A 56,888-nucleotide genomic window follows, 5' to 3' on the forward strand; every position below is an offset into this window, starting at 1 on the left:
CCCAGGCGCTGGCATTGGAAACGGCGGAGGCGGGCATTCGCGTCAATGCCGTTTGCCCGGGCTATGTGCGTACGTCGATGCAGGAGCGTGAAGTGGTCTGGGAGGCGCGGCTCCGCGGTATCTCTCAGGAAGAGGTAATTGCCGATTATCTGCGAGCGATTCCCCTCGGACGCCTGGAGGAGCCTGAAGATGTGGCGCGCGTGGTGACCTTCCTGTTGAGCGATCGGGCGGCTTACATAACTGGTCAGGCCATTGATGTCAACGGTGGGGCCTTTATGGCCTGAGCTGAGCGCAGAGCTTGCCCTCTCGCCTGGTGGACTGCCGGTGCGCTGCGGCTGTGCCAGGGCCTGTCCCCCAGATCCAACGGGCAGGCCCGGTCCCGTCCGTCCTGTCTGTCACGACTGCCCCTTGCTGGCTTTTGGGGCCGGAGGTAGGTCTTGCCGATGTTCAGTTTTGGTTCACGAAGAACGACCATTTTCTTTGCTACCGACGTGCATGGATCCGAGCGCTGTTTCATGAAATTCATTAATAGCGCCCGGTTTTATAAAGCCAACGTCCTGATTCTGGGAGGAGATATTACCGGCAAAGCCCTGGTGCCGATTGTGCGCAGTGGCACCGGGGCCAGCTATCAGGCTTCTTTCCTTGGAGAGAATGTGACCCTGGAGTCCGAGGAGGCCGTTGCGGCCTTCGAGCGCCAGGTACGCCATGCCGGGGCCTATCCTTTTCGCACCACGGCGGAGGAGTTGGCCGCTCTAGAGGCCGACCGCTCCCTGGTCGATCGCCTGTTTACGCGTCTGATGGTTGAGAGCGTCCAGCGCTGGTGCGAGCTGGCAGCTGAGCGCTTGCGAGGAACTGGCGTGCGCTGTTTCATCGATGCGGGCAACGATGATGAGCCGGAGATTGTCGAGGTCTTGAAGCAGGCCGACTACGTGGAGATGCCAGAGGGGGAGGTGGTCATGATCGACGACGAGCACGAGATGGTCAGTGCAGGCTTCGCTAATCTCACTCCCTGGCAGGCCCCGCGCGACATTCCCGATGAGGCGCTGGGACGCTTTATCGAGAGCATGGCCCGGCGTTTGCAGCACCCTGAGCGCGCGATCTTCAATATCCACGTCCCTCCCTATGGAAGTGGTCTGGATATTGCCCCGCTGCTGGATGAGCGGCTCAAGCCGGTAGTCGTGGGGGGAGAGATCGCCACAGGACCGGTGGGTAGCCGGGCGGTGAGAGCCAGCATCGAGCGCTACCAGCCCCTGGTCTCGCTGCATGGCCATATTCATGAGTCACGCGCCGTAAGCAAGATCGGGCGCACTACCTGCATCAATCCCGGCAGCGAGTATGGCGATGGCCACCTGCGTGCCGCTCTCGTCAATCTGCAGGGCAAGAAGCTGCTCAGTTATCAGTTGGTGACGGGCTGAGCAGGCCGCGCGGGAGCGGAGCGCGAAGCCAGGGAGGGAGAAAGGAAGGAAGGAAGAAAGAGAAAGGAAGGAAAGGGAGATGGCCATGAGAGAGCACGAGGCCGACACGAACAGGTGGCCAGAAGAGCGCCCTGAGCGCGGGATCACCCTGGAGGACGGAGCGGCTGAGGCCCAGCGCCTGGTGGCTGCCCTGCAGGCCCAGGGACTGGTGGCCCGCCTGCTAGGTGGACTGGCGGTGCGCCTGCGTTGCCCTAGTGCCCGCCAGCAGGCTCTGAGGCGCAGCTATGCCGATCTCGATTTTGTCTCTCCCCGTAAGCAGGCCCGGTTGCTGCGTGCGGCTCTGGAGGCCAACGGCTATAGCGCCGATCGGCGGTTTAACGCTCTGCATGGCGAGCGGCGCCTGCTCTTCTACGATGAGAAGCGACAGCGGCAGGTCGATATCTTCCTGGGCGTCTTTGAGATGTGTCATAAGTTGGTCCTCGAGCCACGCCTGCATCTGCACCCGCTCACCCTCAGTCCGGCGGATCTGCTGCTCACCAAGCTGCAGATTGTGGAACTGAACGCTAAGGATATACAGGATCTGCTGGCCTTGTTGCTGGATTTTCCCCCTCAGACCGCGGCGCTTGCTCCTGGGGAGCAACTGGATATGCCCCGGGTGATCGAGGTCTGCGCTCACGATTGGGGCTGGTATACCACGGTCAGCGATAACCTCCAGCGCCTGCTGACGGAGGCGGGGCAGCGCCTGGCCCCCGCCGAAGCAACCCTGGTCAAGGAACGAGTGACCTTGATGGGCCATCTGCTGGCAGAGGCGCCCAAGTCGAGTGCCTGGAAGCTGCGCGCCCTGGTTGGCCGGCGCCTGCAGTGGTATGAGCTGCCCGAAGAGGTGCGGCGCTAGACGGAAAGTTAAGGGCGCGCGTGCTTGCCTGCCCCGGCCTCTTCTCCTCAGATCCGCCGGCGGCTCACTCGATCAGGCTCACGTGCGATCCAAAAAGCTATGTGCGCTCAGCAGATAGATTGAGTGCGCAATCGTGCTTTTTAGCCTTAGCGACGATCATGAGCACGCTGAAGGGCTGCTTGGGCCGATGCTTCCGCCAGAGGTCGATCTCGCTGCCACCGGTCCGTCCGGTAGAAGGGTGTTCGTTCGACCCGATCCTCAGCTTGAGCCTCTCTCTGGCCTGCCGTCGCCCGGCGCTGAGGTCTCTGCCTGACTGGCCAGAACGGGGAAGACTCCTCATCTCTGTGCGGCTCAGCTTGAAGATATATCTTAATATATCTGATATGAGGGTGGTCTGGCTCTGGCCCGGAAGGATGCGAGCCGGGCTACCGGCCAGGCTGGCATAGCCTCAACTCTCTGCGCACGAGTAGGCGAAGACAAAGAAAGAAGGAGATAAGAAAAGATTGCTATGCATAGAGCTGAGACGTCGGAAGTCAATCAGTTCCGGGTGCATGAGCCGCAGGAGCTGGCGGCCCGTCTGGGGGCCAGGCATCTGACTCTTCAGGTTGCTGAGACGTACCTGCTCAGGCCCCATCTGCGGCATATCAGGTTGCAAGGCGAGGAGCTAGCCGATTTTACCTGGCTTCCTGGACAGGACGTGATGATCTGGCTGGCAGCTCCAGATGGGCGCAGGCTCTACCGCCGCTACACCATTCGCCACTGCGATAACGCGGCCAGGACGCTGGATCTGGCCGTCTTTCTCCACGGAAAGGCTGGTCCTGGGGAGCGCTGGGCCCAGAGCCTTCAGCCTGGCGAGGTTGTTGATCTGGTGGGACCGCGCGGCAAGATTACCCTGGCTGAGGCTCCCTGGCATCTCTTTGTGGGAGACGAGGCCTTTCTTCCCGCCACCCTGGCCATGTTGGCGGCCCTCCCGGCGGGCAGACCGGCCTGGGCCTTGCTCGAGATTGCCAGTCCGGAAGAGGCAGTTCCCCCAGTCACTCGGGCCGACCTGCATCTCTCCTGGATCTATCGCGGCAGTAAAGACGCCGGCGATCCCGAGCCTCTGGTGGCGGCCAGCAGGGCGCTCGCTCTACCAGGCTCCTCTGGCCAGGTCTACGTTGGGGCCGAACTCCAGGTTGCTCGGGCGCTGAGCGCTGTGCTGGAGGAGCGTGGCTTTGCCCGGGAGCAGCTCTCCGTCAAGGCTTACTGGGTGCGGGGACGGGCCAACGCCGCTATTGGGGAGCCGAAGTAGTCCTCTTTTGATCCCGTAACCCAATCTGGACAGACCTATAAAAAATCTGTTAATAAAAGGGAGTGGTCTTCTCAACTGGCTGTGCTGACAGTTGACAGAGGCTGACTGGCTTACCTACACTCTGAATTGAGCGCTGTCGCCCCGATCGGCAACAGCGCCGGGCCTGGTGTGGTCCGCTTGCCTGGGCACAAGGCAGGGATCTGGCTGGCAGAGGTGGGTGAGAGGTGGCTGGCTGGACCCTCCCGCTTTATTTCTCTGCCTGTCTGTCTGTTTTCCTTGCTGCAGCCAACGGCGCCAGGTCATTCCTCCGTGGAAAGGAGCTTCCCAATGCCCTGGTGGTTCTTTCGACGGCGGCGTTCGGCAGGGGCGCCGCCTGCGGCGGGCCAGACAGTAGCGGGCGCCTCTGCGGCGCCGTCGCTGCAGGGCGAGCGCCGCTTCTTGCCAGAGCAGCCCTACATGCTGCCCAAGGATATGGGCGAAGTCAACCGGCTGGATTTCCAGCATTATGTGCTACGCTCCCTTTTGCGCGCCAACTACCTGGCACCCGTGGGTCAGCCGCGCCGCATTCTCGACGTCGGCTGCGGCACGGGACAATGGGCTTGTGAACTCTGCCATCAGTTCCCGCAGGCGGAAGTGGTTGGCGTCGACCTGGAAGAGATCAAGGCCACCACGCCTCCCTCCAACTACCACTTCGTGCAGGGAGATGTGCGGCGGGGTCTGCCCTTTGCCAGCGGCTCTTTCGACTTTGTTCACCAGCGGCTCCTGACCTCGGCCCTGCCCCTGGCTGCCTGGCCGGAGGTGGTCCGCGAACTGGCCCGCGTGACGGCCCCAGGAGGCTGGATTGAGCTGGTCGAGCCTGGGATGGGCTTGCGGGTTACCCCCACGGGGCCAGCCAACGAGCAGCTCTTGCGCATGGGAGCCCAGGTCGCCGGACAGCGCGGCCTGGATACTGAGGGCGTGGTGGCGCGTTCACTAGAACGCTATTTGCTGGAAGCCCGACTGACCAGGGTGCAGACGCGCGTTGTCGAGGCGCCGGTAGGTGAATGGGGGGGACGGATAGGCTCGCTACTGGCGCTGGATCTGCGCGAGGTCTGGAAGGCGATCAGCGCGCCTCTGGCCGCTCACTTCGGCTTGCCCTTGCAGGAGGTCCAGCAACTCATTGAAAAGGCAAGTCAGGAGTGGAACAGCCTCCAGGCCCATTGCACTTTTATCGTTAGCTATGGGCAGAAGCCTGCTTCCGCCGACTAAGACGGCGTCTATCCGCAGCCTGAGTCGGACTGGTAATGTCTCTGGCCTCAGCGATCCTCCAGAGCAGCGCCCCAGGGAGGCGGAGAGAGATAGCCCGTTTTGTCAGGCGAGGTCCCCGTCCCGAAACAAGCTCTTTTGCCCCCCTGGACGGCCGATAGAGGCCGGGAGACAGAGCAGTCGGCTGCCAGCAAGGCGCCCGGCTTTGCTCCCAGCTCTGATTGCCTCCCTCGCCCCAGGGAGGGTACCGACACGAGCCTCTCCTCGGCATCGGTCGGTGCTCAAGCCTCTCCAATCCCTATAGACCATAATAGGCACTAGAGCGGTTGGACGATATAGTAATCTCCATAGAGTGTGAAGCGATAGTGTTTCTGCTGTTGGGTCATTAGCTGCTTCAGGGCTGCCGCGTAGTCGCTGCGCGACAGAACGTAGGCGGCGTGATGGTCGGCCTGGGTGGCCCAGTAATAGGGCCAGTAGCGAATATAGCCCGGCTGCAGTTGCTGGTTGACCACTCCGCAGGTCAGGCGCTCCTGACTGAGAAAGGCCAGCTTGTAACAGGTCCAGTAATCGCTATAGAAATGGCTCACGCCCAGTTGCTCCAGGTGCTGCACAAAGGCCATGTCCTGCTGATAGTAGGTCTGGGCCGTCGGGCTTTGGCTGAAGGCCTGGGCCGTGCCCAGACCGTAGAAGAGGAGCAAGAGCAGGAGTAGGGCCAGGCAAAGGGAGCGCCCGAGTTGTTGGAAGCGGAGCCGCGAGGACCAAACCATGCGGGCCCCCTTCCAGAGAGGCCAGAGAGTAGCCGGCAGGGCAATCCAAAAGATGATCAGATAGCGCCCGTGGAGAGAAGGCCACTTGAGCGGAGCGAGGCTATGGATGAAGAGCACCAGCGTAGCGGCTGCCGCCAGCAATAGCAGCAGGCGGGCGCTGCTACGTGCCAGAGCTACCTGCTCGACTGGTTTCCCCGCGAGCCGCGACCGTCCCAGGCGCCACAGATCCCAGGCGGCCAGCCCCAGGGCGCAGAGAAAGAGGAGCAGATAGCCGCCGCCCCAGCCGCTGTGGATCAGCCGGCAGGTCAGCGTCGGCGGACTGGTGGGGTCGCGTAGAACCGGCACTTCGCTCACTGGGCAGAAAGGATTGCCACTAATCGTGGGCAGAGAGAGCTGGATAGTTGCCTTGATCTGCTGCCAGACCAGCGCTGGCGTATAATGCAGTGGGACCGGTCCCTCCCGCTGTATGGCGACGGCGGTGAGCGTATCGTGTCCTGGCAAGGGATGCAGATTGTAGGCCAGTAGGGGCCACATTCCCAGGATCAGGCCGCCCAACATGCAGATAACGGGCGCTACCCGTAGCAGCTCGCGCCAGCAAAACAGCAGGATCAGTAGCCCGGAGACACCCATCAGCGGCAGAATCAGCATATCGCTCCAGAGGCCCAGACCTACCACTATCCCCCAGGACAGGTAGCCCCCAGCGCGGACCAGCCGGCGGCGCCAGGAAGGCGCTGAGCCGGCGGAGAGCGCCAGCCAGGTGGCGATCAACAAGGCCAGCGTGCCACAGAGCAGGATCTCTGGGTACCCCCCATAAGAACGCAGTTGATAGGTCAGCATATAGGGTGAGCCGAGACTCAGCAGGGCCAGCGTGAATAGTCCCAACCCGCGCGTGTAAAGCGTGCGTGTGAGCAGGTAGAGCGCGGCCAGAAAGAGCGCGAAGAGCATCACCAGGCCGAGCCGCAGCGCCAGAAGCGAGGAGCCAAACACATGAAAGAGCGCTGCACCCAGATAGGCCTGTAGCGGCCCCATGTAGTAGGATCCATACATAAAGGTGGGGCGCTCGCCCTGATAAGCAATATGGCGCGCCATCAGGCCAAAGATCCCCTCATCGCTGTCGGTCCACGGCCAGTGCTGCTTGAGCAAGAGCAAGCGCAAACCCACACCGACCACAATGAGGCCAAGCGCGGCCAGATCCAATCTGTTCTTTAGCAGCAGGAGAGCAGGTTCACTCAATTTCCTTCCGGCATAGTTCATATTCATAGGCTTATACTCTCATAGTCAGAAACTTCTGTGAAAAATAGAGGAAAAAGGGTGAATTTCGCAGCCGATGATAGCACTGCTGAAATGGGGTGTCAACCAACTAGCAAGCCTCGTGCCATCTTCTCCGCCGGCCTCGCTGCCTGCTCCTGCCTGCCAACTCGCTAAGGCTATGGGCAACGCTTTGAGAGCGGCTGAAGATTGCCGATGGGCAAAGGGTAGACTGGCTGGGCCGGTTGCTGCTCGACCCAGGTGTCTGAGTCCGGGGCAAGGTCGAGGGAAGTACTCTGGCGGAGCCGGACTGGCTGATCTCGAAACCTGTCTGGGGGTAGCTGCGGCTATCTATCGCTGGCTGAGGTCTGCTGGGCTGGCTGGGTAGCCTCGCCGTCGCAGTGGGCGCGAGATGCGCGGCTGCGGCCACCCCGCCTTTGTCCTTCTCATGGCTCAACATCTGAATGGGTTAGAAGCAGTATAGCGGCTGCTGCGTAAATAGCGTATAAACAATACCCTTTTCTCCCTAAACAAAGCATAAAAAAGCAAAAGGATAGTCTGAGTGGGGCCACTCTCGCCTGTTGGCGGGCTGAGGTGGTGTCGGCCTTCGGGCCAGGAGGCGAGCTTGACAGAAGTGGGTAAGCTAAAAAGTGCTTGCAGTCCTTGAAAGGAAAGGGCGAGACAACCGATGGACGAATTGCTGGAACGTGCTCGCACCTGGGTCGAGCAACACGCCGGTTCGCAGGCGCGCCATCTCCTGAGAGCCGAAGAATGGCTCAGGCAGATCTATCCCGCGGCCTCTGAGGCTATGCGGCTGGCAGCCTTGACCCACGATATGGAGAGGGCTTTCCCTGGACCGGATAGTCCCAGACAGGACCCCGCCCGTGGTCCCGATGACCCTGTCTACCTGCAGGCCCACGCTGGGCGCTCGGCGCGCCTGGTGGGTGACTTTCTGCGGGCACAGCAGGCTCCCGCCAGCCTGATTGAAGAGGTAATGGCCCTCATTCAGGCCCACGAAGTAGGAGGGTGGCCAGAAGCCGACTGGATCCAGGCGGCTGACAGCCTCAGCTTTCTGGAGGTCAACGTCGACCCCTTTCTCAAGATGATCGGCGGTAGACAGGGTCACTGGACGCCCGCCGCCGTTCGAGCCAAATTCACCTGGATGTATGAGCGAATACGCCCTCCTGTGGCCCGCTCCCTGGCCGCTCCCCTCTATCGCCAGGCGCTGGAGAAGCTGCGCCAGCGCGAGGAAGACTTGCCGCTTTCTGGGGAGCAGGCTTAGGCCGCGCAGCGGAGATGAAGCGATAAGGCTGCTCCGATGCTGGCCCATCTGTCTGCTCGCCCGCCGGCCCCGGTCTCGGCAGCTCGCTAAGGTGGGCAGCGATCGACTTGGGCTGCCGGCCGTATGGCTGCCAACAAGCCGGCGAAGCGGACCCGGCGGCCGGAGCCTCTTCCTCTCCTGATCCGAGAGGACCGGATGCGCGCAGCGGTGACGCGGCAGCGCTCTGCTCTAGGGCCGGCGCGCTGCCTTCCCCAGAGCAGAGAAAGAGAGCGAGGAGCTGCCTTTTCTTCAGCCGTGTCTTTGTGACTATACTGATGTAGTACCAGCTTCGCCCGCTTCTGCCAGATGCGACCAAAAATCAGCAGCTCTGAACGGCCATTGTGAAAGTCACCAGGGTCGGCTCAGGAAGCTGTGCCGTTGGCCCGAACGGGCGGGGCGAGCGCTGAGGCCGCGCGTCTTCCCTGCCAGACTGCCCGCACGTCTCGTCCTTCAGCCTGGCTATATAGATAGATGCATATTCTTGTGATGTTTTTTGTTCGTGGAGAGATGCAAAAACAGGCAATGGATGCTGTAGAGCAAGAACACGGTACCCGGTACACCTCCTCGGCCAGAGGGTGGCGCTATGGGCTACTGGTAGTCATTCTTGGGGGGCTGGCGGCCTTTGGGCCGCTGTCGATCGACATGTATCTGCCTGCTCTGCCCTCGCTCAGCAGCGACCTGGGGGCGAGCGCCTCGGAGGCCCAGCTAACGCTGAGTGCCTGTCTCATCGGTCTTGCCCTGGGGCAGATCCTTGCGGGGCCGCTGAGCGATACGTTGGGCAGGCGTCGCCCGTTGCTCGTTGGGCTGGGGGCCTATATTGTGGCCTCTCTTTTATGTGCCGTTGCACCCTCGATCTCGATTCTGATCGGCCTGCGGCTGGTCCAGGGCATAGCGGGGGCAGCGGGCATCGTCATTGCGCGAGCCATTGTACGAGACAAATACAGTGGCATTGCTCTGGCCCGCTTCTTCTCGATGCTCATGCTGGTCAGTGGCATTGCTCCCATTGCTGCGCCCATCCTGGGCGGTTTGCTGCTGCACTTCATAGACTGGCACGGGATCTTTCTCTTCCTGGCTCTGATCGTGACCCTGATGTGGATCGCGGTCCTGCTGGGTCTACCCGAGAGCCTGCCAGTGGAGCGGCGTCAAAGCGGCAAGCCAGGGCCTACCCTGACCACATTTCGCCGTCTGCTTAGCGACCGCCCTTTTCTGGGCTACGCCCTTTCAAGCGGGCTATCCGCAGCGGCCATGTTCTCCTACATCTCCGGTTCTCCCTTTGTGACACAGGAGATCTATGGTCTCTCGCCCCAGGCCTTCAGTCTCGTTTTTGCCATCAATGCCCTCGGCATTGCCATCATGGGGCAGATCAATGGGCGGCTCGTTGGGCGGATTGCCCCTCGCAGGCTATTGGCTGGAGCGCTCACTGCCGTGGCGCTTGGCGGGGTAGCAGTTTTCCTGGCGGTCATCGCTGGTCTTGGCCTGCCCGGCATCCTGCCGGCCCTCTTTGTCGTTGTGGCTAGTCAGGGCATGGTATTTCCGAATGCCGCCGCCCTGGCGCTCGCCGATCAGCCGCGGTCCGCCGGCAGTGCTGCCGCCTTGCTAGGGCTGCTGCAGTTCGTCCTTGGAGCCCTGGCCTCGCCGCTGGTTGGCGTTGCTGGCTCCCAGACGGCCCTGCCGATGGCGGGCGTGATTGCTCTTTTGAGCGTCTCCGCCTTGAGCACCTTCCTGCTCTTGGGGCGCGCCGGAAGACCCGATGTATCCGTGGCCCTTCCCCCTGAGGACCGGCAGGGCAGCGAGGGCTAGCAGTGAATCGCTCGCGAGGACCTTCCTCAGCCTGGGCCGTCGAATCTGGTACAATAGAAGAGAGTCGACGGCTGCTCTGAGATGTCTGAAAGTTTGCAGCCAATAGAACAGGCAAAAGAAGGAGCATCTGCTCGCGGAGCCGGGGAGGACCTGGCCCCCTGGTGGTGCGCTCCCAACCACTGTGCCCTCTGCCCGGCTACCCAAGGAGGAGGTCCCTATGCGTCGTTATCTCCGCTGGCTTGTAGCTCTGCTGCTCGTCCTGGTCGTCACAGGCTGTGCTTCCACACCGGGGCCGGGGGCCGCGCCGGCACCAACCAGACAGGCTACCGGCGCCACCCAGGCCCCGGGAACGTCCCTGCCCTCTTCCAGCGCCACCGCCACCGCTCTGCTGCCCGAGTCCAGCATTCCGGGTCTCCATCTGCCGCCGGGCTTCCAAATCAGCGTCTACGCGCGCGGTCTCAGCACTCCGCGCTTCATGACCATTGGGCCGAATGGCGTCTTGCTCGTCGCCAATCGTGCCGGCAGTAACGTGGTGGCGCTGCTCCCCGGACCTTCTCCCAGGCAGCCAGCGGCTGTGCGTTCCCTGGTGAACGGACTGAACAGTCCGACCAGCCTCGATATGGACGACGGCTACCTCTATATCGGCGAGGCCGGCAGTGTGGCCCGGGTGAAGCTGGGGCCAGATCTCAGGCCGGGGCCGGTTGAGCGCATCATCACCGATCTCCCTGTTGGGGGACAGCACAGCACGCGCACCGTCCTCATCGGGCCGGACCACCGCATTTATGTATCCATCGGGTCGGACTGCAATGTCTGCCAGGAAGCGGACCCCCATCGCGCGGCTGTCTGGGTCTACGAGAGGGATGGCTCTCACGGCAGGCTCTACGCCAGGGGCCTGCGCAATGCCGTTGGGATGGCGGTCAATCCCTGGAACAAGCAGATCTGGGTGACCAACAACGGGCGGGACTATTTGGGCGATGATCTGCCCCCGGAGACCGTCTATCGCCTTGTCGATCAGGGTGACTACGGCTGGCCGCGCTGCCATGCGGGCAATATCCCCGATCCCGAGTTTGGGCGCAGTGCCCAGGCCTGCCAGGGGGTGCAGGCTCCTCTTGTGACGATCCAGGCTCACTCTGCCCCTTTAGGTCTGGCCTTCTATCCCACCGACGCCAGCCAGTTTCCGCCAGCCTACCGCAGCGCCCTCTACATCGCGCTGCACGGCTCCTGGAATCGCAGCGTCCCCACTGGCTATAAAGTAGTCCGGGTGCCCCTCAACAATGGTCAGGTAGCCGGGCCTCCCCAGGATTTTATCACCGGCTGGCTTCAGGCCGACGGCAAAGTGACGGGGCGGCCAGTGGGAGTCACCGTCGCTCCAGACGGTACCCTCTTTGTCAGCGATGATACCTTTGGCCTCATCTATCACATCTGGTATCGGCAAGGCTAAGGGTCTTGGGGTTAAGTAAGAAGGAAGAGGCAGGCTGTTCTTGGGGACCCGGCACCTGGCAGAAGCCTGTGATTGGTCGACCAGAAGCGCACTCGGACGGCTTCGCTCCTGGCCCTCCTCGCTGGGCCTCCTCCCAGCGAAGAGAGGAGGCGCCTTTGCGCGGCAGTTCTGCTCGTGAGGCCGGCAGCCGGCGCTCTGCCTAGCTCTCGCGCCAGAGAGGGGCCAGCTCCTCCTGGCGAGCAGGCCAGCGCTCCTGCTCAGCCGCGAACAGCTCCAGGGCGGCAGCCGCAACTTCTTCGGCCCCAATTGCCTCGACGAAAGAGACCTGGTGAGGGCAACTGGCGGTCAGACAGTTCAGGCCGCAGGCGGGACAGCTCAGTTGCCAGGAAACGAGCAGGCGATGGCGTCCTCGGGTGAGAGGGCCGGCTGTGAGGGCGTTGAGGGCCCAGTAGAGGCCAACCGTAGCTGTGCCCACGGCTTCGGCCATATGCAGAGGTCCGGAATCGTTAGCCACCACCAGGTGGGCGGCCTGCAAGAGGGCGGCTAAGCCTCCCAGTGAGAGGCGGCCACAGAGGTCGAGGGCGGGAGCGTGCATTGTCGCCACAACTGCCGTCACAAGCTCCCGTTCTTGCTCCGTCCCGATCACGGCCACCTGGGCCCCGGCTGCCGTTAGAACCTCCCCAACGCGCGCGAAAGAGGTCACAGGCCAGCGCCGTCGCGGATCGCTGGCGCCGGGATGAAGGACCACCAGGCGCCCTGGCGGCCAGGATAGACCGGTGCGCGCTCTCAGCTCCCTGACATCGGAGGCGAGCACGGGCAGAGATGGCTCCAGTGTCGTGGCAGCCGCACCAACAAGCCTGACTACCTCCAGATAGCGCAGGATCTCCGATTGGAGATAGATATAGGGCAGCCACAGATCGAGCGGAGCGGCGTCCGGGGTTCGTAGTCCTACCGTCAGGCGGCTGCCCAGGCGCGCCACGAAGGGATTCGAGTAGCGTCCGCCTCCATGTACCTGCAGAGCCAGATCGAAGTGCTCATGCTGCATTGCAGCAAAGAAAGGAGCGAGCAGCTCTGGCCTGGGCGGGGTAGTCACTGGCGCACTGACGCCGGCGTAGGGAGGGATCTCAACGGCCCGCTCGACAATCCCTCGGCCCGCCAGAAAGGCGGCATGCCAGCTTTTCCCGAGCAGCACAAGCTCAGCCTGTGGATAGGCTGCGCGCAGGGCTGCCAGTGCTGGCAGCAGAAAGACAAAATCTCCCAGTCCATTGGCCCGCAGCACAGCGATCTTTTTGACATCCCTGATTTTTGTGCCTGTAAGCATTGCTCCCAGCTCTCTCCTGCTAACCAATCCTTCCCTGTCCGCTTTGAACGCTTGAGCGCCTGATGTCCAGCGATCTCCGGCAGGGCCAGTCTGCAGTGATAGCCGATGCTGGCTAGGGCCAGCTTGTCTCGTTCAGCGGCGTCACCAGGATCTCCTGCAGGGCGGACTCTGTCGGAAGGCTGGCGGCAAAAACGATCGTGGCCGCCACCGTCGCCGGATCCTGCAGCAGCTCCGGAGGCGGTAGTGGGATCCCCTGAGTCAGAAAGCGGTCGAAAAAATGGGTACGCATGCCGCCAGGGATAATCGTCGTCACGCGAATGCCGTGCGGGCGGCCCTCGACGCTCAGAGCGCGGCTGAAGCCGAGCAAGCCCCACTTCGAAGCATGGTAGGCTGAGGCGTTCGCCCAGGCGCGCAGGGCTGCCGTTGAGGCCACATTGATGATATGGCCACCTCCCTGCTGACGCATCACAGGAAAGAGGGCGCGGGCCACTAAGAAGGGGCCACGCAGATTCACCCCGATCACCTGGTCCCACTGGGCAACGCTCATCTCTGTCACTGACAGCGTATGATCGATCGCCGCACAGTTCACCGCCACGTCGATATGGGGCCAGCGGCCAAGCACCCTGGCCACACTCTGCTCTACGGCCTCAGCCTGGCTGACGTCGCAGCCACAGGCCAGCACTTCGTTCCCCTCGGCCTCCAGGGCCTGGCTCACACGTTCCAACTCTGTCTGATTGATATCGAGGCAGGCCAGGCGGCAGCCCGTCGCAGCGAAGGCGCGGGCCGTTGCCTCGCCCAGTCCACTGCCGGCCCCGGTCACCAGCACGACTTTGCCCCGCAAGGACTCTCGCCACTGCTCTTCCTGAGAAGACATATCTAGCAGGTCACTCCTTTCTCAGGCTCTGCCTATCGCTCTCCCTCACCTATGTGAAACAGGCCCAGGCTTCTGGCCTTTCTTTTGCTGCTACTTCCTTGAGCCTTGGGCATCATCCTCCCTGGCCTCTTGGCGAAAAGGATCGCGGCGGTAGCTGGACGACGGTGGGCCTGCCGGCGGCCGGTCCAGGCCCAGGTACTCTTGGGCCAGCTCCGCGAAGAGGCTGGTCGCATTGCAGCGGCGATCAGGAACTGTGGTTGGCAGCTCAAGATGATAGGTGCCGCAGGGCAGAAGACCACAGCCTCCGTAGCGGCAGAGCAGCAGCCATTGGGCGAGCACCTCCTCACCGGCGTGTTCAGGGGGCAGACGCCACCACCAGGAGAAGCCGCCCACGCTGAGCAACTTAGCCCGATCATAGAGCACATTCGCCCCGCCAACCCAGGCTACCTTATAGCGCAGGCAGCCTGTCGGATCGGCCCGACGCCAGGCATCTGCCGCCAGGAGCCGCCGCTCCAGATGCAGAACGTTGGCCGCGTTGTTAATCAGATGTCGCTGCCAGGGGATGCTCTCAGCGCTCAATGGCTCAGGCTGGACCGATCCCTCCCAGAGTTCGATCTGCTGCTGCTCAGGTCGAACATCCTCCAGGAAGGACAGGCCCGCTGCGGCGCACCCCACAAACCCGCAGCCCTCCTGGCGCAATATGGCCAGCATGCGCCCCATGACGGCCGGCTCCAGAACCAGATCGTCATCCAGGAAATGAACATAGGGGGAGCGACTTTGGGCCAGCAGGAAATGGCGCTGTTCGGCCAGACCTCGTCGTGGCAGATGGCGATGGAGGGTCACCTGATGCCCGCGCCAGCGCAAGGCCCGCACCAATGTCTGAATCTCGGCGCTCTCCAGATAGCTTTCCTGGGGATCGGTCTGATCGGAGACGATCACATCAAAGTCAAGGAAATCCTGGGCCAGCAGGCCCGCCAGCACGATGGCCAGCCCGGTCTTGCGCCCACACGTAGGAATGAGCACCTCTACCAGGGCCACGGCGCCTGCACCTCCTCGATCCGGGCCGGGCCTGCCACCTCGCTGGTTGCTGTCGGCAGCCAGCCAGCAACCTCCTTGTTGAAAGGGCCTTCACCCTCTCCGCGCGCGTGCCAGGCCGCCCGCACCGCCTCGTAGAGGGCAGCCGTGCGCAAAGCCGTCAGGCGCCAGGTGAAGGTCTGCTCGACGCGTCGACGAGCCGCCTGACCCATGCGCTCGCGCAGGGCTGGGGCGGTCAGCAGCATATGCAGGCGCGCCGCCAGTGCCTCGGGATCGCGTGGCGGCACCAGCAAACCGGTTTCACCATCGAGGACTGTGTAGGTAATGCCACCGACCGCCGAGGCCACAACCGGACGCGCGCAGGCCATAGCCTCCAGTGGCGTCAGGCCGAAAGGCTCATACCAGGGAGTAGTCACGGCAATATCACCCGCGCTGTAGAAAAGCGGTAGGACGGCTGGCTGTCGCCTGCCCGTGAAAAGGACGCGCTCACTGACCCCCAGCTCCACGGCCAGCCGCTGCAGGATGGCCATCTCTGGGGTTGTGCCTGGATCAGGCTCTGTCGTCTCCCCGCCGACAACCACCAGCGTGATGGGAGGCCGCTCCGTCCCGTCGTAGCCATAGCGATGAACTAACAGGGCCAGAGCCTGGATCACGCTGCGCACGTCCTTGCGCGGCAAGAGCCGTCCGACATAGACCAGGATTGCCCCCTGCTCGGGCAAACCCAGCCGCCGGCGCGCCTCCGTTAGAGGGAGAGGGCGGAAACGGACCGGATCGACGCCCGCTGGAATAAGTGCGATACGCGCCGGATCGGCCCCGTAGTCGGCTATCAGCTCCTGGCGCTCGCTGGGGCACTGGGCGATCAGGTGCGCCGCTCGATGCACGATCTCTCGCTCGACAGGAATGCGCTCGTTCGGGCTGCTGTCCTCTTCCTGCTGATGGCGACGCTTCGTCATCCCCAGAGCGTGAAAGATCTGCACCGCCGGTATCCCCAGCCGTTGCTGTAGATCGATGGCCACCTGACCGGCCATCCAAAAGTTGCCATGTAGAAGCGTGTAAGCGACGCTCTCGCGGGCAATAAAGCGCAGCAGCGCCTCGCGAAAAGCCGGCATAAACGGCCAAATGGCGTCTTTGGGAAGTATCAGGGCTGGACCTGCCTCCAGATGAATGACGCGTACCCCCTCCTGCCACTGGACGATCTCCGGCTGGCCAAGGCTCTCGCGGCGAGTAAAGATGTCAATGGCATAGCCGCAGGAAGCCAGATGGCGGCTCAGCTCCGCCACATAGACGTTCTGTCCGCCGGCGTCCTCACCGCCCAGGAGAGCCAGAGGACTGGCGTGCTCGCTGAGCAAAGCGATATGTTCTCTTCGTTCTCTCATCACAGATATCCTTTCCTTAGAGCCTCGCCTCTCGCCTGCCGGCAGACCTCTCGCCGCCATCGGGCGCCTGCTTGCTCTCATCCCCTGGTCTTTGTGCATCTGCTGTGGAGGCGGTGCCGCTGGCAAGGGCGATAGCCCGCCCAAAGGCCGCTTCCCAGTCGCGCCGGAAGCGTGCCAGGCTGAAGCGCTGCAGCGCCAGGCGGCGAGCATTCTCGCCCAGCTCACGGGCGTGCCTGGCATCTGCCAGCAGGCGCCGCATTCCGTCGAGCAGCTCGGCGGGATCGCACGAGAGATAGCCATGAACCCCATTCCTCACCAGCGAGGGCAGTTCGGTCGTGGCCAGGGCTACCACCGGCATACCGATGGTCATGGCTTCCACGACCGCCAGCGGCAGGCTGCTGTAGCGCATTGGGCTGAAGAGAAAGCGGTAGGCGGCGACGTGTCGATGCAGGCTGCGATAAGGAAGGTCACCCAGGCCGCCAAGAAGCTCGCTCTCCATGCCGGCCAGATCCAACGGTAGCCGCTCGCGGGCCCAAAGGAAAAGGTCGCACCCGGCCAGGCGCCCGCGCCGCTTCATGTCATTGACCAGACTTATTCCACGGGCCAGTTCACCGCGGTAGCGAATGGAGGGATCAATGGCGACGCTATGCTCGATCACCTGGGTAGGCGTGCGTCCAGCATCCCACATCAGTCGGTTATAGTGCGTCACATGAACCAGCAGAGTGGTAGGGTCATCGACTGAATGGCGTGTATCACAGACGTGGAGGCGCGGCGCATTGTGTTCCAGATAAATGCGTGGCAAATCTTGCTGATCATGACTAAGGATGGCATATCGCTCCTCGAAGAAATCCTCCGGCGTCTGGTAAATCACCAAGTCCAGAGGCAGATGACGCACTTCGGCAGCGGGTACCTCCTGCACGTTGGGAGGTAGATCAAAGGTTGGACCGCGTCCAGCGTAGCGCCCTGGACGCCCAGGCTTCACCGGCAGGTACCACTCATGTTCGAGGCGCGCCAGAGCATTCAAGTAACTCCCATGAACAGGCCAGATCAGAATGCGTAGTCGTCTCAATCAAGCTTCTCCCGTGTGTGATACCAGACTCTTCCGCCTCCCGCTCAGCTAAGATGGCGGCGAGGGCGACAGGATCCAGAAGGGGCCTTCTACTTGTAGCTAGCCGCCGGTCCGCCTGGCCGCTAGCAGGCGCTCCGCCAGGGCCAGGATCGCGCTGGGCGCAAGCCAGCGCAGACAACGCTGGTCCAGTGGGCAGATGCTGTATGGGCAGGGACTACAGGCCACGGGGAGCCGCGCGACCAGATGGCGGCTCCTGTCGAGCGGGGCCCACCGTCGAGGATCGGCGGGGCCGAAGAGCGTGATGCTGGGTACTCCCAGAGCACAGGCCAGATGCGCCACACCGGTATCGTTGCTGATAAAAAGATCGAGCTGACTCAAGACCGCCGCCAGCGTGCCGAGCCGGGTCCGGCCAGCCAGATTCAGTACCGGTCTGGGCAGGGCCTCCGATACCTTCTGGACGATTGACCGCTCATCAGCACTACCGGTTAAAACGATCTGGGCTTCATAGTGCCGCATCAGCAGTCTGGCCAGCGTGGCGAAAGAGGTGGCAGGCCAGCGGCGGGCCGGAGCACGGGCCCCAGCGTGCAGGCCAATCAGAGGGCGCTGGCCTGGCTGCAAGGGAGCAAGCAAAGCCGCCGCCGCCTTACGCTCGCACGCTGTCAGCGGAAACTCGAGCCGTGGATCATCTGCTCTGCCCCCCAATAGGGCGATCAGCCCCAAATTGCGCCAGATCTCGTGCGCCTCGTGGGGATAGGGGGCAGCCAGAGTCAGAGCTGTTGGCCGCTCGCCTACGGTTGGGTCGTAGTAGCCGACGGCGTAGCGCGCTCCCAGAGCCAGCACAAAGGGATTGCTGGCCTGCCCACTGCCATGGAGCTGGATGGCCAGATCAAAGCGAAGCCGGCGCAGGCGCGCCAGGCCAGCGCTGCTGTGAGCAGTCCAGGCTCGCTCTGCTATCCCGGGATAGCCGGGAAAGCAGGCGAAGCGGTCCACATAGGCCCGATAGCGTCGCGCAAAGCTACGCGCCCAGGGGAGACCGATCAGCGTAATCTCGGCCTTCGGAAAGCGCTGTCGCAGCGCTCGGAGAGCTGGCACCGCCAGAAGTAGATCTCCCAGATAAAGGGCACGTACGACGGCAATGCGCTTCAGCTCTTCTCCAAAGAGATGGTCACCGTTGCTCATGGCTCTCACTCCTGACAACCGAGTGCCATTCCTCTCTCTCTCCTGCTCTCTCCCGCTCTTGCTCTCGACTGCTGATGCCTTGCGTATGCTGAGCGAGAAGAGTCGCCGTTGCCGTTACCACCTCCGCTGGCCTCACCCCGCGCAGGCAAAGCTGGTCGTAAGGGCAGAGGCGCTGGTAGCAAAGGCGACAGGGAACCTCCCGATAAAGCAGCCGATACGGCACCCGCCACGGTCTCCACTGCTCGGGGGGATTCGTCAGGGCAAAGAGCGCTACGACCGCGGTGCCCAGGGCAGCGGCGATGTGCATTGGACCAGTATTGTTGGTGACCACCGCAGCCGCCCCCTCGATAAGGGCGCACAGACCGGCAAACGAGAGGCGCCCCGCCAGGGGGAGCACCCACTGGCGTTGGAGGGGAGCCACCCGAGCGTGAATACGCTCGACCAGCTCCTTTTCATGCTCTGCGCCTGTCAGGCAGACCGTAGCTCCCAGCTCAGCCACCAGTCCCTCGATCACCATACTGAATAGCTCCCACGGGTAGGTACGTGCCGGCATGCTGCAGCCGGGATGCACCACGATCAGAGGTCGTGGCGGCTGCTGACCCAGGCCGCTCTCGGTCAATACCGTCCTCCACTCTTGGCGGGCGGCCTCTGGAACAGCCAGCACCAGATCGAGGCCGGCGGGTGGCACGCCGATCGCTGCCACCAGCTCTAATGCCCGCTCCACCTCGTGAAGCTGGCCCCCCGAGGGGCGCAGACGAGTAGTCAACAGCGAGCCGGAGCCGTCGCTAGAGGCTGCCAGGCGCAAGGGAATATCGGCCAGGTAGCACAAATAAGCCGCAGGTAAGGCGCTCTGTCGAAAAGACGTAAAGATAATTGCCCCATCGAAGCGCCGCTCCCGCAACAAGCGGATCATGGCCTCTTCTCGTTGGCTATCATGAGGGAGACGGGCCCAGGGATCAACCCAGGGGGCTTCATAGACGATGATCTCGTCAAGATCGGGATTGAGCGCACCCACCTGGGCTCCCACAGGGCTGGCCAACAGGGTCAGAGTGGCCTGTGGCAGCGCCCTTTTGAGGGCCCGGAAGGCAGGAGTCATCAGCAGAACATCGCCCAGGTTATCCAGGCGCACCACCAGCAGCCGGCGTACCTTGCGCCAGCGCTCGTCAAGGCGGGACGGAGGGGCGACATCTGGCAAGCGACCCCGTAGCACCTGCAGCGGCTGCTCAGGCATGGCCAGCCTCCGCCTGGGTCGGTGCGCGGTTCTCCTGACCGCGGATGCGGGCGATCAGAGCGCTGGTGCTTCTGGCCGGCAGCAAGGGAAGAATCACGACCTGTCCTCCCACGGCGCGTACCGCCTCGGCTTCCGGCAGGATTTCGGCCAGGTAGTCGCCGCCCTTAACGTGGAGATGGGGACGCAAGGCCAGAATCAGTTCCGTCGGGGTCTCTTCCTCGAAGAGGAGAGCATGATCTACCATATCCAGGGCCGAGACCAGCGCCAGGCGATCGCCTTCGCTATTGATAGGTCGCCCCTCGCCCTTCAGGCGGCGAACGCTGCGATCGCTATTGACGCCTACTACCAGCAGGTCACCCAGGGCTTTGGCCCGGCGCAGGAAATGGACATGGCCCGCGTGGAGCAGATCGAAGATTCCGTTCGTGAACACGATGCGTCGTCCGGCCAGTCGCTCCTTCTCCAGGCGCTCGGCCAGGCGCGCCCGCTCGGCCTGAGAGTGGCGCTCTCGTTCTGCCAGGGAGCCTGGCTCTTCCAGGCAGGCGCGTAAACTGACCCGCTGCAGCAGCTCCTGCTGACGAACGGTGGCCGTCCAGCGTTGAGCCACGGCCAGAGCCGCAGCCTCGCAGGCAATCGTGCCGGCCTCCACGAGCGAAGCTCCAGCGGCCAGGGCCAGGGCCAAGGCTGTTGCGAACGAATCGCCGGCCCCCACTTCGCTGGCACGGACTGCCGGGCTGGCCGGCAGGTGCCGAACGAGTCCCTGTCGATCCAGCAGCAAGGCTCCTTGTTCGGCCAACGTGATTACCACAGCCGAGCAGCGCAGCAGATCCAGAAGCTGCTCTCCGACCTGGCGCGCCTCCTCAATCTCTACCGGAGCTGCCCGGTGGGAGGCGTTGGGCAAGCGTTCGCTGACACACAGACGGGCCTCTAGATAGTTGGGAGTGACCACTGTGGCTGGCAGCGAGCGAAAGCGTCCCAGCGCCTTCGAATCGACCAGCAGCACCTTTGGCTGGCGAGTCTGAAGCCGCTCTAGCTGCTTGATGACCGCCTCGCTCACCACGCCATAGCGGTAGTCAGAGACAATCACCAGGTGGCAACAAGCATAGGCGGCCTCCAGCGTCGCTAGCAGGTGTTGCTCGGTCAGGGGGGCAAGCTGCTGAATTCCGCCCTCGTCGAAGCGTACAACGTACTGGCCATCGGCCAGGATGCGTACCTTATGCAAGGTATCGAGCGCGGGATCGCTCACCAGCCAGTCCAGGCTGACCTGAGAGCGTCGCAAGGCGGCCCGCAACAGGGAGGCGCTTTGATCGCAGCCGACCACACTCACCAGCAGAGCTTCTGCCCCCAGAGCCTCTACATTCGCGGCAGTATTGGCAGCCCCTCCGGGCAGGTGGTACTCACCCGTGCGGGTCACCACCGGTACTGGCCCCTCCTGGCAGAGACGTGAGGCCGTACCTTCCAGGTACGTGTCTAGCATGACGTCGCCAAGAATCAAGGCGCGCAGATGACGGAAAGCCGAAACCACATCGACAAGTGCCATGCCTTCACTGCTCCAGCTTGCAAACCAATTCAACCGTTGCTTTCCCCCGTCCGGCGGCCCAGGCCGCGGCCAACTGAAACCGGATCAAGGGAACTTCCCCTGATCACCTTCCACCGCTCCGCTCTTACGGCTTCTCCCTATCCCGCCCATTAGACCGGCCCGAACCTGGCCGCTCGGCTCCGGCGGAGGCATAGCCAGCCGCCTGCCCTGCCCTGCCGCTCGCGCGCTTAGCCAACCAGCAGAAAGGGCGGACTGCTTTCTCGGCTCGGCCTGGCGAGCAGGATCGGACAGAACAGTCCTCGTCTCTACGGAGGGGAGCGCGCTCGTGCACCCTGGCCGGAGGGAGCGCCTGGTTGATCAGACCCTTAGTTGTGCTCAGGCGGAACGGACCAGAAAGGGAGAGAAGGCTCTGTGGACTGAGCGCCTTCCTTCACCTCCTGCTGGCCGAGGACGCTATCGGAATAGTCAGACTCCAGTGCTGCCGCCTCGGCGAGCGTGGCGGTACAGATGAGGTGCAGAGCCTGACGGGTATCGCGGGCAACAAAAGTTGGCCGGCGCAGGTCGAGAGTGGGCGGCCCCTCAGTGCCGAGGTCGACCAGCACCGTGCGGCAGCCAGCGCGGTTGCCTGCCTCAACGTCGTCAAGGATGTCGCCAACGAACCAGGACCGGGCGAGATCCAGTCCCAAGTCGGCAGCAGCCTGTAGCACCAGGCCGGGCTGCGGCTTCCGACAGCCACACTGGATAGCCAGGGCAGGAATGACTCCTTCGGGATGATGGGGACAGTAGTAGATGGCATCCAGGTAGACGCCCTGACGCCCTAACTCCTGATAGAGGTAGGCGTGCATACGCTGCAGATCGTCCTGGCTAAAGTAGCCGCGAGCCAGACCAGACTGATTCGTAATCACTACCAGGGCATAGCCCAGAGCCTGCAGGCAGCGCAGACCAGGCCCGATATTCTCGTAGAGGCGCAGGTCCTGGAGACGCCTGGGGTAGGGAACGGGATAGACCAGCGTGCCATCGCGGTCAAGAAAAACAGCTCGACGCTTCATTGGCCTCCGCCTTCCCTTCGCGGGATGGGCAGGCCCTGGCCTGTCAAAGCGCAGAGCTGGGCCTCAGCCAGATCACACAGGACATGGATCAGCAGCAGATGTAGCTCCTGAGTCAAAGGGGCATGGTGACCACCAGGCATGCGCAGAGCTAAATCTGCCTGCTCTGCCAGAGAGCTGGGCCCCTCGCCGGTCATGGCCAGAACAAACAGACCCTGTTGGCGAGCGCATTTGGCGGCCTCAATCAAGTTGCGCGACTCCCCGCTGGTGCTCAGCGCGAGCAAGAGGTCACCTGGCTCCCCCAGTGCCTGCACCTGACGTGCAAAAGCCGTCGCATAGCCGTAGTCATTGGCCAGGGCAGTCAGAATAGCACTATCGCTGGTAAGGGAGAGGACCGGGTAGGGGCGACGCTCGCGCCTGAAGCGCCCTACTAATTCGGCGGCCAGATGCTGGGCCTGAGCGGCACTGCCACCATTGCCCGCTACCAGCACTTTGCGCCCGGCTGCCAGCGTATTGCCGAGCCAGCGGGCAGCCTGGTTAAGCAGCTCGGCCTCCGCCATCAGCAGCTCTAAGGCCTCATCGAGCCAGAGACGACGCTGCCAGAGGAGGGTACGCAAACTCTCGACTTCCCGCTTCCAGGTCTGCTCGTCACCCCACTCTCCCAAGGAGGAGCGGTCAGGCCAGCCAGCTCGCTGCCAGGCTGTGACTTCTCTTGGTGACTTCTGTTCCATGCCCTCTATGCCTTTATTTGGATTTCTATCATATAAAAAGCTATTAGCAGCTTTCCCTTAAGAGGATGGTGTGTTGCGATTCCGTGTGAGAACATGGTAGCCCATTTCTTTCCTGAATTCAAGACATAAAAATATTTCTAAGGATATTCTAATTTAGCTAGAGATCGAAATTCTCCTTTTTCTGTCAAAACCTCAGAACGGAAAGCAGGGCTGACGGCGGCAGCGGCTACTGACGGAGGGCGGCGAGAGAGAGCTGACCGCCGGCTTTCCCAGGGAACTGCTCGCCTGGCGAGGGGGAGCCTGGCGCTGGGAAGGGCGGTCACTCCTCTTCCTTAACGTCGCGGCTCAGAAGGCGCAGGGTATAGGCCAGGGCCTTGCCGCTAAGAGGCCCATAGCTCTGCAAAGGGGGCAAAGAGGTGGGAGGATCCAGGGCCAGGTCCACAAGCTCTGGAGCGTAAAGATATTCGCCCAACAGGAGCGCCAGGCCGACAACGCCAGCATGGATGTCGAGGCGACTTGTTGTAATCTGCAGGGTGCGCGTCGCCAGGGGCAAAGAACGGCGATAAACGACCTCGCGAATCCCGGCCAGCAGCGGCTCATCGGCATGGGCCAGGCGGCCTCCCAGGACGACCAGCGAGGGATTGAGCAGGCTTACGGCATCGGAGATGGCTTGTCCCAGCACGCGGGCCGCCTCACGCGCCAGGCGCACCGCATCCGGCTGACCGGCGCGGATCAGGCGCACCAGCTCATAGGTAGAGTGGACCTCGTGGCCGAGAGCGCGCAGATCGCGTAACAAAGCCCAGCCTCCGGCGTAAGCCTCCACGCAGCCACGGTTCCCGCAGCGGCAGAGGGGAGGCCTCGTTTCATTTGCCAGATCGCCGCTATAGGGGATGTGTCCCAGATCGCCAGCGGCTCCCTGGGCCCCGCGCAGGACCTGGCCATTAGAAATGATGCCGCACCCGACGCCTGTTCCCACCTTCACCATCAGCATATGGGGATGCTCGGGCCAGCAGGACTTATACTCGCCAAAGGCCATCACATTGACATCGTTATCCACCAGAGTCGGGCAGGCGAAGCGCTCCAGAAAATAGCCTGGAATATCGAAGCCATCCCAGCCGGTCATAATCGGGGGACTTACAACCCGCCCGGTAGCGAACTCCACAGGCCCGGGCACACTGATGCCGATCCCATGGACCATCTGGGGAGCAACCGCTCTCTCCCGTAGCAGCGCCTGGAACGTAGCGGTCACCTGCTCAAGGACGGGGAGCGGTCCCGCCGCCACATCCAGCTCGCTGGCCTCTTCTGCCAGAATAGTTCCGGCCAGGTCCGTGAGAGCGCAGCGCAGATGGCTGGCCCCAACGTCGGCGGTCAGCAATACGCCGCGCGTGGCATTAAACTTAAACTGCGTCGGAGGCCGTCCCCCCGTTGAGGCGCTGGCTCCGTCTGGTACCAGCAAACCGGCGGCTAGCAGTTGCTCCAGACGCTGCGTCACCGTCGAGCGCGCCAGCCCCGTCAGGCGGATCACATCGGCCCGCGTGCGCGCCTGCCCGCTGCGGAACAAGGACAAAATAGCTCCCGCGCGCAAAGCGTCGTTGCCCTCGAAAGGCTTCTTCATCACGTTTACTTTCCTCCACCCTGCCTGCGGAGTGGGGCCCGGCGCCGGGCTGTTGCCCGCCTCACCGCCCCTGGGGCAAGAGAAGGTACCCGCAGGCTTGCTTCTCCTTATTCTATCAAAGAGAGGCCCTTCTCTCAAGCGTTGCCGTCCACTATTGGCTTTGAAAAATCGGAAGAGGGCCTACTTTTGCTTGACATAAGACATAAGTATCCCTATAATCTGTCAATAGTAATGACTTTGCCGGCTGTGTTCATTCAGAAGTCGCCCATGAGCCGGCGAAAAGAGAGAGCTATTTCTTCGCTAGCAAGACAGAAGGAGGCACTGCGGTGTGCAAGCGATCGCTCGTGAGAGACCTGAGCTGCGTCATGCTGGTTGTGCTCGGCCTCGTTCTCGCGGCCTGCGGAGGGGGGACGACGGCGGGCAGCGGCGCCAATGGAAGCCAGTCAGTGGCGGCCATTATTAAGGGATTGGACAATCCCTTCTTCCAGGCGATGCAGCGAGGGATTCAAGACGAAGCCAGGGCTGACGGGGTGGCTGTCACCGTCCAGGCCGCGACCAGCATCACCGACACCACTGGTCAGGCCGACAAGCTACAGGCGATGGCCGGGCAGAATTACGGCTGCTACATCGTCAACCCAATTAGTGGCACCAACCTCGTCCAGCCGCTGGTTCCTGTGGCCCAGGCCGGCAAGCCGATCATCAACATTGACAACCCGATCAGTGCCGAGGCTGCCCAGCGGGCCGGCCTCAAGATCAGCACCTACATTGGGACTGACAACATCAGTGCTGGTAAGCTGGCTGCCGCGGAGATGGCCAGGCTCTTGCCTGCGGGAGGAAAGGTCGCCCTCATTGGGGGGATCGCTGGCGACGTCACCAGTCAGCAGCGGCTGCAGGGCTTCAGCCAGGGTCTTCCCGCTAACATTCAGATCGTGCAGACGGTGGCAGCCGACTGGGACCGGCAGAAGGCCCTTACTGCCGCGGGTGATATTCTGCGTGCCCACCCCGACCTGAAAGGCTTCTTTGTTGCCAACGACGACATGGGGCTGGGAGTCGTGCGGGCGCTTGCCGATGCTGGCAAGCAGGGGCAAGTAAAAGTTGTGAGTGTTGATGGCATTCAGGACGCCCTCAAATCGATCCAGGCTGGCCAGCTCACGGCCACTGTCTCTCAATATCCCTATACCATCGGAGCAATGGGTGTAGAAGCCTGCAAGGCCGCCCTGGCTGGCAAGACCCTGCCCACCAAAGTCACCGCTCCCGTGCTCGTGGTGACCAGCGACAACGTCGCGCAAGCTCTGGCTAGCTTCCCCAAGCCCTTTAGCAGCTATGTCGATCCCTTTAAGAGCCTGCTCAAGTGAACCGAACCACCGGGCCGGACCAGCGAGCAACGGAACCAATCTCAAGCCAAGGGAGGAGGCAGATCATGGATCGGATAAGCGCACCGGTGGCTCCAGCCTTTTCTGAGCGTCTCAGCCTGCGGGAGCGGCTCGGCGATCCCGATTTCTGGATCAACTGGACGGCAGTCGGTGGCCTGGTGCTGCTGGTCATCATCTTTGGCATAGCCGCGCCGGCTTTCTTAAGCCCTGGCAATATCAAGGCGGTGCTGGTCGCGGCGGCCTTGCTGGTCATTCTGACCGTCGGCCAGACCTTTGTGATCCTGACCGGAGGTATTGATCTCTCCCTTGCCTCCGCGATGACCTGGGCGGGCGTTGTGCTGGGACAGGTCGTCGCTCATGGGGGGCCTATCGGTCTAGCCTGCCTTCTGGCCGTGATGGCTGGCACTCTGGTGGGCATTCTCAATGGCCTGCTGATCGCCTGGGGGCGTATTCCGGACTTCATTGCCACCCTTGGCACACTGAGCGCCGCCTCCGGGGCAGCCTTGATTTTCTCTAGCGGCGAACCGGTGACCCTTGTCAGTACCTTCCTGCTGCAGCTGGCCACCGGCTCGCTCGGCCCGCTGCCCTACTTTGTGCTCGTGGCTCTGGCGGTGGTCGTCGTCGGACATGTCCTGCTCTTTTATACCCGCTTTGGGACGCACCTGCTTGCCACTGGGGGGGATGCCGAAGCGGCGCGGGCGATGGGCATTCGCACAGCTGGCATTAAGCTAGCGGCCTATGCCATAGCCGGCTTCCTGGCCGGGCTGGCTGCCATCCTCTTCACGGCTCGCATTGGGGCTGCCGAACCGGCAGTCGATACCAGTTATCTACTCAACTCGGTTGCTGCGGTCGTCCTGGGAGGGGTCAATCTCTTTGGGGGGCGCGGAACGATTGCCGGTCCGGCGGCTGGCGCTCTCCTGCTCACTGTTCTGGTCAACGGTCTGACCCTTTTGGGGGTCTCCCAATTTTACCAGCCGGTGGTGGTTGGTATCGCGGTTGTGCTGGCTGCCTTGCTGGTGAGGTACTGGCGATGAGTCCACTTGAATCCAACGGCGCCTTTTCTTTTCCCGCCCCTGGCTCGCAGACCTCCGGTCCCACGCAAAGCCCGGCTCCGGGAAGTCTGGGCCTGGGTAGTGTGCCCAGGCCCAGCGAGGTTCTGCTGCTGGTCGAGCGCGTGAGCAAGCACTTTGGTGCGATTGTTGCTTTGCATGAGGTGACGCTCTGGGCGCGTTCCGGGGAGATCACCGCTATTGTTGGAGACAATGGGGCGGGCAAATCGACCCTCATCAAGTGCATCTCGGGCCTGCATGCACCAAGCAGCGGTCGCCTCTTCTTCGGGGGGAAGGAAGTCCACTTTTCTTCCCCTCAAGATGCCAGGCAGGTGGGCATCGAGACCGTCTATCAGAATCTGGCGGTCATCGAAGATCTGACGGTCTGGCAGAACATTTTTCTCAATCGGGAGCGAGTCAGACGGCTCGGTCCTCTGGCGGTCCTCGATCGGCGAGCCATGCGACGGGAGGCCCTGCAGATGCTGCGTCAGTTCGAGGTGCATATTCCTTCGATTCATGCCCGTCTGCGCCGCCTGTCGGGGGGACAGCGCCAGGCTATTGCGATCGCGCGGGCTGCCAGTTGGGGCTCGCGTCTGCTCATCATGGATGAGCCGACGGCGGCGCTGGGTGTACGCGAGACGCGCCGCGTGGAAGAGCTGATCCTGCGCCTGCGCGAGAAAGGGCTGGCGGTTCTCCTGATCAGCCATAACTTTGAGCAGGTCCTGCGCCTTTCTCAACAGGTATGGGTCATGCGCAGCGGGCGGCTTGTTGGGGGGCGCCGTACCAAAGAAACGACCAGTGATGAGCTGGTGGCCATGATCACTGGTGTCAAAAGCGAGGAGAACAGAGAGACGTTATGACTCACAAGATAGGAATCCACGCCTTTGTCTGGGTAGGGGGGTGGAGCGAGCAGGAATGCCGTCAGGCCCTTGAACGCAGTCGTGCCAGCGGCTATGAGCTGATTGAGATCCCTCTGCTTGAGCCTGGAGCCATTGACGCAACCATGACGAGGAGAATGCTGGAGGAGTTCGGCCTTGAGGCTACCTGTAGCCTGGCGCTCACGCCCGAGACCGATATTTCCAGCACGGATGGCGCGGTTGTGGCCCGCGGCGAGCGCCTGCTGCAGGAGGCCCTGGCGGTGGCTCGCGATCTGGGGGCTCGCTACCTGGGGGGAGTGATCTCGGGGGCCTTGACGCGCTACCGCGAGCCACTGGCTCCGGCTGGAAGGGAGAACAGCCTGCAGGTGCTGGCTCGTCTGGCTCAGCGAGCGGCGGCCAGTGACATGGTGTTAGGTCTCGAAGTGGTGAACCGCTACGAGAGCAATTTCCTGAACACGGCCCAACAGGCCCTGGCCCTGATTGGCGAGCTAGGAGCCGAGAATGTGGTCGTTCATCTGGATACCTATCACATGAATATCGAGGAAGAGGGCTTTCTGCAGCCGGTACTGGCCTGTGGCCAGAAGCTGGGCTACGTGCATGTGAGCGAGAGCCATCGGGGCTACCTGGGGACGGGAACTGTCGACTTTCCGGCCTTCTTTCAGGCCCTCAAGCAGATCGATTATCGTGGCCCCATTACCTTCGAAAGCTTCTCGCGGGCTCAGGAGATCGCCGGACTCTCTAGCTCGCTGGCCATCTGGCGCTCTACCTGGACCGACAGCCTCGACCTGGCCCGCCAGGCGCGAGCCTTTATCGCGGCTGGCCTGCGGGAGGCCGGTTTCTCGGAGAACGGATCGCGAGAGCGATGAACGGGGTTGCCAACGTGAAGAGAGGAGAGATCTTACTCGGCATCGACCTGGGCACCAGCGCTGTCAAAGCCCTGGCTCTGGAGGCCACAACCGGTCAGACGCTGGGCGAAGGGCGAGCCGACTATGAGCTGCTGACTCCTCAACCCGGCTGGGCCGAGGGTGATCCCGAGGAATGGTGGCGCCAGACGGTCCGGGCGGTGCGTATGGCCCTGCAGTTGCTGGAACCAGAGCAGGTAGTGGCCGTTGGCGTCACCGGCCAGATGCATGGCCTGGTCCCTCTGGATGCTGCTGCTCGCCCCTTGCGTCCGGCCCTGCTCTGGCCCGACCAGCGGGCTGTGGAGATGCTACCGCACTTTGCCAGCCTGCCCGCGGCCCTGCGTCAGAGCCTGGCCAATCCCCTGGCGCCGGGCATGGCCGGACCGTTCTTGTGCTGGTTAGCTGAAAAGGAGCCTGAGAGCTTCTCCCGTCTGCGTTGGGCCTTGCAACCCAAAGATTGGCTGCGCCTTCGCCTGACAGGCGAAGTGGCCAGCGAGGGCAGTGATGCCTCAGCGACGCTGCTCTACGATCTGCCGCGAGATCGCTGGGCCAGCGACGTAATGGCCGCCCTGGGTTTGTCTGCAGAGCTGTTACCGCCCCTGCGGTCGTCGGATGAGCGGGCCGGCGAGCTGACGGCTCAGGCCGCTCAAGAACTGGGTTTGCGGGCCGGTCTGCCGGTCGCGACCGGGGCTGCCGATGTAGCAGCATCCCTGCTGGGGGCTGGCCTGCTCTCCGTGGGGCCTGCGCTCTTCTCGCTCGGCTCAGGCGCGCAGTTCGCCTCGCTCTGTGAGCAGCCGCTGGCAGATCCACTGCTCAGAACCCATCTCTATCGGGCTGCCGATGGGAGGCACTGGTATCGCATGGCAGCGGTGCAGAATGCTGGACTGGTCTTAGACTGGGTGCGTCGACGTTACCAGGCCAGTTGGAGCGAGCTTTACGCCAGTAGCCAGAGGGTTCTACCACCCGAGGATCCGTTGCTCTTTCTTCCCTGCCTGACGCCCGAGCGTCCCTATCATCCCAGGCCCCTGGCCGCGGGCTGGCTGCATCTGCGGCTGGATCACGAACGCAGTCATCTCTTCCAGGCGGCCCTGGAAGGGGTAGCCTTCAGCATGCGGCTGGCCCTGGAGGCCCTGCCTGGTGCAGAGGGCATCGCTCAGATCGTGGTTGCCGGAGGGGGCAGCCTCCACCCTGGCTGGCGCCAGATGCTGGCCGATGTGCTGGGGCGTGAACTAAGCGCTCTGGCCGAAAAAGAGATCGCCGTGCGCGGGGCAGCCCTGCTGGCGGGAAGAGCGGCGGGTCGCTGGAAAAAAACCGGGGACCTGGCAGCTCTCAAGCCGGGGGTGCTGACGATCACCTCCCCCGGCCCCCACAGTCCTATCTACCAGACGCGTTACCTGCGCTACCGAGACCTGCTGCTCTCCTCTTCCGCCGCGGTCCTCGAGGCCGGCTAAACCGGCCAAAAAAGGCTGCTGGCCGGCCTCTGACCTGACCGCCAGCAGCCCTCTGCTGATGCGCTGTCCAGTCTGCCCCCTCGATCACGCCAGTGTCTACCGACCAGATCTCGAACTTCACACTCGCCCGCCCGATGTGGCGCGCTGGAGCGCCAGCGAGGCGCCAGGCCTGGACCGCGAGTGTTTAGTGCTCCCTGGCTCCCGCCTGCTGCAGGCGTCGCGAGGGATCGAGGCAGCAGTAGAGGCTCTGGCTGTGGCTGCAGCTCTGACGATCTCCCTCCGACTCAAACTGGATCGTGGCGTGATTGATGTGATACTTTTCTGTCAGCATCTGCGTCAGGGCCTGGCGAATGGAAGCGCTGTGCGCCGGAGAGCCATCCTCGATCGTGGCGTGGCAGGCCAGGGCGGGCATGCCGCTGGCGATCGTCCATACGTGCAGATCGTGAATCTCGCGCACACCCTCGATCTGGAGCATATCGTGGGCGAGCTGACTGACCGACAGACCGCGCGGCGCAGCCTCCAGGAGAATATCGGTCGCCTCTCGCACCACCTGCCAGGCGCCCAGAGCCAGAAGCAGGGCGATACCGACCGACAGCAGCGGGTCAACGGCGCTCCAGCCGGTCAGGAGCAGCACCAGGCCCCCAGCGATGACTGCCAGCGAGGCCCCCACGTCGCCGAGCACATGCAGCAGGGCCGCGCGCGTATTCAGGTTATGGTGGCCGTGGCGCTGCAGGACGACGCTGATAAAGAGATTGATGGCGATGGCGATCAAGGGCGTCACAAACATCGCCAGTGGCTGGACCTCAGCCGGATGGCGCAGACGCCCGATGGCCTCTATGAGAATCCCGACCGCGATGGCGATCAGGGTGACCGCATTAATCAAGGCAGCCAGAATGCCGACACGATGGTAACCGAAGGTGCGGCGCGCGTTGGCGGGTCGCTCGGCCTGCACTGCCGCGAACCAGGCCAGACCGAGCGCGAAGAGGTCCGTCACCACGTGGCCGGCCTCCGAGAAGAGGGCCAGCGAGTTAGCCAGCAAGCCGCCCAGGAACTGGCTGACCAGGATCACCATCGTCAGCAGGAAAGCCAGACGCAGGCTCCGCCGCGGCATCTCATTCTCGGCATCCTGAAGCGGATCGATGCTCAGGGATAAGTGATGCTGATGCCCAGCCTCAACCTGCTCTGGATGAGCGGCGCGCGCCTGAGAGAGGTCCGCTGTCTCAGCGTTCCCGCTCGTCGCGCGCCCTCGCGGACGATTAGCCATCCCGGCTTGCTCCTTTCCTGTTCCTAAACCTGTACAGCTATACAACTTTCCTTTCTCTTACCACTATAACACTGACTCCGCCTGATTGCAATCCAGGGAATGGGCCAGTGGACCTGGGCGGGACCGAAAGGCTATGCTTAATAGTGGCGGCCTCTCTATCTGAACCGACCCCTAGCCAGCCCTGACGAGGGCTGAACCGTAGAAGAGCGAGAAAGGAGCTGATCCCCATGCAGATGCTAGTAGCTGCGCGTGGGCTGGCGGTGTGCCGTCTTCCCGCTGGCAGCCCTCTGCCGGCCTGGCTCTCCGCTGCCGGACCTGAGCGCCAGGCTTTGCTAACGCTCACCTGGAGCGCCGATGAGCTGTCTATCGTTTGCCCACAGCGGCTGGTTCCCGAAGGGGTGCCCTGTGAAGCGGGGTGGGCGGCTTTCAAGGTTGTGGGCCCCCTCGATTTCTCCTTAACGGGTATCCTCGCCTCTCTGCTAAGGCCGCTGGCAGAGGCCCACATTCCGGTCTTTGCGCTCTCTACCTATGATACCGACTATCTGCTGGTGCGCGAGCCGATGCTGGAGCCAGCTCGCTCTGCTCTTCAGGCTGCGGGACACGAATTCTTATAGTCTATTTAGGTAGATGGTCTGAAAGACTGGTCTCTCGAGAGAGCGGGGGGAGTCTGAGCGTGCGAGTGGGCGGGCTGGTGCGGGGCGAATTGCTGGGGTAGGCTGAAACTCCCGGAGTGGTGAGCACGTGATTAACCCAGATGCTGTAGAAGCGAGCATCCAGGGAAAGCCGGGCGAGACCGGCTCAAGCAAGGAGGTGAATGTCATTATGACCATCAGCCTGGAGCAGCTCATCATCTGGGTCATTATTGCGGCCATTGTCGGGGTTGTGGGGGAATTCATCGCGCGTCGTCACGCCCCGGGCGGCATCATCGGCGCCATCCTTTTAGGGCTGCTAGCCATCTTTCTGGTTGACGGCGTCCTGCACTGGCATATCAGTGGCGAGCCATACCTCAACGGTGTTCCGCTAGTTACCTCGGTCCTCGCCGCGGCGGTACTCGTCTTCGTCTGGAGCGCTTTCGCTTACCGCCGTCTCTCCCCCTACTACTATCGGCGCGGCACCTACGCCCATCGACCGCGCCGCTGGTGGCGCTGGTAGGCCACTTAGGCCGACACGAACCTTGCCCGAAAGAAAGCGCCGGCTCGCCAGGAGAGGAGGAAACTCAGGGCGCTGCCGGCGCGAGTTTTCCCTCCTTCCAAGCGAGTGGCCCTAGCGGCGGGAGCGCGAGGCCCGCCAGGATACCTCTCCCAACCGTCCCGCCAGCAGCAACGAGCTGAAGCCTGCCACCGTCAGCACCTGCTCACAGGCCAGCGGCTCGCTATGGCCGGACGACTGTGGCTGGGACGCGGTGCCGCTGCGAGCGGGGACGGGAGCAGGCTTTCCGAAGCCAAAGCCGGCCCCGGCCTTGTCTCCGCTGGCAATCTCCTCCGTGCCGCGCAGCTCGGCGGCGACCAGCTCCAGTAGCTCGGCCACCTCCAGCTCAAGAGCTGCTGCCACACTCTCCAACACGCGGGCTGAAGGATACTTCTGTCCACGCTCGATCTCCCCAACGTAGATCTCTGATAGGCCGGCCCGCTCCCCTAGCTCCCGCATCGTCAGCCGACGCTGCTGACGCTCGCGCCGGATCACTTTTCCGAGCGTCTCTTGAAGATCAGCCATCCCACGCTCCTTTCTGCTCTCGCTGCTCTTCTCTCTGGCAGAGAGCCTGTTCGGTCTCTCGTGCTTGCCAGAACTATGCTCTCAGCATAGCCGCCCGCGCAGCTATGCTAACAGCATCGCTTTTAGCTATCACTATATCCCCACACTTTGCTATATTCAAGGTGTTCCATCCCTCCCCTTTCCTGGTGGGCTACCACAGCCAGCCAGACAAGGAAGACAGGAACCCTCGGGCATCCAACGACAGCGGACAGCAATCAGAGAAAGGAGCGCATCGATGTTACCGCGACCAACTGCTCTCTCCCTGTCATATACACAAGAGCATATCCAGTCAACCTTGCATATCCCTATTGTCTACGAGGAACACCAGCCGGAGCCGCCGCGCTGGGAGTATCGTCTGATCAGCCTTGACCCGCGCGAGGAGCCGCTCCTCTCCGAAGCCAGCCTGGCCAGGCTGGGACAGGAGGGCTGGCTGCTGCAAGCCGTCGTCGACGAGCGAGCCAGCGGAAGCGGCACCCAGCTTCACTACTACTTCGTGCGTCGCCTGATCGGGCCAGAGCAAGAGGCATCCAGGCGAGAATAGGCTGTCGGCGCTCTGGCTGCAGAAGCAAGAGGTTGCCCGGATTGAGAGGAACAGGATACCCAAAGCAGACTAGACCGCGCATCGAAAAGAAAAGCGGGAAGGAGCACACCGATGACAGCTACTCTCTACGTACCGACCGTTATTGAAGCCACCGGGCGCGGCGAGCGGGCCTACGATCTCTACTCGCGCTTGCTCAAGGAGCGCATCATTCTTATCAATGGCCCCATCGAGGAGCAGATGGCCGGGCTGGTCATCGCCCAGCTTCTCTTCCTGGCCGCCGAGAGCAGCGAGCGGGAGATCAACCTCTACATCAGCTCGCCCGGAGGCGTCATCACCGCCGGCCTGGGCATCTACGACACCATGCGCATGCTACCCTGTCCCATTGCCACCACCTGCGTGGGCTATGCCGCCAGCTTTGGCACCATCCTGCTGATGGCGGGCGACCGCGGTCGGCGCCGCGCTCTCCCGCATGCCCGCATTCACCTCCACCAGCCGTGGACGGCCAACGGGGTCAGCGGCCAGGCCAGCGATATCGAAATCCAGGCCCGCGAGATGCTGCACACCCGCGATGTTCTCAATGAGATCATCCAGCTCCATACCGGCCAGCCGCTGGAGCGCATCAAGCGCGATACCGACCGCGACTTCTTCCTGAGCGCCGCCGAGGCCGTCGAATACGGCATCATCGACGAAGTCCTCGAGCCGCCGGTCAAGGAGAGCAAGGGCTAAAGCGGCTCAATGCGCACATAGTCGAGGTCCAGCCACTGGCGACCCGTAGCGATCGTGCCAAAGCGCAGGGTGCCCCGCGGCGTCGCAATGGCGTACTGGTTGTCCACCCAGGCCACAAAGCCCAGGGGGTGGGTTGGAGGCGTGGAGGCCGTAAAGAGCAGGCTGCCGTCCACAAAGAAACGGGCCTGTGACGGCAACCACTCCAGCGCGTAGGTATGCCAGGCGGTGAGGGCGACCTCCTCCAGGAGATGCTCCTGAGCCCCGCTCAGACGCTGCAGCCAGCGCGCTGCCGGACGCAGCTCGCCGCTGAGGCGTCCCCAGAGAGCGGCCAGGGCCGTGGGGACGGCTGCTGCCAGAAAACCCGGGCGCAGGGCATGCACCACCTGGGCCTTCCAGCCCCAGCCCGGAACCCCGGGCACCAGAGCCATATTCGAGGGCGGTGAGGCATAGAAGAACCAGAGCGCCTCGGGAAGCATCAGAAGGTCGCCGCGCAGCGAAAACGGATAGTTCCAGAAGCCGAAACCGGCGGTCCCGCGCAGCAGGCCGGGGGTCTCCGCCGTGCTGGCCAAAGTCGCCGCCGGATGCGAGAAGCAGGCTCGCACCTCCATCCGCAGTGGAGGACGCCAGGGGAAGAGGCGACGCGGCAGCTCGCCATAGTCATCGATCTGTGCATCGCTGTACTCCCCCTGGCGGCTGGCCTCCAGCTCCAGGCGCAACCGCGACTGCTCCACGCTCAGGCGACCACCGCCCAGGCAGGTCCGCCGCCAGCGCGCGTCAAGCTCTCCACTTCCCTGCGCTCGAACGGCAAAGTCGTCGAACATAGAAGATCTTCTATTCTGTGATCTCTTCAATTGAGCCGGAGGGAGAGTTCGAGCAGCTCGTCTTCCAGCTCCTGCCAGACCAACTGTTCCGCCTGCAAGTTATTGAGCGAGTGGCCCGTGCGCGTTGCCTCCATCATGACCTCGGAGACGCGGCGGCGGAACTTCATAAAATACTGTCGCTGGATGCTCTGGTCGGGCATGACCCGCAATTCGATATCTTTGGGATCATAGAACTCCTGGGGGTCGAAAGCCAGAGCCAGCAAATCGGCGTATTGTTGGATGAGGGTCAGGCGAGCCTGGGAGAGGAAATAGTAGGGCTGAGTGCTGGAGACCAGGAAGCAGCCGGCGACGCGCCCGGCGTAGAGGATCGGATGGGCGGCGGCGCTGCGCTCGTGGGGATCGCGGTGGGCGGGGATCAGCGAGTGTTCCTCATCGATATTCTGAATCGCGTTTGGGCGACAGGAACTGACGACGTAGCCCGAGAGCGACTCAGCGCTCAGGAACATCGCCTTGTGCTCCAGTTCGCCTCCCCAGGGAGGAGTGCCCAGTCCAAGCCATTCGCGCAGGCTGCGAATCTTCCCCTCCTTGGGAGGCATGCAGCGCACCACGCGCACGGCCATTCCCAGATGATCTGGATCGAGCTGTCCCAGCGCCTGCTGTAGAATCAGGTTGCTCAGCGACCAATAGCGCATGGCCTCGGTTGTGGTTGCCCGCGCTCGGAAGATCCGCGCGTAGAAAGCGGCGGGAATCTCGTTCGACGAGTCGTCGGCAGGGGCTGCCGCAAAATCCTCGAACTCGGCCTGAATCAGCTCCTGCAGCTGCTCGCGATACTGAGGCAGCGCCTTAAGCAAGAGGCGGAGATTCTGAGGCTGGGGGTCGGATACGCCGGAGACCCAGCGGTTGAGCGTCGTGGGCGTCACTCCCAGCTCCTCGGCCAGGCGCTGTCTCTCGTGGGTATCAGAGATGATGGTTCCTAGCAATTCGCGCCAGGTGCGTGCTTCATCCATAGCGTGTTGCCTTGCTGCTGAAATGGCTCTTGCACCGATCTTCCGTCATGATAACAGCTTAGCGCCCGACCGTCAACTCTTCTGCCGTCTAAGTCTCTGCTCCTCGCCTCTTCCTCGCTCGCTCCCTCCTGGCCCATCAGGCAGGCACAGGATCCCCCTCTCGACCGCTTCCGTGGGTCGGGCTGCCGGGCTGAGCTGTCCCGCTTGCGCCTCCAGATGGATAGCAATACAATAAAGGCAAGGTGTCTAAAGGTGTCTACCCTTGAATTGTTGAATCGCTGGCTCACCGTCACGTCTCTGAAGGCTGCTTCCTGACCGCCTGCCTGTCTACCCCCTTAACCAGGCTCGACCAACGGAGCAGCAGGTAGGGAGAGAGCGATACCTGAATCATCCTCTCCATCTCTAGTCAGGGGGGCCTGGCGGCCTGTCTGTAGTCAAGCAGCCTATGCTCTAAATGAAGGGAGGCGAGCCATGTACGCAAGGCAAGCAGCAAGCGATGAAGCGAGAGAAACCCTGGTGAGGGAGAAGCTGAACGCCTTCGCGCGCTTACGCCCCGAGTTTGAGAGGTCCTTTCTCTTTGTCCAGCAGGTGCAGGGTCAGGAGCGCTTTGCCAGCTTTCCCGTTGAGATGACGGTGCGCTATTTCCATGCTCTCTGGATCTGTGATTGCAAGGATCGCCTGTTGAGCGTACCCAAAACGATCGAACGCTACGAGGGGGAGCGCTGCCTGCAGCTGCTGCGCGGCTGGCAGGAGGGAGAGACCGCTGAGGTGGTGGCTTTTCTGCAGCGCCGCCTGGATGCCATGCCCTTCGCCGACCTCACGCGCCAGATTCAAGAGACTGCCCGCCAGGCCCGTGCAGGCCAGGATCTGCTGCTGCGCCGCCTACGTCATGGGCGCAGCGTGCTCCTGAACCGCGTCATGAATCTGCTGCAGGCCCTGGACGCCATCTTCGCTCTGGACGAAGAGGCTCTCAGCGAGCAGGTGCGGGCGGCCTGTCAGCGCTATGGCCATGCGCCGGAGCAGATTGAGGCCCAACTGGCCGAATGGCACTCCCCGCTCTACGCCTGCCTCCCCCATCCTTTGCTGGCGCGCGAGAATATGCTGGTGATGAATCGCCTGGGAGCCAGGTCCTGCCTGCAGCAGGAGCGACGTCTCTGGGGAGAGGCTCGTCCCCAGGACGAGGCGGGGCCACGGGCCCTGGTCCTCATCGACGGCTATCGTGACCTGACATCGACGCGCAATCCTTTGCGCATGAGTCGCGCCCTCAGCCAGCTCGTCGGTGCCAGCTTTGCCCCAGCGGCAGGCCCCAGTTCCGGCTGAGGGGGCGCTGTCGGGGTGGGCTGGCCTCTGCCCTTGCCCTTAGTTGGGTGAGCGCCGCCCGCCCCGGCGGCTCTTGCCCGCCTCGACCTCATCCAGCGATTGGAAGACCAGGCCATCCGCTGACTCCTGTGCCTCAGCGTCGACCGACTGGCTCACCTGCTCCGCGGCAGCAGCTCCCGGCCCCGCAATGGCCTGAAGGGCGTGCCCGATCAGGAAAAGCAGGAGGCTGTAGAAAATTGTTGTGGCGATGGTGCCGAAGAGAAAAGCGAGCGGCCCTGTGAGGTCAAGCCAGCTCACGCTACTGCCGGCGACCATCCGCACATAGGGGGAGCCATCGGGGCTGACAAAGAGCGTACCGCTGCTGCCGGGCGCCAGACCTAGCTGGATGAGACGCTGATAGGTGCTCCAGACCAGGTAGCCCTCCGCCGCGGCGGTGGCCAGCCCGAGCACCATGATCAGTCTGGCGGCCAACTGACAAAGCCGCGCGATTTTTCCTTGTGCGAGGAGGTCCTTCCACATAGGGTCTATCTTTCCCTTCCAGGGATCAACAGGCCTGCGCTCGAGACCGGCTCCTGGCGCAGCCAAAGCGCCCACTTCATCGCTCGTGGACGGGAGCAGGCAGGTTCCCATCTGGCCAGCCGAACCAGTCTCTCGCCAGCTTAGCCTACTTCCTTCTTTCTCTCGTTGGCTGATGTGCTAGAAAACAGTTCCCTGCCTGCCGACCAGCACCCGCCGTCCCAGGGCGCCCGTCAGGCTCAGACTGATTCCTCACTCTAGTATAGTACACCTGCCAGGCTCGCCGCTTTTCCCACTGCCTGCTACTCACCCCTTTGTCTTCGGCCGCTGCCCACGGCCCAGCCTCGCTGGCGGCTTCCCTTGACGAGCGCTCTGCCAGGTGCTATCATCCCCCTATCAGCCTATACGCATATGTATGACGACGACGATCTGATAGTCGAACGAAGAAGTAAAAGGTGTATGAAGAGCGAGGATGGCAGAAACAGTAGAGGAATCGTTTCGCCACCGGGAACGCTGGTGGACCAGGTGGAGGGGGAGCGCGAGGAGACGGCAGGCCGACCTCTCGACCAGGGCGGCGGCCTGGCCCTGACACCCGAGGCTGCTGAGCTGTATGCGCGCTTCTTCAAGGTTCTCAGCGACCCGACGCGGCTGCGCCTGCTGACACTCTTGCTGGAGGCCCCTGCTCAGGGGCGTACAGTCAGCGAGCTGGTAGCGGCTCTGGGGGCGCCGCAGGGACGGGTCTCGACGCATCTGGGCTGCCTGCGCTGGTGTGGTCTGGTCCAGGCGGTCCGTGAAGGCAAGTATGTCTATTACCGTCTCAGCGACGAGCGTGTGCGTCTGCTCCTGACCACGGCAGGCAGCATGCTGCAAGAACACGCGGCCAGCATTGCCTCCTGCGGTGTTGTGCGCTAGCGACCGATTGGCCATGGCCGCGATTGGCTGTAGCCGCCGACTGGATCCGGGCTGACTGCTGAGAGCGAGAGAAGGGCCAGCGGCCCAATCTCCCCGAAGGGAGACTGGGCCATCTGGGTGGGCGCCTCACGTTGCGACTGTGTCGGCATCGGTTGTACTTGAACACTCCACTCGGTCGTAAAGAGGGGAAGGGAGGAAGTCTGCTTGCTGCTGGCGCTACTCGTAGCAGCGGATCGAAGGCAAGGCCCGTCCCTGACGGTCAAAGAGCGTCAGGTTATCCCAGGCGTCGCCAGCTCCCGGCTCCCAGCCTACACCGGGTATCCAGGCCGATTCCCAATAGACCAGTCCCCGCCCACGTCCCTGTGGCACCTGCTCCACGATAGCGCGCACCGCGCGGATATAGGCCAATTGGCCCGCGGGCGTCGGCGGGTAATCCGGGAGCAGAGGAGTCTGCGCGTTCACGATATTCGGCTCGCTATCGCCGTCGCTTAACGTCCAGGGATAGGCCGTCTCCACAACCACCAGATCCTTCCCGTAGCGCGGAGCCAGGTCGTTAAGGTTCGCCTGCAGGGCCGACAGAGGCCCGTGCCACCAGGGATAGTACGACAGACCGATGACGTCGAAATCCACCCCCTGGGCCAGCAGATGATCGAAAAAGTAGCGGCTCCCAGCGTTATCTCCCCCACGATCGATGTGGATCATCACCTCAATGGCGCGGCTGGTGTCGCGCACGGCGGCGATGGCGGCCTTGAGCAGCGTCGCGAACTGGGGCCAGCGCTCCGTACCGTTGACATAGATCTGCCCCTGGGGCCAGAGCATACCCGCCGTCACCTCGTTGCCTGTCTGGACCATCGCCGGCAGGGTCCCCTGACGGGCCAGCGCCCCCAGTACCGCGCGCGTATAATCGTAGACCGTCTGAGCCAGTCTGGTCAGATCCTGGCCCTGCCAGCTTTGAGGCGTCGTCTGGTGACTTGGGTCGGCCCAGAAATCAGAGTAATGGAAATCGAGCAGAAAGTGCAGGCCGGCGGCCTGAATGCGACGGGCCATAGTCAGAATATGGGGCAAATCGTTATAGGGGATAGGAGGCTGCACCCAGAGCCGTTCACGGATAAACGTTGCTCTGTGGCGAGCCACGATCTGCTCGGCGGGCAGCACCCGCCCCTGATCGGAGAAGCGCTTACCCACGTCCTCTAGCTGCTGCAGCGTCGAAAGATCGTGGCCCAGCACGCGCGGGCGCCCGCTACCCTGGTGAGCGGCAGCCCTGGGTGCACTGCCCGCTGCCGGTGCCGCCAGGGCCGCCGGCCAGCCGGCGCCCAGGCTCAGGCCGCTGGCCAGCGTCGTAGCAGCCGCCATCTGACCAAGAAAACGCCGGCGACTAAGGCTCAGCCTTCCAGGAACCGACGCCTGCGGCTCGCTCTTGGATCTGTTGTCCTGCGAGAGAGAAAGCTGTTGCTCGCGGTCCATAGCATTCTGCCTACCTTCCTTGGCAAAGAAAGTGAGATCAACTACCAAAGCGAGGGCAGCCTGCCCGGGCAGGCACCTGCCAGCTTCTGGCGGTGACTCCCTGGGCTGGCCGCCGCTGGCGCCGAGAGACTAAGAGCGCAAGCTGCCGAACGTCAGACCTCCCTGCCAGTAGCGCTGCAAGAACAGGAAACCGATCATCAGAGGAATCACCGAGATCAGTGAGCCGGTGACGACCAGCGTATAGAGAATGCGCGACCCGCTGAATCCCTGGGCCAACTGATTCCAGTTGGCCAGGCCGACCGTCAGCGGATAATAGGCCGGATTATTGGTCACCACCAGGGGGAGAAAGAAGTTATTCCAGGTTCCCACGAAGCTGAGCAGTAGCACCGTCACAAAGCCGGGAGCCAACAAGCGCAGCGCGATGCTCCAGAAGATGCGCCACTCGCTGGCGCCATCGACGCGCGCGGCATCGAGCAGATCGTCGGGTAAAGCCTGCTCGGCGTAGACACGCATCAGATAGACCCCAAAGGGCGTCACCAGTGACGGCAGAATGATCGCCAGCGGGGTGTTCACCAGCCCGACCTTGCTCAGCAGCAGATAGGTAGGGATGGCCAGAGCCGTATTGGGAACCATGATCGTCCCCAGAATAACGGCAAAGACCAGCTCACGCCCTGGAAAAGGGAGCCTGGCAAAAGCATAGCCGGCCAGCGTGGCGATGAGCGAGGCCCCCAGAGCGCTCGTCACCGCATAGTAAGCCGAATTCGTGAGCCAGGTCACAAAGATCCCATCATCGTAGGTGAAGACATCGTGCAGGTTCTCCAGAAGATGGAAATCCGGCGCGAACCACAGTCCAAACGTTGAGAACAGCTCGTCGTTGGTCTTCGTCGCCGAGACAAGCAGCCAAAAGAGCGGAATCACGAAGTAGACCAGCATCAGCACCAGGAAGAGCAGCACCAGACCGCGCAGCGTCCAGCCGCTGCGCTGGCCTGTGGTCCGGGCCGAAGTCCCTCGTCTGGCGGCGGCGAAGCCATCAGCCGAAAGCGATCCAAGGCGCGCCATCAGCGTTGCCCCCTGCGGTAGGTCACAAGCATGAAGATGTAAGAGAAGATGAAGACCACGGCGCCCAGGACAAAGGAGACCGCGGCGGCGTAGTTATACTGCTGGTTCGTGAAGGCCAGGTGATAGGCGTAGAGATTCGGCGTGTAGTGATCCTCGATCAGGTTGGGCACAATGGCAGACATGATCTGCGGCTCATTGAAGAGCTGCAGCGTCCCAATGATCGAAAAGACCACCGTCAGCACGATAGCTGGAGCGATCAGCGGAATCTTAATGCGCCGTGCGATCTCCCAGCCGCTGGCGCCATCGACGCGCGCGGCGTCATACAGCTCGGGAGGGATAGCCTGCAGAGCCGCGTAGAGGATCACCATATTGTAGCCAGTCCACTGCCAGGTCAGAATGTTGGCGATCGAGGGCAGCAAGCCGGCAGCGGTCAAGAAGGCCGGAGGGGGCCAATGTAGCAGCCCGGCCAGTTGGGCAAAAGGACCGATATGGGCGCTGTAAAGATAGCCCCACAACAAGGCCCCGATCACACTGGGAATGGCGTAGGGGAGAAAGTAGCCCAGGCGGAAGATCGTCTTCAACCGCACAATCTGGCTATCGAGCAGCAGCGCCAACACCAGAGCGAGGCCGAGCATCAGGGGGACCTGCGTGAACAGAAGCAGGAGCACATTGCGCACCCCTTCCCAGAAATTGCCGTCTTGCAGGGCCTCCTGATAATTCAACAAGCCCACAAAGGTGTTGCCCCCGATCAGGCGCTCTATGAAGAAGCTCGTCCAGAGTGCGTACAACAAAGGTACCAGAATAAAGAACGAGAAAAGCAGCAAGAAGGGGAGCAGGAAAAGATAGGGGATCACCACCCGCCGCCGCCAGCCTCTCCAGAGGCGCCAAGCGCCAGCGAGGCGGCTGGAGGAAGGTGCCAGCTCCTCTATCTCGGTAGCTTGCTGCATGGCTTCGGTCTGAGCGCGTTGGGCTAAGTCCCTTGACGGTATCATCGTACAAGCCTCTCATTCAACTGAGGAAGGCGAAGGCAAGGAAGGCCGGCTTCACCTCAGGACGGCAGAGAGAGAAAGCCGGGCGAGTGCGAGGCGCAGGATGGCAAGGCTGGTCTGTCCCGCTCTGCTGTCGGCGCTCGCCTCGTCCCGGCGCCGCTCGCTCGGAGGTGCCGGCTCAGGAGATGACCGTAAAGCCCTGGGAGCGAGCGTACGACACCACCGCGTTCTGCGTATTGTGCATGGCCTGTTCGAACGAAATCTTGCCACTCACAGCCGCCGCCAGCTGATTCTGGAGCTGGGAGAAGACGTAGTCCTGGAAGGGACTCCACTGGAAAGAGGTATTCACCTGCTGGGCGGACTCCACAAAAATGCGATTGACCTGTTGTCCGCCATAGAAGCTATTCGCCGTATCGAAGCTGGGGTCTTGCAGGGCGCTTTTCTGCGAGGGGAAAAGATAGAGCTTCTGCGTCAAGATCTTGACCGACTCCGGGTTCGTATTCAACCACTTCACGAACTCGGCGGCCTCCGCTGGATGCTGGCACTGGGTAGTCACAGCATCGGTCGAGCCGCCCCAGTTGGCCGAGACCTGCTCGCCCGGGTTCCACTGAGGGAGTGGCGCCACGCGCCACAGGCCGGCGGACTTGGGAGCGAAGCCCTCCAGATCTGAGGGGGCCCAGGCGGCGGTGATCCAGGTAGCCAGCGTTCCATTCTGAAGGGCAGCGTACCAGTCGTTGTTCCAGTCTGCGGCGGTGCTTACCGCCCCGCTCTTAACCAGGTTGCCCCAGTAGTTGGCCACCTTCAGGGCGGCGGCGTCATCCAGATGGATCTTGATCGTCGTGCCATTCACCACAAAGGGCTGAGAACCGGCCTGCCAGAGCAGGGAGAAGAACCAGGGGCCGTCGCTAGGAGCGAAGTCGGTGATGTAGATCTTGGGATTGGCCTTGTGGAGCTGGATGGCCTCCTGAGCGTATTGGTCCCAGGTTGTGGGAACGGGCAGGTTGTACTTCTTAAAGATATCTTCGCGGTAGAGCAAGCCCATTGGGCCAGTGTCCTGGGGGATCGCGTAGACCTTGCCGCCGCTAGAGACCTGGGCCCAGGTCCAGGGGACGAATTGGTCCTTCACATCGTTGGCGCCGTACTGGGAGAGGTCGACCAGCTTGCCGCTCAGAATGTACTGGGGGAGATAGGCGTATTCGATCTGTACCACGTCGGGGGCACCGGAGCCGGCCTTGAGCGCCGTTGTCAGCTTGGTGTACTCGGTACCGCCCGAGCCGACATTTTGCCACTTGATCTTGATGTTGGGATGGCTCTTCTCGAAAAGATCGATGGCTTGCTGGAGGTTGGGCACCCAGGACCAGAAGGTAAGGGTCACCGGCCCAGAACTGGCCGGCGTCCCACCACAGGCCACCAGATAGCTGCTGATGCTGAGCGCCAGGAGCAGCAGCAGGCCGGCCTTGGCCATCCCCCTGGCACGGCGAAATAGGAGACCGCAGATCATCTCTCGTTCCCTCCTTGACTGCACTGTAGGAGCTAACGCCTGCTGAAAACATTGCAGACGCGATCACCCGAGCGACCAACTGGTCTGGCCGACTGAGCCGAGCGCCCACAGCTCCGACCGGCGCGCTCGGCTCAGCTCGATGCGCTTCGACTCGACCCGGCGCCGACCGACCGTCCTGGCCTCTCCTCTCCTCTCTCCGCCACGTCCCGGTCCGCTCATAGCTCTCTCACCGCACCCGGGCTGCCGCTTTGCCCCAGCGCGGTGCTCTCTCCTTCGGCTCCCGCCAGGCCGACCAGCCCTGACCACCGCCCCGGCTGACCCGGCTACTGCTCGCCTGATTCCTGGGCGAGCCTCCTTCTCCCCTCTCTCCGCCACCGCGACGGCGCGGCTGCCCCACTCGAAAGGTAGGTGGAACGGTCCACACGCGAAAAGTATAGAAGATGGACCGGTCCATGTCAAGGGTGAATGGCTGTCTACTTGACATGGACCGGTCCATCTTCTATACTCTAAGCGAAGGGATGAGGATCAGTTTCCGATGAAGGACTCTCGCTTTCAGCAGCAGCCTGCACGGCCTGTAGGAGCCAGGAGGGGGCACATGGTCACCATCTACGATATTGCGCGGGCGGCGGGGGTGGCCAAGAGCACGGTGGCGAACGTCCTCAGTGGCAAAGGCAAAGTCAGCGAAGCCACGCGTCAGCGCGTGCTCTACTATGCCCGCGAGCTGGGGTATCGACCCAACCTGCTGGCGCGCAACCTCTCGCAGCACCGGACCTTTACCGTGGCCCTGATTCTGCCCACCATTGCCAACCCCTTCTATCCTGAGATTATGGAGGCCATCGAGAGCATTCTCCGTCAGCGGGAGTACCAGACCCTCTTCTGCAATACGCACGGCGACTTTGCCCTGGGGCGGCAGCAGATGGAGCGGTTGATGAGCCGCTGGGTCGATGGCTACATTATCATGGGGTCGAGCATGGACATTGCCGATATCGCCCATTATTTCCATCAGGGCGTACCCATTGTGCTCTGCGACTGGCAGGAAAATGAGTCGCCGGTGGGTATTCCCCAGGTCACTGTGGATTTCTACCGGGCGGGGCAACTGGCCGCCGAGCACCTGCTGGCGCTGGGGCATCGCCGTATTGCGGTGATTGTCGATGAGCCGCAGCAGCATCTGCGTCTGGAGGGTTTTCGGACGACCCTGCTGGCGGCCGGCCTGGAGTTGCCTCCGGCGCGCCTGGCCCTGGGTGACTCCTCGCTGGAGAGCGGCTATGCGGCGGCTCGCCAGTTGTTAAGCCCCGATCAGGACCTGGAGCCACCGACAGCGATCTTTGCCACGAACGATTGGATGGCCCTTGGGGCGATGGAGCTGGTTCTCGATCGTGGGCTGCGCGTCCCCGAGGACATCTCAATTGTCGGCCTCGACGATATCGTGGTCTCCGCCCACCTCCGTCCGCCTCTGACGACCATCGCTATTCCTAAGACGCGCCTGGCCCAGGAGGCGACAGAGCTGTTGCTGGCCCAGATTGAGACGGCGAGCGCAGAACAGAGAGGGGAGCTGCCGACTGCTGGGGACGAGAATGGTGCGGTTCCGCCCCAGGAAGAGACGGCCCCGCTGCGTCTGGTCCCGCCCTCTCTGGTGGTGCGCCAGTCCACTGCGGCCCCTGCCCCTTCTGGTCGTTCTGGGTCTGCCCCCTGACCTGATCTGGCCGGGCTGTCCCTTCCGTTCGTTGGCCTGGCTTCAGCCAGGGCCGTTCTCTACCCATACCTGTGGCCGCCGTCCTGCCTGGCAAGGCTGACCCTGTCGACTATACAACCATAGTTCCTGACAACAGCTCAACCTGGCAACAGAGAGATGGCCATGTCCCCCAGCGGCTGCTGGCCAGGTCGTTGCTTCAGTATGTCAGTGAGCAAGAGCGAAGAGTAGGAGGAAGAAGCCCATTGTCTGCCACATCGTTGCAGCCACCGCTGCCCGCCGATGACCGTTCCTACTATCGACTTGATCTGCGTGCTGCAGAAGCAGCAGAAGAGGCGCAGCCGGAGCCACGTCTGCTGGCGCGCTCGCCGCGAGGGGAGACGCTGGCTCTGGCTCAAGGCTATCTGCTCCGCAACGGCCAGCCCTGGCTTCCCGTTATGGGGGAGTTCCATCCCTCGCGTTATCCGCGTCGCTACTGGCGTGAGGCTTTGCTGAAGATGCGAGCCGGTGGTCTGACCCTGGTCTCGATCTACGTCTTTTGGATTCACGTTGAGGAGGATGAGGGGCATTTTGATTGGTCGGATAATCGAGATGTGAGGGCCTTTGTCCAGTTGTGCGGCGAGGTGGGACTCGAGGTCCTGCTGCGGGTAGGGCCGTTTGTGCATGCTGAGTGCCGTAATGGCGGTCTGCCTGATTGGCTGTATGGGCGCGCTGTGCCCGTGCGCTCGAACGACGAGCGCTATTTGTTCTATGTGCGTCGCTACTTTGCTGAGGTGGCGCGTCAGGTGCGGGGTCTCTTTTTTCAGGATGGGGGGCCGATCCTGGGGGTGCAGTTGGAGAACGAGTATATGCATGCTGGGGCGCCCTGGGAGCTGACGTTTCGGCCCGGCTGCGAGTGGGTGCCGTCTGGCAGCGATGGGGCTGCCCATCTAGAGCGCCTGCGTGCTCTGGCCCGCGAGGTGGGCCTGGAGGCTCCGCTCTACACCTGCACGGCCTGGGGTGGGGCCGCTGTGCCGGCTGAGGGCTTCCTGCCTATGCATGCCGCCTATCCCTTCACGCCCTGGGAGCCTGATCCTTCCTTTGTGCCCTCACCGAGTCGTGAGTTTCTCTTTCGCTCTCCGCAGCAGCCTGAAAGCGCCTGGTGGCGGGCGGGATCTTTCCGCTATCCGATAGAGCGCTACCCCTATGCCTACTGTGAGCTGGGGGCCGGTATTCAGATGACCTATCTGCACCGCCCTCTGGTGCCACCCGAGTGCACGCAGGCCCTGGCCGTTGTGGCGCTCGGCAGCGGCTGCAACTGGCTTGGCTATTATATGTACCACGGTGGCTCGAATCCTGTGGGCCGCCATGCCTTCCTCAACGAGTTTACGGTGCCGCGCCTCTCCTACGACTTCCAGGCGCCTCTTGGGGAGTACGGCCAGCTCCATGCCTCTTACCATCGCCTGCGCCTGCTTCATCTCTTCCTGCAAGAGTTTGGCAGCCGACTGGCCCCTCTTCCGGTGGTGCTGCCGCCGGGAGCCGCGGCTCTGAAGCCGCAGCTCACCGGGGTCCTGCGCTGTGCGGCTCGCGCTCGGCGGGGGGAGGGCTTTCTTTTTGTCAATGCCTATCAGGATCACGCGGAGCTGCGGGATCTGGAGGGGGTTGCTCTGGAGCTGCTGCTGCCAGAGGAGCGGCTGCGTTTGCCGCGCGAGGGTGGCTTGCGGCTGCGCCGTGGGGTGAGCGCGATCTTTCCTGTGGGGCTGGAGCTGACGGAGGGCCTGCGCCTGCGCTATGCGACGGCTCAGCCGCTGACGGTGCTGCGGGGCGAGGGGGGCACAAGGGCGGTCTTTTTTGTCCCCGATGGCCTTCAGGCTGAGTTTGCCTTCGCGCGTGAGGGCTGCCGCGCTCTGCGGGTGCACGGAGGCAGGATGCTGGAAGAGCAAGAAACGCTCTATGCCTGGCTGGAGCCTGGCCTGGAGGCCTGCCTGGAGGCGACGAGCGTCTCTGGTCAGACGGTGGAGGTCCTCGTCTTGTCTCACGCGCAGGCGCTGGGATGCTGGAAGGTGCCGCTGGCTGGCGCCGAGTATCTGCTGCTCGCTGAGGATCCGGCCACGGCCTGGGTGGATGCTGGGGCGGAGGGGCTGACGGTCTGCTGGCAGGGTGAGGCTCAGCTTGATCTGCTGAGCTATCCACGCCTGCCGGCGGCGCTGGTGGCTGCGGGTCGATGGGAGGAGCGAGGCGCTGCGGGACTGTTCTGGCGCTACCGTCTGGAACACACTCCCTGGCCAGCTCGCTGGTCAGTGGAGCGGCTTGAGCCACAGGTGGTGCGTGTGCTGGTGCCTGCGGAGTCGCTGGAGGGGGTGAGCGACCTCTTTCTGCGCGTCGATTGTGTGGCCGATGTGGGTCAGGCTTTTCTGGCTGGACAACTTGTGGCCGACTATTTTGGCTCTGATCAGCCGTGGGTGATCGGGCTGAAGCGCTTTGTGCAGCCAGGGCGCGATCTGGAGCTGGTTCTGCGCTTTACTCCTTTAAGGGCCGATGCTCCGGTCCTCCGCTATTTCAACGCGCAGCGGCTGCCGCCGGCTGACAGCACTGGCCAGCTGCCGGTGACGCTGCGCTCTATTAGCCTGCTGCCGGAGTATAGGGTCCGGCTGCAGGCGGAGCGAGGAGGAGACGGAAGCGCTCGCTGAAGCCCGCCAGACGGACGGGCCGGAAGACAGGGGGCCAGTCGATGGAAAAGGCCGCCCTCCCGGAGCTAGGCGCCAGCATTGGGCAGTACTGGCAACAGGGAGCGCCAGAGGGTGCCCGGCTCCCAGGTGGCGCGGTACCAGACTGCGATCTGGAGAAAAGCCTGGGCGCTCTGGAACTGGGGTGTCCCCTTCAGAATATCGCGAAACTCGCGGATGATCCGCAGCAAGTTCTCTGCGGTATGGTACCAGACGGCGTGCGTGACGCCGGCGCTGTCCGTGTAAACCAGATGGGCGGCGTAGGGGTCATTCAGGTTGCTGGCCTGCTGGTCGATCTGCGCTGCGGGAATACTCTTTACCAGAGCTACGGCGTCGCTGTAATTGAGGCCTCCGTCAAAGATCCACTGGCCGCCCGCCAGGTGCCAGCGGGCGCCGTAGAGGGGAAATTCCCAGACGATGCGCGGCAACATCTGAGGCATTGTCTTGAGCGCGTAAGCCAGGATCTGCTTGAGCCAGGGCACGCTGACTGTTGGTCCTGGGGTGATGTAGGACTGGTCCAGGGACATGATCACGATGAAATCGGCGCAGCGTCCCAACAGCGACCAGTTCTCGAAGCCGTTGAGGTTGTAGTAGTCGTCCTGATCGGCTACCTTGTGAATCAGAGCGATGCCGTAGGGCTTGTGCAGGGCCTGAAGGGCTTTCCAGACCAGGCGGTTATAGTCGGCAAAGAGCTGCTGGATGTGCGGATAGGTGCGATCGGCCCCTTCCAGGTCCATGATGACCCCGTCGTAGTTGCCCTGCTTGACCACGTTCACGATGGCCTGAATGTAGGCCGGCTGCTGGGTGGCCGCCTTGATGTAGTCTGACTGCTGCTGGGCCGTCCAGCCCGTGGCATCGGTCTCCATTGTTACCGTCAGGTAGGCCTTTCCCCCTTTGCTATGGATCAGGCGGACCACGTTATCCATGCTCAGCGTGCCTGGCTGACAGTTGTTGCTCTCTCCGTTCATCAGTTGCCCTGTCAGGGGGTTGACCCAGCCGCTGCCAACAAGGGCCGCGTCGGGATTGATGTCGGCGGTCTGCAGGTAGGCTTGCAGGCCGCGCTGGCAGTCGCGCCCGACGATCCAGCCGAGCGAGGCCAGCTTGCCGTTGAGCAGGTGAGGCGTCTGGGTGGACGCCTGGCTCTGCTGCTGCAGGGCAAGGTTGCTGCCGGACCATAAGAAGCCCAGCGGAGCGCGCGCGCGCACGACCCCCATCAGCAGCGTCAGCCCAATCGCCAGGGCGATGAGGAGCAGGCCAGTCAATAGGCCGCGACTGCGCTGGTGCATGGAACTACCTCGCTCTTGCTTGCCTGACAAAGGTGCCAAAGGGACCGCTTTGTTTCAGAGCGTATCATATTTCGCTCTCTAAAAGGAAGAGTCTGGCCAGAACGAGTGGGTTGCTCTGCGCTGGTGCCAGCACTATACTGAGTGGCTGAGATGTCTTCGGAATGGGCAGGTCCGCCCAGTGCCGCGAGCCTGCCTGGAAAGAGGGGGCAGCGATGTCTGGCCAGTTAGTCTCTGCGCCCCTCTGACTATCTCTCTGTCTGTCGCGGTAGTGAGTAAGTAATAAGTAAGTAAGCAGGAGGTCTCTGTCAAATACCCCATGCCTGAAGGCAGGGGCTTGCGGCTAGGCCTGGCCTGCCACAATAGGCTGTTTGACGGCAGCCCTAGAGATATTGATGGCGACATTCAGATCAGCATTCATCGTCATGCCGCAGTTGCTACAGCAGAAGAGGGCCTGGCTCTTGCGGTTCTCTTTGGCACAGTGCCCGCAGGCAGAGCACATGCGAGACGTGTTGCACGGGGTGACCGCGTAGAATGGGATGCCTGCAAGAGCGGCCTTGCAGGAGAGGAAGAAACGCAGTTGTCCAAACGACCAGTTGGAATGGCGAGCACGCTGAGAACGTCTAGCCGTGCTTTCCGTGCGGGAACGGATGGGCCTGAGTTCTTCGATCACTGTTCCTTGCCGATTGGCTTTGGCCTTTTGGACAAGCCGCTTGGAGATGACATGATTGGTAGAGCATTGAAATCTGGCCTGTTTGCCAGAAAGTTTCTTGAGATGCCGCTTTGCGCTCTTGGTTCCACGCTTTTGCAAGCGCTGGCGAAGTGCATGAAGCCGCTTGCGGGTGTTCTCAACCAGTTCGCCGCTGAACGCTGAGAGACTCCCCGCTGCTATCAGTCGCCAGATGGACGATGCCGAGATCCACCCCGAGGACGGTTTCGCTGCTTGCTGGTGGGGTTCAGGGACAGCCAGGGTCACGGCCAGAAAGAACGTTCCCTGGCGGTAGAGCAAATCGGCTTGCCCCTGGATGGCTCCCATACGGGCGGCTTGATACGGTCCGATGACGAACGGAATCCGCATCCGACCCGCAAGGGTCAAAAGAGAGACGTGGGTCAAGCCTTTGAAACTCATGACGCGCTGGTCATAGACCACAGTGCCTTCTGGCCTGAAGATGAGTTTGATGCTCTTGTCACGCCTGTAGGCTTCACAGACCTTGCTGATACAACGGATGGCCAACTGAGTAGAAAGCCGGTAGGTGGCTCGCAACTCGCGATAGACCAGTTTTTGCAAATTGAGGGCAGTTGTCAATACCTTGAAAGAAAAGTCGTGCGCATTCCTCCCCATGCCTGAAGGCGGGGGATTCCTGCGCACAGGAGGAACGTCAGTGAAATCGCATACGGCCTACCTTACCTTTCATACCAGGAAGCGCAAAGATATTATCCCAATCACCGATCAGGTTGAGCGCATCATCCGCGAGAGTGGCATCCAGGAGGGTCTGGCCCTGGTCTCCTCGATGCACTTGACGGCCAGCGTCATTATCCAGGATGAGGAGTCCGGCCTCTGGCGCGATATCATGGAGTGGGCCGAGCAGGTGGCTCCCGAGAAACCTGACTACCACCACCATCGCACTGGCGAAGATAACGGCGATGCCCATCTCAAGAATCTGCTGATGCATCTGCAGGTCGTTATCCCCATCACTCGCGGACGCTTCGACTCCGGTCCCTGGCAGCGCCTCTTTTATGTCGAATTCGATGGCCAGCGCGATAAGCGCGTCATCGTGAAGGTTATCGGAGAATAGTCCGTGCGTACTCTCTCCTCAGAAGAGGGGCCTGCACGGGCTTGCTCCCGGCTGAGAAGCGCGCTCGACCCTCCCAGGGCGCGCTTCCCCGGCCCCTTGTTTTCCTGGCAGATCGCTGGTATACTTGTTAGCAATAAGGTTGGTGTACTTGATACACCTTTTTCTTTTTTTGAGGCCAGTTAGTGTAAATTTTACACTTAACGGCTGCCAAGTGAGACAAGAAGGGACCATCATGGCGAGCTGCCAGAGATATGACGTAGCCATTGTTGGCGCTGGCATCGCTGGTCTGAGTGTAGCGCTCAGCCTGCCGCCTGGGTGGCGGGTGGCTCTTCTGACCAAGGGACGGTTGGGGGAGAGCAACACGCGCTACGCCCAGGGTGGGCTGGCGGTCGCCTTGGGGGCGGACGACAGCCCCGCGCTCCATTACGCCGACACCCTGGCGGCGGGGGCGGGTCTTTGCGACGAGGAGGCCGTCCGCGTCCTCGTTGAGGAGGCGCCGGCGGCTGTGCGCTGGCTGATCGAACTAGGAGTCCGCTTTGATCGTGCCGCGCCGGGGGCAGGCGCGGAGGCCGCCACCGCCGATGGCCTGCTCTTAGGCCAGGAAGCGGCCCATAGTCGGCGGCGCATCCTTCACGCCGGTGGAGATGCCACTGGGGCTGAGATCGAGCGCGCCCTCCTGGCGGCCCTTAAGACCCGCCCGCACATCAGCCGCTATGTGCAGACGAGCGTCTATGCGCTCCTGGTCGATGGGACCGGTTGCTGCGGGTTGCAGGCCGTTGATCAGGAGGGGGAGCCTTTGGTGATAGAGGCGCGCGAGGTTGTTCTGGCCTGTGGGGGGGCAGGTCACCTCTGGGCTTCTAGCTCTAACCCTGCTGGAGCCACCGCTGACGGCCTGGCCCTGGCCTGGCGTGCCGGAGCCGAGCTTGCCGACCTTGAATTCATCCAGTTCCATCCGACTGTCCTCAAGGTCAACGGCAGCACGCATCTCATCTCGGAGGCTGTCCGCGGTGAGGGGGCCTACTTGCGCAACCATGCTGGCGAGCGCTTCATGCCGCGCTATCATCCTCTGGCCGAGCTGGCCCCCCGCGATGTTGTGGCGCGGGCCATTCTCAGCGAGATGCTGGCCGAGGGAGTGGACTACCAGTACCTTGACCTGACCCATCTTCCTGATGAGCGGATGTATGCCCGTTTCCCGACGATCGCCGCTCTCTGCCGCCGTCACGGCCTGGATCTGGCCCATGACCTCCTGCCGGTAGCCCCGGCGGCTCACTACTGCATGGGTGGGGTACGAGTCGATCTGCAGGGCCGTAGCAGCATTCCCCATCTCTATGCCGTCGGCGAGGTTGCCTGTACTGGAGTGCATGGCGCCAATCGTCTCGCCAGTAACTCCTTGCTTGAAGGACTGGTCTTTGGGCGTCGTCTGGCCGCCTTCCTGCGGGGAGAGGCTGCCGATCGTGCTCCCACTGCCGCCGGACGGCGACGTCGCGAGCTGCTGCTCCCCGCCGCTCAGTCCTGGCCGATTGGGCCTGCCTGGCATGGACCCGAGGCCCTGGCCCGCGCCCTGCAAGAGGAGCTGCGAGCGCTCATGTGGCGCTACGTGGCCCTCTGTCGCGATGAGGATGGCCTGCGTACGGCCTGGCAAGAGCTGCTGCAGCTGCGCGCGCGCTTCGCTGAGGCGGCCCGACCGCGTGCCCCTCAAGAGCCGCTCGTGAGGTCCTGGCTGGAGACTGCCAACATGCTCGATAGCGCTGCCCTGATCGTTCAGGCCGCCCTTGAGCGGCGCGAGAGCCGTGGCAGTCACTGGCGTAGCGACTATCCCCAGCCCGATTCCTCGCTGGCCGACGTTAGTCTTGTGCTGCGACCGGCCAGCCCCAGTGTCGAGACAGCCAGTCGTGCTGCGCTTGAGCATAAGGGAAGACCGTATGTCTGAACTACCTCTTGACCTTATCAAGCAAGCTCTCATCGAGGACGGAGCCTATCGTGATCTGACTACTCTGTCTACCGTGCCGGCCACTGCTCAGGGGTGGGCCGTGCTGCTGGCGCGCAGTGAGGGCGTGATTGCCGGGCTGCCGGTGGCGTTGGCCGCCTTCCGCTTGCTTGACGAGCGAGTTGAGAGCGAAGCGCTCGTTGAAGATGGGGAGACCGTTGTGGCCTCGCAGACCCTGGCCCGTCTCAGCGGGCCGGCGCGGGCCTTGCTCAGCGCCGAGCGTGTGGCTCTCAACTTTCTCGGCCACCTCTCCGGGATTGCCACCTTGACGGCGCGCTGCGTCCGCGCTGTGGCTGGCACGGGCGTGCGCATTCTTGATACGCGCAAGACCACGCCTGGCCTGCGGGCCCTTGAAAAGGAGGCGGTGCGTCTGGGTGGGGGGGTCAATCACCGTTTCGGTCTGAGTGACGGCATTCTCATTAAAGATAACCACATCAAAGCCGCTGGCGGTGTGGCCGCTGCTGTCGAGGCTGTGCGCCGCCAGGTGCCGCACCTGCTCAAGATCGAGGTCGAATGTGAGACCCTGGATGAGGTGCGGGCCGCTCTGCGGGCCGGAGCGGATGTCATTCTGCTCGATAACATGGAGCTTGACCTGCTGCGCCAGGCTGTGGCTCTTGTGCGCGCCGAAGCGCCTGGGGTCCTGCTCGAGGCCTCGGGCGGTATCGGCCCCGATCCGGAGCGCCTGGCCGCTGTGGCCGGCACGGGCGTTGACTTCATCTCGCTCGGGGCCCTCACCCATTCTGCACCCAATCTCGATGTCGCTCTGGAGTTTCTCTAGATGGCATGCTCGCCTGTAGCGTGGCAGGCGAGCACCCAGCACGAAAGGAGGAGCTAATTCTCATGGCGCTGCAAACAGCCTGTGAAGCCAGCCAGGAGAGCCGTATTCTGCCTCTGTTGCATCCGGCAACGCGTAACCAGTATGCTCATGGTGGTCGGGCTGATCACATTCCTCGTCGCTACGCCGAGATGGATGGGGCGGAGCTGGACCGGCGTATCAGCCAGGCCAAAGCTGCTCTTGGCAGGCGCCTGCTCATTCTGGGTCATCACTACCAGCGCGACGAGATCATCAAGTATGCCGACCTGCGTGGCGACTCCTTCAAGCTCGCTCAACAGGCGGCAGCCCGTCCCGAGGCTGACTACATTGTCTTCTGTGGCGTACACTTCATGGCCGAGAGCGCCGATATCCTCAGTGCTCCCCATCAGCAAGTCATTCTGCCCAATCCGACGGCCGGCTGTTCGATGGCGGACATGGCCAGCATTGGCGAAGTTGAAGAGTGCTGGGAGACCCTCCATGAGGTTCTGGGGGAAGACCCAGGCCTCGTGCCGGTTACCTATATCAATTCGGCAGCCAGCCTTAAGGCCTTTTGTGGCGAGCATGGAGGCATCGTCTGTACCTCCAGCAATGCTTTCAAGGTGATGGAGTGGGCTTTCAAGCGGGGCCGGCGTCTGCTCTTCTTCCCTGACGAGCATCTGGGGCGCAACACTGGCTACGCCTACGGTATCCCCGATGAGGAGATGATTGTCTGGAACCCCAAGAATCCCCAGGAGACCCTCGACGACGAGGAGCGTCTGCGCAGGGCGCGCCTCATTCTTTGGAAGGGTTATTGTTCAACTCACATGCGCTTCACTGTGCAGCAGATTGCTAAGGCGCGTGCTGAGTATCCAGGTATAACCGTCATTGTCCATCCCGAGTGCCGGCGTGAAGTTGTTGAGGCTGCCGACCTCTATGGATCGACCGAGTACATTATCCAGCAGATCGAGCAGGCCCCAGCGGGCAGCCAGTGGGCGGTTGGGACCGAGATCAATCTAGTGCATCGCCTGGCTCAGGAGCATCCTGACAAGCTTATCTTTTGCCTTGATCCCGTTGTCTGCCCCTGCTCGACTATGTACCGTATCCATCCTGCTTATCTGGCCTGGGTCCTGGAGGCGCTCGTTGAGGGCCAGGTCATCAATCAGGTCAGGGTGGCTCCCGAGGTCGCCCACTGGGCCCGAGTAGCCCTTGATCGCATGCTGGCGCTCAAATAATTTCATTTCTCTTCTTGTGTCCAGAAGCGGATTGAGGCCGCTACAACCAGCGTACCCTCAGGGCTGGCCAGATAGCCAGCCCTGAGTTTCAGGACCCTCCTTTAATTTCATTGCTCTCCTTTCTTTCAGTGCTCCCGAGCAGATCGAAGCCTCTGCAACGAGGCTTATGCGCTGCTCTATCATGGCTTCGATTTTACTTTCAGTGTCCTCAAGGGGATCGAAGCCTCTGCAACTCTGACGGATCCCTCCCATCCGTCCTCTGCGACGAACTTTCAGTATCCTCAAGGGGATCGAAGCCTCTGCAACTCATTCACGAAACAGCGTCAAAAGCGCTTACGAGGAGACTTTCAGTATCCTCAAGGGGATCGAAGCCTCTGCAACTCGGTCAACCACTCGCAGCGGCCCGCGCACGGCTTACTTTCAGTATCCTCAAGGGGATCGAAGCCTCTGCAACCCAGATCGCATAGCACGCATATCCCTTGCCATTTGCCCTTTCAGTATCCTCAAGGGGATCGAAGCCTCTGCAACCAAGTGGATCGGGGACACATTCGGTCCAGTGGTCGATCCTTTCAGTATCCTCAAGGGGATCGAAGCCTCTGCAACGTAGATCTGGCTATTCCTCCACGCCAGCCGCCCCACTTTCAGTATCCTCAAGCGGATCGAAGCCTCTGCAACGCAGCTTCACGAGTCTATGTCTCGACTACTTGAAGCTTTCAGTATCCTCAAGCGGATCGAAGCCTCTGCAACGAGCCTCCCGTACGCGGAGACGGTAGGTAAACGTCTGCCTTTCAGTATCCTCAAGCGGATCGAAGCCTCTGCAACTGTTTCACTGACCGTCTGCTACATCTTCTCGGGGGACTTTCAGTATCCTCAAGCGGATCGAAGCCTCTGCAACCAGAAGTCGAACGCAAGCTGGCCCTCACTGAAGCCGCTTTCAGTATCCTCAAGCGGATCGAAGCCTCTGCAACAGCCAACAACGCTAAGACTTCGGGACGAGTGCGCCTCTTTCAGTATCCTCAAGCGGATCGAAGCCTCTGCAACCAGGACACGGCACGGCACCCCAGGACCGTCGAGACCTTTCAGTATCCTCAAGCGGATCGAAGCCTCTGCAACTGATCGTGATTGGAAAGCGAGCCGTCTTCTCCCCTGCCTTTCAGTATCCTCAAGCGGATCGAAGCCTCTGCAACGAGCAGGGTTTGGCGTGAGGAGACTGGTCGGAGATTCTTTCAGTATCCTCAAGCGGATCGAAGCCTCTGCAACGCCCGAGGAAGACGAGGAGTGGAGAGACGATGGGTCTTTCAGTATCCTCAAGCGGATCGAAGCCTCTGCAACTGCTTGTCGCAGCCGACGATAGCGTCGACCTGTATCACTTTCAGTATCCTCAAGCGGATCGAAGCCTCTGCAACTGAGGAGATGCTCTCCCTTCCCCTCCTCATCGAC

General features: G+C 62.4%; 48 protein-coding genes and 1 CRISPR repeat array (2 of these 49 cut by a window edge). Of the genes, 25 read left to right on the forward strand and 23 right to left on the reverse strand.

From position 1 onward, the window contains the following. From ACFMO7_RS15115 to ACFMO7_RS15135, 5 genes are all read left to right on the forward strand, one after another. Positions 1-284, forward strand: partial view of an SDR family NAD(P)-dependent oxidoreductase gene (locus tag ACFMO7_RS15115; RefSeq protein ID WP_376796324.1) — the 3' portion only. The gene continues 502 nt to the left of window position 1, outside the view; the window shows 284 of its 786 coding nt (coding positions 503-786); the start codon falls outside the window, past its left edge; it ends in the stop codon at positions 282-284. Between the two features lie 159 nt (positions 285-443). Then, a complete protein-coding gene (locus ACFMO7_RS15120; protein WP_376796325.1) occupies positions 444-1,415 on the forward strand; it encodes a metallophosphoesterase in 972 nt (323 codons plus the stop codon). Positions 1,416-1,494: 79 nt separating this feature from the next. Then, a complete protein-coding gene (locus tag ACFMO7_RS15125; RefSeq protein ID WP_376796326.1) occupies positions 1,495-2,310 on the forward strand; it encodes a hypothetical protein in 816 nt (271 codons plus the stop codon). Between the two features lie 508 nt (positions 2,311-2,818). Next, positions 2,819-3,601, forward strand: coding sequence for a siderophore-interacting protein (locus tag ACFMO7_RS15130; protein ID WP_376796327.1), 783 nt, complete (start codon positions 2,819-2,821; stop codon positions 3,599-3,601). A 327-nt stretch (positions 3,602-3,928) separates the two neighbouring features. Next, the gene (locus ACFMO7_RS15135) at positions 3,929-4,849 is read left to right on the forward strand and encodes a class I SAM-dependent methyltransferase (protein WP_376796328.1); all 921 of its coding nucleotides are present in this window, start codon (positions 3,929-3,931) and stop codon (positions 4,847-4,849) included. Positions 4,850-5,163: 314 nt separating this feature from the next. Here the strand turns inward: ACFMO7_RS15135 and ACFMO7_RS15140 are convergent, their stop codons facing one another. Next, complete coding sequence (locus tag ACFMO7_RS15140) at positions 5,164-6,846, reverse strand: ArnT family glycosyltransferase (RefSeq protein ID WP_376796329.1); 1,683 nt, start codon at positions 6,844-6,846, stop codon at positions 5,164-5,166. Positions 6,847-7,549: 703 nt separating this feature from the next. On the opposite strand from ACFMO7_RS15140, the gene ACFMO7_RS15145 reads away from it, so the two are divergent. From ACFMO7_RS15145 to ACFMO7_RS15155, 3 genes are all read left to right on the forward strand, one after another. Next, positions 7,550-8,143: a DUF4202 family protein gene (locus tag ACFMO7_RS15145; protein ID WP_376796330.1), complete on the forward strand. Its 594-nt coding sequence runs from the start codon at positions 7,550-7,552 to the stop codon at positions 8,141-8,143. A 546-nt stretch (positions 8,144-8,689) separates the two neighbouring features. After that, positions 8,690-9,982 (forward strand): Bcr/CflA family multidrug efflux MFS transporter, encoded by a 1,293-nt coding sequence (locus tag ACFMO7_RS15150; protein ID WP_376796331.1) that lies wholly within the window; start codon positions 8,690-8,692, stop codon positions 9,980-9,982. Positions 9,983-10,199: 217 nt separating this feature from the next. Next, positions 10,200-11,423 (forward strand): PQQ-dependent sugar dehydrogenase, encoded by a 1,224-nt coding sequence (locus ACFMO7_RS15155; RefSeq protein ID WP_376796332.1) that lies wholly within the window; start codon positions 10,200-10,202, stop codon positions 11,421-11,423. Positions 11,424-11,622: 199 nt separating this feature from the next. On the opposite strand, the gene ACFMO7_RS15160 is transcribed toward ACFMO7_RS15155, so the two are convergent. From ACFMO7_RS15160 to ACFMO7_RS15210, 11 genes are all read right to left on the reverse strand, one after another. Beyond that, positions 11,623-12,744: a glycosyltransferase family 9 protein gene (locus ACFMO7_RS15160; protein WP_376796333.1), complete on the reverse strand. Its 1,122-nt coding sequence runs from the start codon at positions 12,742-12,744 to the stop codon at positions 11,623-11,625. A gap of 112 nt (positions 12,745-12,856) precedes the next feature. Further along, positions 12,857-13,618 carry an SDR family oxidoreductase gene (locus tag ACFMO7_RS15165; RefSeq protein WP_376796334.1) on the reverse strand — a complete coding sequence of 254 codons (762 nt, stop codon included), beginning with the start codon at positions 13,616-13,618 and terminating at the stop codon, positions 12,857-12,859. Positions 13,619-13,708: 90 nt separating this feature from the next. Further along, entirely contained in the window at positions 13,709-14,656 is a 948-nt protein-coding gene (locus ACFMO7_RS15170) for a glycosyltransferase family 2 protein (RefSeq protein ID WP_376796335.1), read from the reverse strand. Further along, positions 14,644-16,029: a glycosyltransferase gene (locus ACFMO7_RS15175; RefSeq protein WP_376796336.1), complete on the reverse strand. Its 1,386-nt coding sequence runs from the start codon at positions 16,027-16,029 to the stop codon at positions 14,644-14,646. The genes ACFMO7_RS15170 and ACFMO7_RS15175 overlap by 13 nt, the downstream gene beginning before the upstream one ends. A gap of 16 nt (positions 16,030-16,045) precedes the next feature. Next, a complete protein-coding gene (locus ACFMO7_RS15180) occupies positions 16,046-17,098 on the reverse strand; it encodes a glycosyltransferase (protein WP_376796337.1) in 1,053 nt (350 codons plus the stop codon). A 99-nt stretch (positions 17,099-17,197) separates the two neighbouring features. Continuing rightward, positions 17,198-18,277: a glycosyltransferase family 9 protein gene (locus ACFMO7_RS15185; protein WP_376796338.1), complete on the reverse strand. Its 1,080-nt coding sequence runs from the start codon at positions 18,275-18,277 to the stop codon at positions 17,198-17,200. Further along, complete coding sequence (locus ACFMO7_RS15190) at positions 18,264-19,508, reverse strand: glycosyltransferase family 9 protein (protein WP_376796339.1); 1,245 nt, start codon at positions 19,506-19,508, stop codon at positions 18,264-18,266. The genes ACFMO7_RS15185 and ACFMO7_RS15190 overlap by 14 nt, the downstream gene beginning before the upstream one ends. After that, the gene (rfaE2, locus tag ACFMO7_RS15195; RefSeq protein ID WP_376796340.1) at positions 19,501-21,045 is read right to left on the reverse strand and encodes a D-glycero-beta-D-manno-heptose 1-phosphate adenylyltransferase; all 1,545 of its coding nucleotides are present in this window, start codon (positions 21,043-21,045) and stop codon (positions 19,501-19,503) included. The genes ACFMO7_RS15190 and rfaE2 overlap by 8 nt, the downstream gene beginning before the upstream one ends. Positions 21,046-21,410: 365 nt before the next feature. Continuing rightward, positions 21,411-22,094: a D-glycero-alpha-D-manno-heptose-1,7-bisphosphate 7-phosphatase gene (locus ACFMO7_RS15200; RefSeq protein ID WP_376796341.1), complete on the reverse strand. Its 684-nt coding sequence runs from the start codon at positions 22,092-22,094 to the stop codon at positions 21,411-21,413. After that, complete coding sequence (locus ACFMO7_RS15205; RefSeq protein ID WP_376796342.1) at positions 22,091-22,822, reverse strand: SIS domain-containing protein; 732 nt, start codon at positions 22,820-22,822, stop codon at positions 22,091-22,093. Before ACFMO7_RS15205 ends, ACFMO7_RS15200 begins: the two co-directional genes overlap by 4 nt. Before the next feature lie 319 nt (positions 22,823-23,141). Continuing rightward, on the reverse strand, positions 23,142-24,437 hold the full coding sequence (locus ACFMO7_RS15210) for an ROK family protein (protein ID WP_376796343.1): 1,296 nt from the start codon (positions 24,435-24,437) through the stop codon (positions 23,142-23,144). Positions 24,438-24,763: 326 nt separating this feature from the next. On the opposite strand from ACFMO7_RS15210, the gene ACFMO7_RS15215 reads away from it, so the two are divergent. The 5 genes from ACFMO7_RS15215 (at position 24,764) to ACFMO7_RS15235 (ending at position 30,090) form a co-directional block, all read left to right on the forward strand. Next, positions 24,764-25,792, forward strand: coding sequence for a substrate-binding domain-containing protein (locus ACFMO7_RS15215; RefSeq protein ID WP_376796344.1), 1,029 nt, complete (start codon positions 24,764-24,766; stop codon positions 25,790-25,792). A gap of 65 nt (positions 25,793-25,857) precedes the next feature. Then, positions 25,858-26,844 (forward strand): ABC transporter permease, encoded by a 987-nt coding sequence (locus tag ACFMO7_RS15220; protein WP_376796345.1) that lies wholly within the window; start codon positions 25,858-25,860, stop codon positions 26,842-26,844. Then, positions 26,841-27,719 (forward strand): ATP-binding cassette domain-containing protein, encoded by an 879-nt coding sequence (locus tag ACFMO7_RS15225; RefSeq protein WP_376796346.1) that lies wholly within the window; start codon positions 26,841-26,843, stop codon positions 27,717-27,719. Before ACFMO7_RS15220 ends, ACFMO7_RS15225 begins: the two co-directional genes overlap by 4 nt. Next, positions 27,716-28,603, forward strand: a complete 888-nt coding sequence (locus ACFMO7_RS15230) for a sugar phosphate isomerase/epimerase family protein (RefSeq protein ID WP_376796347.1) — start codon at positions 27,716-27,718, stop codon at positions 28,601-28,603. Before ACFMO7_RS15225 ends, ACFMO7_RS15230 begins: the two co-directional genes overlap by 4 nt. After that, a complete protein-coding gene (locus ACFMO7_RS15235; RefSeq protein ID WP_376796348.1) occupies positions 28,600-30,090 on the forward strand; it encodes a xylulokinase in 1,491 nt (496 codons plus the stop codon). The genes ACFMO7_RS15230 and ACFMO7_RS15235 overlap by 4 nt, the downstream gene beginning before the upstream one ends. A gap of 184 nt (positions 30,091-30,274) precedes the next feature. Here the strand turns inward: ACFMO7_RS15235 and ACFMO7_RS15240 are convergent, their stop codons facing one another. Next, positions 30,275-31,354 (reverse strand): cation diffusion facilitator family transporter, encoded by a 1,080-nt coding sequence (locus tag ACFMO7_RS15240; protein WP_376796349.1) that lies wholly within the window; start codon positions 31,352-31,354, stop codon positions 30,275-30,277. 227 nt (positions 31,355-31,581) lie between these two features. On the opposite strand from ACFMO7_RS15240, the gene ACFMO7_RS15245 reads away from it, so the two are divergent. Together ACFMO7_RS15245 and ACFMO7_RS15250 are read left to right on the forward strand one after the other, a co-directional pair. Next, a complete protein-coding gene (locus ACFMO7_RS15245) occupies positions 31,582-31,968 on the forward strand; it encodes an ACT domain-containing protein (RefSeq protein ID WP_376796350.1) in 387 nt (128 codons plus the stop codon). Positions 31,969-32,176: 208 nt separating this feature from the next. Next, entirely contained in the window at positions 32,177-32,506 is a 330-nt protein-coding gene (locus ACFMO7_RS15250; protein ID WP_376796351.1) for a GlsB/YeaQ/YmgE family stress response membrane protein, read from the forward strand. Between the two features lie 111 nt (positions 32,507-32,617). On the opposite strand, the gene ACFMO7_RS15255 is transcribed toward ACFMO7_RS15250, so the two are convergent. Next, positions 32,618-33,067: a helix-turn-helix domain-containing protein gene (locus ACFMO7_RS15255; protein ID WP_376796352.1), complete on the reverse strand. Its 450-nt coding sequence runs from the start codon at positions 33,065-33,067 to the stop codon at positions 32,618-32,620. Positions 33,068-33,341: 274 nt separating this feature from the next. Here ACFMO7_RS15255 and ACFMO7_RS15260 point away from each other — a divergent pair, with 274 nt between their 5' ends. Both ACFMO7_RS15260 and ACFMO7_RS15265 read left to right on the forward strand, forming a co-directional pair. Next, on the forward strand, positions 33,342-33,647 hold the full coding sequence (locus ACFMO7_RS15260; RefSeq protein ID WP_376796353.1) for a hypothetical protein: 306 nt from the start codon (positions 33,342-33,344) through the stop codon (positions 33,645-33,647). A gap of 111 nt (positions 33,648-33,758) precedes the next feature. Next, complete coding sequence (locus ACFMO7_RS15265; protein ID WP_376796354.1) at positions 33,759-34,373, forward strand: ATP-dependent Clp protease proteolytic subunit; 615 nt, start codon at positions 33,759-33,761, stop codon at positions 34,371-34,373. Here ACFMO7_RS15265 and ACFMO7_RS15270 read toward each other — a convergent pair. Continuing rightward, complete coding sequence (locus ACFMO7_RS15270; RefSeq protein ID WP_376796355.1) at positions 34,370-35,194, reverse strand: hypothetical protein; 825 nt, start codon at positions 35,192-35,194, stop codon at positions 34,370-34,372. The two genes, ACFMO7_RS15265 and ACFMO7_RS15270, sit on opposite strands and share 4 nt — an antisense overlap. 26 nt (positions 35,195-35,220) lie before the next feature. Further along, the gene (locus ACFMO7_RS15275; RefSeq protein ID WP_376796356.1) at positions 35,221-36,201 is read right to left on the reverse strand and encodes a GAF domain-containing protein; all 981 of its coding nucleotides are present in this window, start codon (positions 36,199-36,201) and stop codon (positions 35,221-35,223) included. A gap of 471 nt (positions 36,202-36,672) precedes the next feature. Between ACFMO7_RS15275 and ACFMO7_RS15280 the strand changes: the two genes are divergently transcribed. After that, on the forward strand, positions 36,673-37,521 hold the full coding sequence (locus tag ACFMO7_RS15280) for a hypothetical protein (RefSeq protein ID WP_376796357.1): 849 nt from the start codon (positions 36,673-36,675) through the stop codon (positions 37,519-37,521). Between the two features lie 39 nt (positions 37,522-37,560). Here ACFMO7_RS15280 and ACFMO7_RS15285 read toward each other — a convergent pair whose 3' ends face one another. Further along, positions 37,561-38,040, reverse strand: coding sequence for a hypothetical protein (locus ACFMO7_RS15285; RefSeq protein ID WP_376796358.1), 480 nt, complete (start codon positions 38,038-38,040; stop codon positions 37,561-37,563). Between the two features lie 456 nt (positions 38,041-38,496). Here ACFMO7_RS15285 and ACFMO7_RS15290 point away from each other — a divergent pair, with 456 nt between their 5' ends. After that, positions 38,497-38,949, forward strand: coding sequence for an ArsR/SmtB family transcription factor (locus ACFMO7_RS15290; protein WP_376796359.1), 453 nt, complete (start codon positions 38,497-38,499; stop codon positions 38,947-38,949). Between the two features lie 216 nt (positions 38,950-39,165). On the opposite strand, the gene ACFMO7_RS15295 is transcribed toward ACFMO7_RS15290, so the two are convergent. The 4 genes from ACFMO7_RS15295 to ACFMO7_RS15310 all read right to left on the reverse strand — a co-directional run bounded on the left by ACFMO7_RS15295 (position 39,166) and on the right by ACFMO7_RS15310 (position 43,962). After that, positions 39,166-40,413, reverse strand: coding sequence for an arabinogalactan endo-beta-1,4-galactanase (locus tag ACFMO7_RS15295; RefSeq protein WP_376796360.1), 1,248 nt, complete (start codon positions 40,411-40,413; stop codon positions 39,166-39,168). A gap of 129 nt (positions 40,414-40,542) precedes the next feature. Further along, a complete protein-coding gene (locus ACFMO7_RS15300) occupies positions 40,543-41,472 on the reverse strand; it encodes a carbohydrate ABC transporter permease (RefSeq protein WP_376796361.1) in 930 nt (309 codons plus the stop codon). After that, positions 41,472-42,464 carry a carbohydrate ABC transporter permease gene (locus tag ACFMO7_RS15305; protein ID WP_376796362.1) on the reverse strand — a complete coding sequence of 331 codons (993 nt, stop codon included), beginning with the start codon at positions 42,462-42,464 and terminating at the stop codon, positions 41,472-41,474. Before ACFMO7_RS15305 ends, ACFMO7_RS15300 begins: the two co-directional genes overlap by 1 nt. A 175-nt stretch (positions 42,465-42,639) precedes the next feature. After that, the gene (locus tag ACFMO7_RS15310; RefSeq protein ID WP_376796363.1) at positions 42,640-43,962 is read right to left on the reverse strand and encodes an ABC transporter substrate-binding protein; all 1,323 of its coding nucleotides are present in this window, start codon (positions 43,960-43,962) and stop codon (positions 42,640-42,642) included. 595 nt (positions 43,963-44,557) lie between these two features. On the opposite strand from ACFMO7_RS15310, the gene ACFMO7_RS15315 reads away from it, so the two are divergent. Further along, entirely contained in the window at positions 44,558-45,655 is a 1,098-nt protein-coding gene (locus tag ACFMO7_RS15315) for a LacI family DNA-binding transcriptional regulator (RefSeq protein ID WP_376796364.1), read from the forward strand. A 242-nt stretch (positions 45,656-45,897) separates the two neighbouring features. After that, a complete protein-coding gene (locus ACFMO7_RS15320) occupies positions 45,898-48,321 on the forward strand; it encodes a beta-galactosidase (protein WP_376796365.1) in 2,424 nt (807 codons plus the stop codon). Positions 48,322-48,386: 65 nt separating this feature from the next. Here ACFMO7_RS15320 and ACFMO7_RS15325 read toward each other — a convergent pair whose 3' ends face one another. Together ACFMO7_RS15325 and ACFMO7_RS15330 are read right to left on the reverse strand one after the other, a co-directional pair. Then, positions 48,387-49,643 (reverse strand): hypothetical protein, encoded by a 1,257-nt coding sequence (locus ACFMO7_RS15325; RefSeq protein ID WP_376796366.1) that lies wholly within the window; start codon positions 49,641-49,643, stop codon positions 48,387-48,389. A 340-nt stretch (positions 49,644-49,983) separates the two neighbouring features. Then, a complete protein-coding gene (locus tag ACFMO7_RS15330; protein ID WP_376796367.1) occupies positions 49,984-50,946 on the reverse strand; it encodes an RNA-guided endonuclease TnpB family protein in 963 nt (320 codons plus the stop codon). A gap of 76 nt (positions 50,947-51,022) precedes the next feature. On the opposite strand from ACFMO7_RS15330, the gene ACFMO7_RS15335 reads away from it, so the two are divergent. The 4 genes from ACFMO7_RS15335 to nadA all read left to right on the forward strand — a co-directional run bounded on the left by ACFMO7_RS15335 (position 51,023) and on the right by nadA (position 55,448). Next, positions 51,023-51,436 carry a secondary thiamine-phosphate synthase enzyme YjbQ gene (locus ACFMO7_RS15335; protein ID WP_376796368.1) on the forward strand — a complete coding sequence of 138 codons (414 nt, stop codon included), beginning with the start codon at positions 51,023-51,025 and terminating at the stop codon, positions 51,434-51,436. A 232-nt stretch (positions 51,437-51,668) separates the two neighbouring features. Beyond that, complete coding sequence (gene nadB, locus ACFMO7_RS15340) at positions 51,669-53,366, forward strand: L-aspartate oxidase (protein WP_376796369.1); 1,698 nt, start codon at positions 51,669-51,671, stop codon at positions 53,364-53,366. Further along, complete coding sequence (gene nadC, locus ACFMO7_RS15345) at positions 53,359-54,201, forward strand: carboxylating nicotinate-nucleotide diphosphorylase (RefSeq protein ID WP_376796370.1); 843 nt, start codon at positions 53,359-53,361, stop codon at positions 54,199-54,201. The genes nadB and nadC overlap by 8 nt, the downstream gene beginning before the upstream one ends. Before the next feature lie 62 nt (positions 54,202-54,263). Next, complete coding sequence (nadA, locus tag ACFMO7_RS15350; protein ID WP_376796371.1) at positions 54,264-55,448, forward strand: quinolinate synthase NadA; 1,185 nt, start codon at positions 54,264-54,266, stop codon at positions 55,446-55,448. Positions 55,449-55,570: 122 nt separating this feature from the next. Next, a CRISPR array of direct repeats spans positions 55,571-56,888; the repeat unit is 37 nt; unit sequence CTTTCAGTATCCTCAAGCGGATCGAAGCCTCTGCAAC (it continues 1,953 nt past the right edge of the window).

This window comes from Thermogemmatispora sp. (assembly GCF_042408735.1).
Taxonomy (GTDB): Bacteria; Chloroflexota; Ktedonobacteria; order Ktedonobacterales; family Ktedonobacteraceae; genus Thermogemmatispora.

Coding starts and splice junctions, on each gene's coding strand:
- ACFMO7_RS15205 (WP_376796342.1), bottom strand. CDS start 22,822: ATGGAACAGAAGTCACCAAGAGAAGTCACAGCCTGGCAGCGAGCTGGC.
- ACFMO7_RS15270 (WP_376796355.1), bottom strand. CDS start 35,194: ATGTTCGACGACTTTGCCGTTCGAGCGCAGGGAAGTGGAGAGCTTGAC.
- ACFMO7_RS15265 (WP_376796354.1), top strand. CDS start 33,759: ATGACAGCTACTCTCTACGTACCGACCGTTATTGAAGCCACCGGGCGC.
- ACFMO7_RS15145 (WP_376796330.1), top strand. CDS start 7,550: ATGGACGAATTGCTGGAACGTGCTCGCACCTGGGTCGAGCAACACGCC.
- ACFMO7_RS15275 (WP_376796356.1), bottom strand. CDS start 36,201: ATGGATGAAGCACGCACCTGGCGCGAATTGCTAGGAACCATCATCTCT.
- ACFMO7_RS15165 (WP_376796334.1), bottom strand. CDS start 13,618: ATGTCTTCTCAGGAAGAGCAGTGGCGAGAGTCCTTGCGGGGCAAAGTC.
- ACFMO7_RS15245 (WP_376796350.1), top strand. CDS start 31,582: ATGCAGATGCTAGTAGCTGCGCGTGGGCTGGCGGTGTGCCGTCTTCCC.
- ACFMO7_RS15210 (WP_376796343.1), bottom strand. CDS start 24,437: ATGAAGAAGCCTTTCGAGGGCAACGACGCTTTGCGCGCGGGAGCTATT.
- nadB (WP_376796369.1), top strand. CDS start 51,669: ATGGCGAGCTGCCAGAGATATGACGTAGCCATTGTTGGCGCTGGCATC.
- ACFMO7_RS15130 (WP_376796327.1), top strand. CDS start 2,819: ATGCATAGAGCTGAGACGTCGGAAGTCAATCAGTTCCGGGTGCATGAG.
- ACFMO7_RS15200 (WP_376796341.1), bottom strand. CDS start 22,094: ATGAAGCGTCGAGCTGTTTTTCTTGACCGCGATGGCACGCTGGTCTAT.
- ACFMO7_RS15250 (WP_376796351.1), top strand. CDS start 32,177: ATGACCATCAGCCTGGAGCAGCTCATCATCTGGGTCATTATTGCGGCC.
- ACFMO7_RS15190 (WP_376796339.1), bottom strand. CDS start 19,508: ATGCCTGAGCAGCCGCTGCAGGTGCTACGGGGTCGCTTGCCAGATGTC.
- ACFMO7_RS15310 (WP_376796363.1), bottom strand. CDS start 43,962: ATGATCTGCGGTCTCCTATTTCGCCGTGCCAGGGGGATGGCCAAGGCC.
- ACFMO7_RS15300 (WP_376796361.1), bottom strand. CDS start 41,472: ATGGCGCGCCTTGGATCGCTTTCGGCTGATGGCTTCGCCGCCGCCAGA.
- ACFMO7_RS15120 (WP_376796325.1), top strand. CDS start 444: ATGTTCAGTTTTGGTTCACGAAGAACGACCATTTTCTTTGCTACCGAC.
- rfaE2 (WP_376796340.1), bottom strand. CDS start 21,045: ATGGCACTTGTCGATGTGGTTTCGGCTTTCCGTCATCTGCGCGCCTTG.
- ACFMO7_RS15315 (WP_376796364.1), top strand. CDS start 44,558: ATGGTCACCATCTACGATATTGCGCGGGCGGCGGGGGTGGCCAAGAGC.
- ACFMO7_RS15255 (WP_376796352.1), bottom strand. CDS start 33,067: ATGGCTGATCTTCAAGAGACGCTCGGAAAAGTGATCCGGCGCGAGCGT.
- ACFMO7_RS15325 (WP_376796366.1), bottom strand. CDS start 49,643: ATGCACCAGCGCAGTCGCGGCCTATTGACTGGCCTGCTCCTCATCGCC.
- ACFMO7_RS15305 (WP_376796362.1), bottom strand. CDS start 42,464: ATGATACCGTCAAGGGACTTAGCCCAACGCGCTCAGACCGAAGCCATG.
- nadA (WP_376796371.1), top strand. CDS start 54,264: ATGGCGCTGCAAACAGCCTGTGAAGCCAGCCAGGAGAGCCGTATTCTG.
- ACFMO7_RS15160 (WP_376796333.1), bottom strand. CDS start 12,744: ATGCTTACAGGCACAAAAATCAGGGATGTCAAAAAGATCGCTGTGCTG.
- nadC (WP_376796370.1), top strand. CDS start 53,359: ATGTCTGAACTACCTCTTGACCTTATCAAGCAAGCTCTCATCGAGGAC.
- ACFMO7_RS15295 (WP_376796360.1), bottom strand. CDS start 40,413: ATGGACCGCGAGCAACAGCTTTCTCTCTCGCAGGACAACAGATCCAAG.
- ACFMO7_RS15175 (WP_376796336.1), bottom strand. CDS start 16,029: ATGAGAGAACGAAGAGAACATATCGCTTTGCTCAGCGAGCACGCCAGT.
- ACFMO7_RS15125 (WP_376796326.1), top strand. CDS start 1,495: ATGGCCATGAGAGAGCACGAGGCCGACACGAACAGGTGGCCAGAAGAG.
- ACFMO7_RS15240 (WP_376796349.1), bottom strand. CDS start 31,354: ATGGCTAATCGTCCGCGAGGGCGCGCGACGAGCGGGAACGCTGAGACA.
- ACFMO7_RS15150 (WP_376796331.1), top strand. CDS start 8,690: ATGCAAAAACAGGCAATGGATGCTGTAGAGCAAGAACACGGTACCCGG.
- ACFMO7_RS15135 (WP_376796328.1), top strand. CDS start 3,929: ATGCCCTGGTGGTTCTTTCGACGGCGGCGTTCGGCAGGGGCGCCGCCT.
- ACFMO7_RS15260 (WP_376796353.1), top strand. CDS start 33,342: ATGTTACCGCGACCAACTGCTCTCTCCCTGTCATATACACAAGAGCAT.
- ACFMO7_RS15220 (WP_376796345.1), top strand. CDS start 25,858: ATGGATCGGATAAGCGCACCGGTGGCTCCAGCCTTTTCTGAGCGTCTC.
- ACFMO7_RS15155 (WP_376796332.1), top strand. CDS start 10,200: ATGCGTCGTTATCTCCGCTGGCTTGTAGCTCTGCTGCTCGTCCTGGTC.
- ACFMO7_RS15235 (WP_376796348.1), top strand. CDS start 28,600: ATGAACGGGGTTGCCAACGTGAAGAGAGGAGAGATCTTACTCGGCATC.
- ACFMO7_RS15230 (WP_376796347.1), top strand. CDS start 27,716: ATGACTCACAAGATAGGAATCCACGCCTTTGTCTGGGTAGGGGGGTGG.
- ACFMO7_RS15290 (WP_376796359.1), top strand. CDS start 38,497: ATGAAGAGCGAGGATGGCAGAAACAGTAGAGGAATCGTTTCGCCACCG.
- ACFMO7_RS15185 (WP_376796338.1), bottom strand. CDS start 18,277: ATGAGCAACGGTGACCATCTCTTTGGAGAAGAGCTGAAGCGCATTGCC.
- ACFMO7_RS15280 (WP_376796357.1), top strand. CDS start 36,673: ATGTACGCAAGGCAAGCAGCAAGCGATGAAGCGAGAGAAACCCTGGTG.
- ACFMO7_RS15225 (WP_376796346.1), top strand. CDS start 26,841: ATGAGTCCACTTGAATCCAACGGCGCCTTTTCTTTTCCCGCCCCTGGC.
- ACFMO7_RS15285 (WP_376796358.1), bottom strand. CDS start 38,040: ATGTGGAAGGACCTCCTCGCACAAGGAAAAATCGCGCGGCTTTGTCAG.